Genomic DNA, 57,671 nt, shown 5'->3' with positions numbered 1-57,671 from the left:
GCGCGAACATTCTGAAGTTCGACGTCGACTCGTTCAAGCGGAAAACGTCTCGCAGATAGGCGCCCAACTGATGCATGGGGCTGCGCTGTTCGGACCCGGGCGCCGTGAACGACGTGCCGTACGCGCCAATGTCCGGCAGCACGAGCGGCGTGCGTAGTTCGCCGCCATTTGCATGTGGCGTACTGCCCATCCGTAGATCGCCGCGCGGCGGTAGATCGCGTAGCGCCGCGACGGGGCGCCCTTCGCCGTCGAATAGCGTCTCCGGTTTATAGGAGCGCAGCCATGCTTCGAGCGCTCGCAAGCGACGTTCGTCGTCCTCGCGCTCGGCGGGATCGGTTTGATCGCCGGCGGAAGGGGCCTGCACGGCGAGCGGCACCTGATGGGCACGCCAAGTGCCTTCGATCGGTACGCCGCCGAAGGCATGGGGGCCGGTCCAGCCTTTTGGCGTGCGGAGGATCAACATGGGCCAGCGTGGCCGTGTGACCGTTTCGCCGCGTGACTGCTGCGCCCGTGCCTCACGGCGAATCGCCGAGAGACAGTCGAAGACGCGATCCAGCATATCGGCCATCAGCCGGTGCATCTCTTTCGGGTCGGAACCCGATACGAGGATCGGTTCAAAGCCATAGCCTTCGAAGAGCGCACGCAGTTCCGAATCCGGGATGCGCGCCAGGATCGTCGGATTGGCGATCTTATAGCCGTTCAAATGCAGAATCGGCAGGACCGCGCCGTCGCGGGCGGGGTTCAGGAATTTATTGAAATGCCAGCTCGCGGCGGCGGGGCCTGACTCCGCCTCGCCGTCGCCGACGACGCAGGGCACCACCAAATTCGGATTATCGAAGGCCGCGCCGCAGGCGTGCAGCAGGCTGTAGCCCAACTCGCCGCCTTCATGAATCGATCCCGGCGTTTCCGGTGCGGCATGACTCGGCAAGCCATACGGCCAGGAAAACTGACGTTGCAGACGATGCAATCCGGCTTCGTTTCGCGCCATGTCCGGATAGCGTTCCGGAAAACTGCCCTCGAGCCAGGTTTGCGCCAGCACGGCCGGCGCGCCGTGACCGGGACCGGTTACGAACAGCATCCGCTGTTCGCGCTCGGTGATGATGCGGTTCAAATGGGTATAGACGAAATTGAGGCCCGGCGTGGTTCCCCAGTGGCCGAGCAGGCGCGGCTTGATGTCGCTGAATTGTAAAGGGCGGCGAAGAAGCGGGTTGTCTTTCAGGTAGATCTGACTGGCGGCGATGTAATTCGACGCGCGCCAATAGGCGTCCATCTGACGGAGGGTCTCCTCCGATGCATGATGGGTGGACGGGGCGGAAAGCGCATCTTGAACGGAAGCAGGCATCGCGGCTCCTTAAGGGGGCACGGGATTTGGGTGGTTGAGGCGGAAACAAGCGGCAAGTGCATTCTAAAACGCAGCAATTTGCGCGCCTGTAAGATAGCGATGCAGCATGTGCGCATGCGTCCGCAGCGTTCGGTGAATCGCGATTTGGGTCGCTCAACCTGGCGGTAACGGTAGAATTGCGGTTTTTAGCCCGGAATACGCCAATGTCTTTTGCCTTACTTGGCCTGATCGATGCCTTGCTGCGTAATCTGCAGGCGCTCAAGTACCAGACACCGACCCCGGTGCAGACCAAGGCGATTCCCGCTGTGCTCGGTGGCAAGGATGTCATGGCGGCGGCACAGACCGGCACGGGCAAAACGGCCGGCTTTGCGCTGCCGCTATTGCAACGGCTGGTCCAATCGGGGCCACCGGTGGCCAGCAACCGCGTGCGGGTGCTGGTACTGGTCCCCACGCGCGAACTGGCCGAGCAAGTGCTGCAAAGCTTCGTCGAGTACGGACAGGGGCTGGATGTACGATTGATGACCGCCTACGGCGGTGTCAGTATCAATCCGCAGATGATGAAGTTGCGAAAGGGCGTGGATGTGCTGGTTGCCACACCGGGCCGTCTGCTCGATCTGCATCGCCAGAATGCCGTGCGCTTCGATCAGGTGCAAACGCTCGTGTTGGACGAAGCCGATCGTATGCTGGATCTGGGGTTTTCGCGCGAACTCGATGCGGTCTTCGCAGCCTTGCCTGCTCAGCGGCAGACCCTGTTGTTCTCCGCCACGTTTACCGACGATATCCGTACGATGGCGGCGAGCATTCTGCGGAGCCCCGTCAATATCAGCGTTAGTCAACCCAACGCCACGGCGAGCAAGATCAAGCAGTGGGTGGTGACGGTCGATAAAAAGGACAAGCCTGAACTTTTCCTGCACCTCGTGGCGGAAAACAAGTGGGATCACGCGCTGGTGTTCGTCAAGACCCGCGAGGGCGTGGAGTATCTGGCGGCGATGATGGAACGCGAGGGCTATGCGGTCGATACGATCCATGGCGACAAACCGCAGCCGGCGCGTCTGCGTGCGTTGGAACGTTTCAAGTCGGGTAATGTACGCCTGCTGGTCGCCACCGATGTGGCGGCGCGCGGACTGGATATCGACGACCTGCCGTTGGTGATCAATGTCGATTTGCCGATCGTGGCGCAGGACTACGTGCACCGCATTGGTCGGACCGGCCGCGCCGGTGCGAGCGGGGTGGCGGTATCGCTCGTGTGCGCCGACGAAGCGCCGCAATTGGCCGCGATCGAAGCGCTGATCCAGCAAACGCTGCCGCGTGAAGAAGAACCGGGTTTCGAAGCCGAGCACCGTGTGCCGCAGACCAGCGCGACGAGGCAGATCATCAAGAAACCGAAGAAACCCAAGAAGCCCAAAGTCCTGCAAGCGGCGTCGGGGGCAGCCGTGCCCGGTCAAAAGCCGCGTCAGCAAGGAGCGGGCAACAAGCGCAATGCGAATGGGCGGGTTGCCGCTGCGGGTAAGGGGACGGGGTCGTCGCGGGCGAAGCCATCCGCGACGCAAAAGCCGGGTGGCAAGCCTGCCGGCAAGCCCGGCTCGGGACCGCGGAAGCCTGTTGGTAAAGGCCGGAGCGCGCCGGGAAAACGCCCGGCTTGAGCGCTTGTTGGATGCGCATCATCGATGCGCTCGTGCCTTCCATGCCGTCCTGGGGCGGGTATAAAACCCTTTGAGCAAGCGGCGGCGTCAATCGCCGCTGCTTCCGCCGCCGCCGCAACTACTGCCGCAGCTACTGCCGCAACTCGAGCCGCTGCTGCAGCTATGTCCCCCTGCATGTCCCCCGCTCGAACAACTGTGACCGCCGGAATGATGATCTCCGGTGGAAGGAGAAGAATCGGTCGTCGATGGGAAATCGCTCGGAAAATTCGTGGCGACGGCGCCGCTCGGGATATCCCTGCGCTCACTACGACCGGCCGCGAGTCCCAGCGCGAAAAGCGCTGCTTCGGTCCATATCCATCCGCGCGAAAAGCCCGCGATGCGGTCCGTCTCGAAAAGTGTGGGATAGCCATTCCCGCTCGTCCTGAAAAACGCGCCGTAATGCCGTTTCGCGATTTGAAAACTAGACCACGTGTTCACTGTCTCTCTGCTGAACGTGGCGTTACGCTCCAAGGTGTGTGGCTTCGCGGTTGGGTCGGGCCTATGATGAATCATCTGGCCAAAGAATCGATGGCAGAACGCTTCATACTCCGCCGTACACAACACGAACGCGTGCCACGCTTTGTCGACCAGAACCGACGGCATGCCCAGGGATCCCGCTTCGGGTTTTTCACCGCTTAACCGCAGCAATAGAAAGAACTCACGCAAACCCGCGAATGCGAGGTCGCCTTGCGCATGCGTCAGGTCGGGATGCTCATGATGAAAGACGTCCAGCACGAGCTTCGGGAAGGCGTAGCGATGCAGATGTGCGAGTGCTTTTTCCGTGTGGTTTCCCCGTGCCAGATTATGGGGCGCTACGGATTTCTTTGCGCCAAGGTGCGCTTTTGCTTTGTCGATGGCGGTGCTGACAGCACCGATCGCCAAGATACCGCCCCAAAAATAGAGCCCAATGTGGTCTCCCGCCATATCCGATCTCCAATGGGCGGATTGTTATATGAAAGTTGGTGGCACGCATGCGCACTGGAGGCGTCGATGGGCTACTTGCTGGACCTCGCCACTGTCCTTGCTGAGGACCACCCCGGAGCCACGACGAATGCGATGGTTGCGGAGACGTTCAATAACGAGGCGCGGCGGATCATAGGGAGTATAAAGGCCGTGCAAAGTAGACAGAGCATTCTATTTCACTATTTTTTGCTATGTCAAATACGCAGTTTGATTACCGAATGCCCACAAAGACGGCGTGTGCGCGACGGGACCGCGTCGAGATAGACAAGTCTCACCATCCCTCAGCCTCCAAGTCGGGACTGAAATATAAAGTTACATATTAAAACGAACGTATGATCAAGAAAATTTGAAAGGTGTCGTTAGTGGTGTAAGAATCATTCTTCCATCAACGAGACACGTCATGGCCTCTTGGTCAGTCCGAGCAAAACTCACGGTTGCTTTCGGCTCCCTTACGTTCCTGGTCCTGTGCATTGCCGGCCTCGCGTTAAACTCCTTGAGCAACGCGAATCAGAACTTTATCTCCTACGTTTCCGGCATCAACGCCCGAGCGGACGCCGCGCAGGCCGTGGAGGCCGCGGTGGCACGGCGCGCGCTGGCGTCACGCGATATGCTGTTGGTCAGCGAAAGCGCTCGCCCACGTATCGCGGAAGCGGGGCGCAACGCACAGCAGGATGTCGACGCCAATGTCGACAAGCTGAATCGATTGGCCAAGGAGGGACACGTTCCGCCGGAGGTCCAAGCGCTCGTTGACAACATGACGCGCGTCGAGGCGTCGTACAAGCCGGTCGCGAACGATATCCTCCGCCTCGGATTGGCGGGCGAGCACGACGCCGCGATTCAGAAAATCGATAGCGAAGGGCGCCCGCTATTGATGGCGCTGCAGCAAGCCACCGCCGCCTATATGGCACTGACGACCAAACGCCAGCACGCGGCGATGCAAGCGTCTGAAGACTCCTTTGTCTGGCATCGCGACGCCGTGTTTTTGATTTGCTTGGTGGCCGCCATTGCGGCGGTCCTGGCCGGCTGGCTTATCACGCGCTCGATCACGACGCAATTAGGCGCGGAACCGTTCGATCTGAGTCGGATCGCTCGTACCGTGGCCGACGGTGATCTGCGGTCCCTTGATTCACGCAGGCAGCCGCCAAAGGGCAGCGTCTTGGCGTCGATGCACGATATGCAGCGCAATCTCAGTGCGCTGATCGGGCAGGTTCGCACCGTTGCGATCGGGATAGCGGCCGGTTCCGGCGAGATAGCGCAGGGCAATCTGGATCTGTCGACGCGAACCGAACAGCAAGCGGCGGCGTTACAGGAAACCTCCGCGAGTATGGAGGAGCTGACGGCTACCGTGCAGCAGAACGCCAACAACGCCCAGCAGGCCAGCACGATGGCGACCGAAGCCTCCCGTGTTGCGACGCGTGGTACGACCGTGGCGCGAGACGTCGCGCAAACAATGAGCGACATCAGTGAGAGCTCTCGCAAAATCGAAGAGATCACCAGCATCATCGAAGGTATCGCGTTTCAAACCAATATCCTGGCATTGAACGCCGCCGTCGAAGCCGCGCGCGCGGGAGAACAGGGTCGTGGCTTTGCCGTGGTGGCCAGCGAAGTGCGGAGTCTTGCGCAACGTTCGGCAAGTGCCTCGAAGGAAATCAAGGCATTGATCAACCGTTCGGTAGAGCAGGTCAACGCCGGCACGCGTTTGGCGCATCAATCCGGTACGACGATGGGCGAGGTCGCGCAGGCTATCGTGAACGTTACGACGTTGATCGGCGAAATCGCATCCGCATCGGATGAGCAAAGCCGCGGCATCCTTCAGGTCAACGTTGCCGTCACCGAAATGGACGAGGTGACGCAGCAGAATGCGGCCCTCGTGGAAGAGGCGTCGGCAGCGTCGCAGGCATTGGTCGTTCAGGGAAATCGGCTATCCGATGCGGTGTCTTCCTTTACCGTTGCGTAACCGCGTATCGTTCAGCCAAACGCCGGCTCCGGAAGACCCTTCACGCCGACGTCGACCGCTAGCAAGGCGCCCGCAAGCGGTTCATTTGCCAGGACCTCCGGCGCGATCATCTTCGTTGCCGTACTGATGTAGAGCGTGCTCAGATCCGGACCGCCAAAGCAGACGCATGTCGGATTGGTCACCGGTAGCGCGATCGTGCGGTCTATCGTGCCGTCGGGTGCATACCGCACAACGCGACTCCCGGCGAATACCGCGTTCCAAAGATAGCCTTCGCTATCCACGCAGGCGCCATCGGGACGTCCTGTCTGCCCGGTGTAATCGGCGAATACGCGCTTATTCGAAATCTCGCCCGATTCGGGATCCAGATCGAATGCCCATATCTTCAGACGGCGGGTGTCCGACATATACAGCGTCCTGTCGTCCGGCGAGGTCGTGATGGTATTGGTCACGATGATATCGCCGAAAAATCGCTTCACCGTACCGGATCGATCGACGCGATAGAAGCTGCCGAGCGGCTCGCGAATCTGCGCGTCCATCGTACCGATCCAAAGTCGGCCACGCCGATCGCAACGACCGTCGTTCAGTCGCGTGCCGGCATCGTGCGGTTCGACGTCGGTAATGGTCGTTAGATACCGTGAGACGGGATCGAAATGACATAGCCGGTTGTCCAGCGCCACGACAAACCCGCCTTGCTTGTGCGGCACGAGCGAGCCGAGAAAAGTGGATGGGAAAGGGTAGACGTCGTGGATCCCCGTCGCCGCATCGAAGCTCTGCAGCTTCGGCTTTTCGATGTCGATCCACCAGATGCGTTGGGTTCTATCGCACCAGATGGGCGTCTCCCCTAACTGGTCCCTGGCTTGTACGACTGCACGAACGCTTGCTTGCACGACATGTCTCCTGAGATTTGGTCGGTTTTGCCGGGTCATCGTGCCGTCACGGCTTCTCGATAACGATACGCTTGACGTCGCCGAGCAAGAAGATGTACGACAGCGCGCCGATCAATGCGAGCACCGATATGAAGGCGAGTGCATAAACGAAAGAGCCGGTGCGTGCGACGATGAAACCCACCACCAAGGGCGTTGTGATCCCGGAAACATTCGTCATGAAATTGTAGATGCCGCCTGTCAGGCCCATCAGATTCAACGGCGCGATATCGGCAATGACCACCCAGCCGAGCCCGACCATGCCCTGGCCAAAGAACGCGATGGACAGGATCAGAATGACGAGTGTATTACTGGCCGTGTAGTTCGCCACGACGATCGACGCCGCCAGGAAGAGCCCCAGGACGATCGGAAACTTTCGCGCGAAATTCGCGGAGGTTCGGGTCAGCAATTTATCGGAAAGCCAGCCGCCGGAGAGCACACCGACACCGGCCGCGATGAAGGGCAGGATCGAGAAGAAGCCCACTTTCAACCACGGCAAATGACGCTCGGTCGCGAGATAGGTCGGAAACCAGGTGACAAAAAAGATGAGGGTGGCGTTACCGGCGAACTGACCGAGACTCGCGCCCCAGATTTGCCGGAAGCCTAACAACAGGCGGACGTTCTTCCACGAGAACGGCTCGGCTTTCACCGCATCCAATTGCAAGATGTCGCCGTCTTGTATGTAGTCGCGTTCCGCTTGATTGACGCCTGGAAAGCTCGCTGGGTCCCGATACCATTTCCACCAGACAAAGGCGAAGACGATACCCGCGGCACCGACCGTGACGAAAAGCGAACGCCAGCCGAAATGCGTCAGCATCACGTACAGCAAGGGGCTAAAGACGGCCAGGCCGATGTACTCGCCAACCGTGTAGATACTCGTTGCCCGCGCTCGTTCCTTGCGTGGGAACCAGAGGCTGACGATGCGGCTGTTTGCCGGAAAGCACGGCGCTTCCGATACGCCGAGACCGAGGCGGAGGCCAACGAAGCTCATCACGCCGACTGCGCAGCTTTGGAGAAGCGTGAAGAGCGACCAAAAGAAAAGCGATAAGAAGTAGGTGAGGCGATTGCCGAAGCGGTCGAGAAAGATGCCGCCCGGGATTTGCGCAGCCGCATAGGTCCAGGCAAATGCCGAAAAAATGACGCCTAAGGTCGCAGGCGAGAGCGCCATTTCATGCGTGATCGACGGGGCGGCGATGCCCAGCACCGTCCGGTCGAGATAATTGATGACCGTCCCGGTTGTCAGCAGGGCGAGAATCTGGAATCGCGCTCGACTGGGCTTCTTGGGGTCAAGATCAGTACCGCTAAGCGATGGTTTCATAAAGAGATAGATTTTTTTTAGGGAGAGGCATTGTCAAGCGACGGTTTTCCGTTAAAGGATGACGAATCGCATGATCGAATCGACTGCATTCGCCTTTATCTTATCGAACGACAAACCGACGGATATCTGCCTTTCAAATAGGGTCGAGAACGTCGACTTGTTCGACACGCCGTAGAAACAGAAGGCGCTGATCTGCCAATGAATCTCGAGTGCGCTGATGCCCGGACGAAAAACGCGGTCGTGTACGCCTCGTGCGTAAATGCGATCGACGGTCGCCAATGCGAGTTGATTCAACTGAACGATCACGTCCGAACGCGCCAGATGATGGGCCCCGTTCATATTTTCGTTCAGAACGAGCTTGACGAAGTGTGCGTTTTTCTCGTGATAGGAAAAGCGAAAGGCGACAAGCTTGCGCAGGGCCGCCTCTGGTGAAAGCACATCGTAGTCGACCGCTTCCTCGAGTTGCCTCACGCGCCGATATGCGTTTTCCAACACCGCGACATAGAGACCGTCCTTGTCCACGAAGTAGTAGTAAATCATCCGCTTGCTGCAAGACGTCTTCGCTGCGATTTCGTCTATGCGGGCGCCGGCGAAGCCGTGCGCCGCAAATTCCGCCGTCGCCACCTCGAGGATGTTTTTTCGGTGACCTTCGGCGTCGACGATGCGGACCGATTTCTCGTCGGAATCGTTCCGCGCGGTGCGCGCACAGTCGCGGCTGCCAATGTGTGTTTCCACCGGATCCTCAAGACGGTGCGGTTGCGAATGCCGACGGTTCGGCCTGTCAGGAGCAATTGTGTACTAAATAGTTAACAGGCCCTATGCGGGGAAACCCGATCAACCGCACCCGCATTGCGACGCTCGAACACCGCTGCGCCGACTTTTAAGATGCGCGACAACGCGCCTTGCTCTCTCATGGGCGTGTCGCGCGCGTCTTCGACGTTACACCGTCATGCGATCCGGCACGGAGCCGCCTAGCATTTGCGCGGGTCGTCGGCTGCTGGGATCGAAAGGGTCCAGCTGCGCGGTCAAGGCGGCGGCTTCTCTTTGCAGGATCGACACGACGGTTGGCAGACGCTGCGCGTTCAAGCGCTCGGCGAGCGTGCCGATGCTCAGTGCCGCTAAAGCCCGTCCGTCGCGATCAAGAATCGGCACGGCCACACCGCCCATTCCTGGAAAGGTATTGACCCCGCCATCGCCGGGAAACGCGCCCAGACCGCGCGACACCGCATACCCATGCTCGCGCACCCAGTCGATCGCCAAGCGCAGCGATACCTCGTCGTGCAGTTTCAGATCGAGTAGGCGCGGGAGGTTGAAGCGGATCACCTCCTCGCGCTCCGCGTCCGGAAGATAGGCAAGGATCGTCAGCGATGCCTGCCCAGTTCCCAGGACGACGCGGCCGCCGATGTCGCCCGTGAAGGAGCGGATCGGCAGCGCCCCTTCGCATCGGTCGAGACAGATCGCGTCATAGCCATTGCGCACGATCAGAAACGTCGTGTCGCTCAATGTCGCCGACATGCGTAGCAGGATCGGACGGCACACATCGCGCAGATTGCCGCGCCGCGCCGACTTGGCCGCCATGGCAAACAAGGCCAGCGTCGGTCGATAGGCCTTGGCGGCATCCTGTTCGACCATGCCTTCGTCGATCAGCGCATGCAGGAGCCGGTGCGCCGTCGGCTGCGTCATGCCCGTCTGTTGGGCCAGTCGATTCAGCCTGGCGCCGTCGTCACTGTCCAGTACCGCGCGCAGCAATCGGAAGGCGCGTTGCAGGCTGCTTAGCGACTTTTCACTTTCGAGGTCGGATGTCATCTCAATATTGTCTGTCGGAATGATATGGGGAAGTGATCTTCCTTGATTCCGTCTGTCGAAATTAACAGGAAATAAATTCCTCTGAACAAAATTTTAGTTTGACGCGGGCATTTTGGATTTTTACGGTTGATGCGTCGACTGGTGAAAGAAGCCGGTCCAACCGTTCTTGGGCGATGCGTGGCGATGACGTTTTTGAACCTGATCGATGTAGGCAAGCGCTACGGCGAGGTGGTTGCCGTGGAAGGCATCAATCTCAGTATCGCCAAGGGGGAGTTCGTCTCCTTGCTCGGGCCGTCCGGCTGCGGCAAGACCACCACGCTGCAGATGATCGCCGGCTTCGTGCAAGCCAGCAGCGGCCGGATCATGCTGGACGGCCGCGACATTACGCGAGAGAAGCCGAACAAGCGTGGGCTCGGTATCGTGTTCCAGAGCTATGCGCTGTTTCCGCACATGCGCGTGGCGGACAATGTGGCTTTCGGTCTCGAGATGCGCGGCGTATCGCAGGCGGAGCGTGCTGAACGGGTGGCGCAGGCGTTGAAATTGGTTCATCTGTCGCGCTATGCCGATCGCTATCCGCGCGCGCTCTCCGGCGGTCAGCGGCAGCGCGTCGCTTTAGCGCGTGCCTTGGTCATCGAACCGCCCGTGCTGTTGCTCGACGAGCCCATGTCGAACCTCGACGCGAAATTGCGCGAGGCCATGCAGGAAGAATTGCGAGACATACAACGCACGGTCGGCACGACCACCTTGATGGTCACGCATGATCAGGCGGAAGCCTTGTCCATGAGCGATCGCGTCGTGATCATGGAGGCGGGGCGGGTCGCGCAGATCGCGACACCGCGCGCTGCCTATGAAACGCCGGCCAGTGCATTCGTCGCGCAATTCGTCGGTCGCGCCAATTTGTTCGATGCCGAGGTCCTGTCGAATGGCGGTGATCGCATCGGCTACGGTGCCTTGGTCGCCCCGAGCGCACGTTGGACATTGGACGCTCGGACGCAGACATCGCCGAGCGAAGTCGGAACCGTCCTCCAATGCTGCGTGCGGCCGGAGAAGCTGCGACCGATGGCCGACGATGAAACCGGTTTGCCCTATGTCGACGGCACCGTGTTGTCGGCGATGTTTTTGGGAGACCAATGTCTGTATCGCATCGACACGCCGCTTGGCGCGTTGATCGCGCTATGGCCGAACCGGCAAGGGCCGGGCACCGATGTCGGCGCGCGAATCCGCGTCGGTTGGATGCCGGAATCCGCGCACGTCCTGGGCCAAGTCGATGCGGGAGCCGTGCATGGCTGACAAGGCTTCTCGGGCAAGCCGGACGCCATCGGATTGGCGCCCTTACGCGGCCAGCGCACCCGGCGTCGTGTTGTTCTTGACGATGGTGATCGCGCCTTTGTTGATGACGTTCGCTTTGTCGTTCAATGGTTTCGATTTCAATACCGGAATTCAGCCCACATACGGCCTGCGGAATTATTGGCAGGTACTGTCCAGCGGCTATTTCCATGAAATCTTTCTTCGGACCTTTTTCGTCGCGGGGATCACCACCGTGATCTGCCTGCTGGTCGGCGTGCCGGAGGCGTACGTGCTGTCGAGGATGCGCAGCCCGTGGCGCGCGATTTTCCTGGTCGTGATCTTGGGGCCCTTGCTGGTGTCTGTGGTGGTGCGCGCATTCGGCTGGAACATGCTGCTCGGCAGTGAGGGCCCGATCAATCTGGCCTTGATGGCGTTGGGATTCGGTCGCGTCAAATTGTTGTTCACGAATGGCGCCATGATCGTCGCGCTCGTGCATGTGATGTTGCCCTTCATGGTAATACCGGTCTGGACGGCGCTGCAGCGCCTGGATCCGGCGGTCGAACAGGCCGCGCTGTCACTTCGCGCTTCTCAGTTCACGGTCATGCGCCGCATCGTCTTGCCGCAAGTCTTGCCGGGCATCCTGTCCGGTAGCTTGATCGTATTCGGTTTGAGCGCCAGCGCTTTCGCGATTCCCGGATTGTTGGGCGGCCGGCGCTTGAAGGTTGTCGCCACCGCTGTGTATGACGAGTTTCTCAGCTCCTTGAATTGGCCGCTCGGTGCGACCATTGCGATCGTACTGCTGCTGGCGAACCTGATCATCATGCTGTCCTATAACCGCTTGCTGGAAGGCCGGCATAAGGCGACGCTGGGCTGAACGCCCGGCGTGGATCCATTGGAGAGTGTTGTCGATGCGTGGAAATGGTCCCCTGGCATTGTGCTTTCACACCGTAGTCGTGGTGTTCGTGTTGGCGCCGCTGGTGATGGTGTGTCTGGTGGCCTTCACGCCGGAAAACACCTTGTCGCTACCCTTGCACGGGTTCTCGCTGCGCTGGTTTCGCGCCGCATTGGCGAATGACGAATTCGTCCAATCCTTCTATAACAGCCTGACGCTTGGCGTGCTGTCGGCGACGATCTCGCTGTTGATCGCGGTGCCCGCAGGCCTGGCCGTGGGACGGCTGCGCTTTCCGGGACGCGGCGTCATCAATGGCTTATTTCTCTCGCCGCTGGTGATCCCGCATCTGGTGCTCGGCGTGGCGCTGCTGCGTTTGTTCACCTTGCTGAACACAACCGGTTCCTTTGCCTGGTTGGTGGCATCGCATGTGATCGTCGTCACGCCGTATGTGATGCGCTTGATTTTGGCGTCGGTGGCGGGCTTGGACGCGAGTGCCGAACAGGCGGCCTTGTCGCTGGGTGCCAGCCCATGGACGGTGCTCCGACGCATTACCTTGCCCTTGATCGTCCCAGGGATGACCGGCGGCTGGATCCTGGCGTTTATCAATAGTTTCGATGAGCTGACCTTGTCGATTTTCGTCACGACGCCGCAAACCTTGACGCTGCCGGTGCGGATGTACACCTACGCCACCGAGTCGATCGATCCGATGATGGCAGCTGTTTCCGCATTGACGATTGCGCTGACGGCGGTGGTGATGGTGACGATCGATCGCGTATATGGCCTCGACCGCGTCTTGATCGGACCCGACGCGGCCGGTAGTCATCCCGAAAAAACGCGGCGTCGCGCCGGGCGCGTGCGTGTGCGCGTTCGGCGAGCCACCGCCCCTGTATCGATCGATAACGGCGATGCGTCCCGTTCGTCGAAGGGTATTGCATCATGACGGTGCCGATTTTGCAGCGTTTGACGGAAACGCATCGGGCATCGGTCGCGTTTTCGCTTGATGGGCAGCCCATGTCGGCGCTCGCTGGAGACACCGTTTTGACGGCGGTGTTGACGCAAGGCGACCGACTGCGTCGCAGCGAATTCAGCGGCGCGCCGCGCGCCGGCTTTTGTCTGATCGGTGCGTGTCAGGATTGCTGGATGCGCACAGAGGAGGGCCGTGCCGTGCGCGCCTGCACGACGGCGATCGCGCCGGGCATGCGCCTGCTGACCGAGCGCGTGGCGCGAGAGCGGCATCATGAATAAAGCGGCGGGGCGGGGGGACGATACGGATCGCCTTGGCGAGATGTCGGCGCAACGCGGACCGGAGCCGGATGCGCACGGCGAAACGGACGCGCCGATTGTCATCGTCGGTACGGGCCCGGCGGGCGTGAGAGCCGCACAGACGCTGGTGGAAGCGGGATATCGACCCATCGTCATCGACGAACAGGCCCGTGCGGGCGGCCAGATCTATCGACGTCAACCGGTGGGCTTCGTGCGCGACGCGCGCACGCTTTACGGGTTCGAAGCGCGGCGGGCGCAGTCGATCCATGCGACTTTCGACGCATTGTTGCCGCATATCGACTATCGTCCGCAGACGCTGGTCTGGCATGCATCGGCCGGTACGCTGTCTTTATTCGAGACCGGTGAAACGCCGCGGTTTTCGCAGATCGATTATCGGCGATTGTTGTTGTGCACCGGTGCGGTCGATCGTGTGATGCCTTTTGCAGGATGGACGCTGCCCGGCGTCTACACCTTGGGCGCGGCGCAGGTAGCGCTGAAGTCGCAAGGGTGTAGCGTCGGACAACGCGTTGTCCTTGCCGGGTCGGGACCGTTGCTCTATCTGCTCGCGTATCAATATGTGAAAGCCGGCGCGCATGTGTTGGCCGTGCTCGACAGTAGTACGTTCGGCGCGCGACTGCGTGCGTTGCCGCGGTTGCGTGTGCTGCCGGCGGTCCTCGCCAAGGGGCTGTATTACATCGCATGGTTGCGACTGCGCGGTGTCCCGATGCACGATGGCGTCACCGGCTGGGATGCACTGTCCGAGGACGGCAACCGCATAGAGGGCATCCGTTGGCATGATCGCGCGGGACGCACGCGCCAAATCGACTGCGACGCGCTGGCGACCGGCTTCGGCTTGCGCTCGGAAACGCAACTGGCCGATCTGCTCGGTTGCGCATTCGATTTCGATACGGTGAACGAGCAGTGGTTGCCGCGCCGGGATGCCGATGGTCGCAGCAGCGTGCCGCAGATCTATCTGGCAGGCGACGGGAGCGGCATCGCGGGTGCCGACGCCGCCGAGGCGGCCGGTCGACGCGCCGCGCTGGCCGTGCTGTCGGATCTTGGCGCGACAATCGATCCCGCGCATAAGCGCGAGTGGGCACGCGACGGACGGCTGGCGGCACGGATTGGCGCTTTTCGAGAAGGTATCGAGGCCGCGTTTGCCGCACCGTCTGCTTGGCTCGCGCGTGCGGATGATGCTTTGATCGTCTGCCGTTGCGAAGAAGTGCGGGCAGGCGATATTCGACGCAGCGTGGCCGATGGCGCGATCGAAATGAATCGCGTGAAGGCCTTATGCCGTGCCGGAATGGGGCGATGTCAGGGCCGCATCTGCGCGGCGGCCACTGCGCGAATCGTCGCCGATGCGCGTCATTGTACGATCGCGGAGGTCGGCCGCTGGCGTGCGCAGCCGCCCCTGAAGCCGATCCCGTTCGGTGTCGTCGCAACCGAGGAGCCGGAGCAATGAGCACGGTTGTGCGACGCTTCGACGTCGCGATCATCGGTGGCGGATTGATGGGCTGCGCGGCCGCCTTGGCCCTGCGTGAGCGGGGACGCACCGTCGTTTTGTTCGAGCAAGGATGGTGCGGCGCGCAGGCGAGCGGTGTCAACTATGGCGGCGTCCGTCGACAAGGTCGGGCGCTTGTGCAATTGCCTTTATCGCAACGGGCACACGCCCTGTGGCCGACGCTGTCGGCGCGTCTCGATAGCGATATCGAATATGTGCGCAGCGGGCATTTGAAACTGGCGTGCGACGCCCGCGGCATGGCTGAGCTGGAGGCCTACTATCAAAGCGCGGCCGATTATGGACTCGATTTGCGTTTGCTCGATGCAAGGGCCGTGCGTCAGGCCTATCCCTGGTTGTCCGGAGCGGTCTTAGGGGCATCGCTTTGTCCGGACGACGGGCAAGCGAACCCGCGACTGCTGGCTGCCGCGTATGCCCGCGCCGCGCGTCGGGCGGGCGCCGACGTACGCGAGCAATGCCGGGTGATGCAGGTGATCTCGGATGCATCGACGTCGTCCGCAAACGCCGATGCGGCAGCGCTGCCGGCGTATGCCCAGGCGCAGGCATCCGTAGGCGGCCGATTTACGATACACGCGGAAGCGGTGGCGGGATTCGGTGACGCGGCGTCCGCTGGCATTTTCGAGACGCGCTATGTCTTGAATTGCGCGGGCGCGTGGGGCAAGGCATTCGCCGAGCAATGTGGTGACGTGGTGCCCGCCGAACCGATCTACCCGAACATGCTGGTGACCGAGCCGCTGCCGCCGATCATGTCGATCAATGTCGGCGTGGCCGGAGGCGCCTTCTATGCACGCCAGGTCGCGCGCGGCAACGTCGTGATCGGCGGAGGACGGTCTACAGGGGTGCTCGCTTTATCCGGGAGCCGCCCCGATGGCGCGCGCGCCGCCCTGGCGTTCCAAGCCGCTGAAAGGACGATTCCCGGACTGCGCGGTGCGCTCGTCATTCGAAGCTGGACTGGCGTGGAAGGCGGCACGCCGGACAAACAGCCTATTTTCGGGATGAGCCCGTCGACGCCGGGATTGCTCCATGCCTTCGGCTTTTCGGGCGGCGGATTTCAATTGTCGCCGGCCGTGGGCGAAGTACTGGCGGAATGGGTTGTCGATGGCGGCACGCGCACGCCGGTGGACGCATTCCGTGTCGATCGATTCGATGCGCAACGCGGGGCCGCGCAATTGCAATTGCAATCGCACACATCCGCGCCGGATTCGCCCGCGGCCTTTCCTTTTTTGACCTGGACTTGGAGTGCCTGATGAATCACCGTGCGACTCACCGCGATACCCCTGCCGCTGCAAAACATCGCGCGATCGATACCTTGCCGAAAGGCGTATCCGTGACGCATCCCGTGTCGCGCGGACGATGGCGCGCCGTGCAGCGAAGCCTGGGCATGGCCGTCGTGCTGATGCTGAGCGTCGGTGCGACGTTGGCGCATGCCGAGCCGACGCTGTACGTCGGCATGAACGGCGGCACGCTGCAAAAGAACTACGAGCGCTTCGTCTTTCCCGCTTTCGAGAAAGAGAACAATGTGAAGATTGCAGTCGTCCCGGGCACGTCCGCGGATATCGTCGCGAAGATGCAGGCGCAGAAAGCCCATCCGACAATGCATCTCGCGTTTCTCGATGACGGGGTGATGGTGCGGGCAGTGGGGCTCGGGCTATGCGCGCCGGTCACGGACAAGCAGATCACGGCCGACCTGATTCCCGCCGCGCGCTTCCCGAACGACGCCGCGGTGGCCGTCCAGTTCGGCGTCGTCGGACTCGGCTATAACAAAAAGCTGTTCGATGCGAATCATTGGGCGGCACCGGATTCCTGGGCTGCCTTTGCCGATCCGAAATACAAGGGCAAAGTCATCTTTCCGTCGATCTCCAGCAGTACCTATGGGCTCTATGGGTTCCTGATGTATAACCGTTTGCTTGGCGGAAACGACAGCAACGTCGCGCCGGTATTTGCGAAATGGTCGACGACGATCGGCCCGAACGTTCTGGAATACATCTCGAATTCGGCACAGATTTCGGAAATGGCACAGAACGGCGAAGCCGCCTTGTTTCCGATGACGGCGACGCAGATCCGTTCGTTCAAGGATCAAGGTATCCCGGTCGAATACGCGACGCCGAAAGAAGGGGCCGTCAAGCTGATGTATTCGGCATGCATGCTGGCGAATAACGACCAACCGGCGTTGGCACAGAAGCTGATCGCGTATTTGATCAGCCCTCCGGCGCAGCAGGCAATCATGGCGAACGTGAAATCGTTGCCGGTCAATCGTACCGTGAAGGTCAGTCCCGAATTGGAACAGCAACTCGGCAAGGTCGACGCTCTCGAACATAATCTCCAATCGGTGGATTGGGCGACGATCAATACGCACCGCGCCGAGTGGAACGCGCGCTGGAATCAGCAGGTCGAGCGCTGAAGGACGCGGCGCGGACGGGGATGACGGCGACATCTGCTATCATGCCTGTATAAAAACACAGTTCCTTTCTGTCGTTTCCCGCCGTGCCTGCCGCTGAGCCTTACTATCTCGATAATTTCCGTAGCGCCCTCGATTGGATCGGGCGGCGCTACGACGACCTGCTCGACGAGCGCGAACGGGCATTCATTGCCGGTTTCGATGCCTTGCCGCTGCCCTCCCGCGCCTTGCTGGTGCGAATGTTGATGCGGCAGGGCGTGCATTTCCGTGCAAGCAAACTGCAATACGATGAAATCGGCTGCCCGATGGCGGCGGCCGGACCGCTGCTATCGCACGGTTGGCTCGATGCCGATCCGGTGCTCTCGCTGACATCGTTATTTGCCTTGTCGACGCGTCCGCAACTGCTGCGACTGCTTCCCGAACTATCGTCGATGTCTGGGCGAGGCAAGGCGGAATGGCTCGCGGCCTTGACGCCATGTTATCCGGCGGAGCAGGCGTATTCTGACTGGACCAGTGGACGCGACGAGACGGATCGTTTGTATCACGTCACGATTGCGCCCTTGTGCGAGCGTTTGCGTCTGATCTTCTTCGGTAATCTCCACCAGGATTGGTCAGCGTTCGTCCTTGCCGATCTCGGCATTTTCCAATATGAGACAGTGGTGTTTCCGGGAAACGCGCGCGCTTTTCAGTTGCGTGAAGACGTCGACGCCTATCTCGATTTGCAGCGATCCCGGGAGGCGCTGCACGCGCCGGACGGGCTTGCGAGCGAGGATGCCCTGCTGAGCGTGGTGACGGCGTTGGTCGCCGTATCGACGCGTAATCCCTGGATCGCGCAGCGGCGCGCGAAATGTCTGTTCCTGGCCGGACAGGCGGCCGAGCGCATGCATTATTGGGATGGCGCACTGGCCGCCTATGCGCAGACCGACTGGCCTGGTGCGCGACATCGCACGATGCGGGTGATGGAGCGCTGCGGGCGTGAGGTGGAAGCATTGGCGCTGGCTGCAGAGGCCGTGCATGCGCCGGAGAGCGAAGAGGAGGCGCAGCGTGTCGGGCGGTTGCGGACGCGCCTCCTGAAGCGCTTGTCGATCGCGCCAGCGACATCACAATCCGACGCGTCCGCAGCAGCGGAAGCCGGGCAAGCTGACGCATCTTCTTGGGCAAAGACGCGCGTTGCGTTGGCGTCGCCCATCTCGCGTCCGACGCCGATTTCGCGCGGAGTGCTTGACCTGCCGCCGAACGCCGATATCGTAGACGAAAATGGCGACAGGGCGAGCGCTCAGGGATCATCCGTCGAGTTCCGGGTGCGTGATGCATTGAGCGTGCCGGAAGCACCGGTCTTCTATGTCGAAAATACCTTGCTTGCCGGACTGTTCGGCCTGTTGTGCTGGGACGCTGTTTTCGCGCCGCTGCCGGGCGCGTTCTTTCATCCGTTTCAACGCGGCCCGGCGGACCTGGATGCACCCGATTTCGTCATGCGCCGTCGGGCATTGTTCGATGCGGCGCTCGACCGCCTCGACGATCGTCGCTATCGCCGACAGATCCTGACGCAGTGGCGGATGAAATACGGGATCCAGTCGCCGTTCGTGCATTGGGGGGCACTGCGCCGCGACGTGGTGCTGCTGGCATTGCGCTGCATTCCCGCCATGCATTTGAAGCACTGTTTCCAACGCTTGCTGGCGGATCCTCGCGCCAACCGCACCGGCTTGCCCGACCTGATCCGCTTTCGACCACGGCAACGCGATTACGAGATGATCGAAGTGAAAGGGCCGGGCGACCGCCTGCAAGACAACCAGCTTCGCTGGCTCGGCTTTTTCGCCGCGCATGGCATTCCCGCACGCGTCTTGGACGTACGGTGGCATCAGGAAGCGGCGCCGCTTCCTGTCGGTGTCGATGACGGTGTCAACGATGGTATGGACGACGCCCGATTCGCCGCTGCGCCGCATCGCGTACTGACGCAATGAACTACATCGTGGCCGTACGGGCGCTTTGCGAGTTCACCGCACGTAGCGGCGACCTCGATCTGCGTTTTACGCCTGCCCCGACCGCATCCGAGGGTATGGCGGGTCATGTCACCGTGGCCGCGCGCCGGGCGCGAGGATATGAGGCGGAAGTCGCCTTGATGGGGATGCATGAGGGCCTGACAGTGCGTGGTCGCGCCGACGGCTATGCGGCAGACGAGAATCGGCTGGAGGAGATCAAGACCTATCGCGGCGACCTGAGCGCGATGCCGACAAATCATCGCGCGCTACACTGGGCCCAGGCACTGGTGTATGGGCATCTGTTGTGCGAATCGCGCGAATTGGCGACCTTGACGGTTTCTCTGGTGTATTTCGAGATTCGGACCGAGAAGGAAACGCTACTAACGCAGGAACACACGGCGGCCTCGTTGAAAGCATTTTTCACGAGCCAGTGCGAACGCTTCCTGGCGTGGGCGCAGCGCGAAGCGGCGCATCGGCTCGCGCGAAACGCCGCGCTGTCGGCGTTGTCGTTTCCCTATGCCTTCCGAGAGGGGCAACGGGATATGGCCGTGGCGGTCTATCGTGCGGCCCGCGACGGGACGGACCTGATGGTTCAGGCGCCCACCGGCATCGGCAAGACGCTGGCATCGTTGTTTCCGTTGTTGAAGGCGTGCGCCGAAGACCGCATCGATCGCATTTTCTTTCTGACGGCAAAGACGCCCGGCCGGGCACTGGCGCTCGACACGGTCACCTTGCTCCGCGATGAAAACGCAGGCCTGCCATTACGGGTACTGGAACTCGTGGCGCGGGACAAGGCATGCGAGCACCCGGACAAGGCCTGCCATGGCGATGCCTGCCCATTGGCGCGCGGCTTCTATGATCGTCTCGCGGATGCGCGCTCCAGCGCCTTGTCGCATGGACAACTGACGCGTGCGGTCGTACGCGACGCCGCGCTGGCGCACGACATCTGTCCTTACTATCTATCGCAGGAGTTAGCGCGTTGGTGTGATGTGGTCGTCGGCGACTACAACTATTACTTCGATGGTAGCGCGCTGCTTTATGGGATGACTCAGGCGTATCAGTGGCGCGTCGCCGTTCTGGTGGACGAGGCCCATAATCTCGTGGATCGCGCACGAAACATGTATAGCGCCGCGCTCGACCAGACCGCACTGCGACAGGTTCGCGCGAAGGCCCCCGGGATCTTGAAAAAACCGCTGGATCGGCTGAACCGCGCGTGGAACGCGATCAACCGCGTGCAGCAGGAGGACTATCAAGTCCTGGAAACCATTCCGCGTCCCTTGCTCGCCGCCGCGCAGAATCTGGCGGAAGTGGCGAGCGAGCATATGGCGCAAGCGCCGCTCGACGTCGATCCCGCCGCGCTGCGCTTCCACTTCGACGTCATGCAGTTTGCATCGCTCGCGGAAGGTTTCGGAAAGCATGCCTTGTTCGACGTGATGCTCTCGCCGCGGGAGCGCGATTATGCCGATGACGGCGCGCGAAAGGGCGCCGCACATCGGCCGCTTGAAGCAACCACGCTGACCGTACGCAATGTCGTGCCGGCGCCGTATCTGTTGACCCGCTTCGCGGCGGCGCGGACCACGGTGCTGTTTTCCGGAACGCTCGCGCCGGGGCAGTTTTATCGAGATACGCTCGGTCTGTCGGAAGAGACGGCGTGGCTCGACGTCGAAGGGCCTTTTCGTGCCGGGCAGCTACGGGTGGAAGTGGTTGGTCACGTATCCACCCGATGGCGTGATCGGGCACGCTCGCTGTTGCCGATCGCGGACCTGATCGCAAAGCAATACGCGGCACAAGCCGGAAACTATCTCGCGTTTTTCAGTAGCTTCGACTACTTACAGCAAGTCGTGGATGCCGTGATGGCACGGCATCCGGACGTGCCGGTCTGGACGCAGTCACCGGGTATGGACGAGGCGGCACGGGATGCCTTTCTCGCGCGTTTCCAAACGGATAGTCGAGGCGTCGGCTTCGCGGTGATGGGCGGTGCCTTTGCGGAAGGCGTCGATCTGGCCGGCGACCGTCTGATCGGTGCCTTTGTCGCCACGCTCGGCTTGCCCCAGATGAACCCCGTCAATGAGCAGATGCGCGCATTGCTGGAGCGTCGTTTCGGCAACGGCTATGACTACGCCTATCTCTTCCCGGGCATGCAGAAAGTCGTTCAGGCAGCGGGCCGCGTCATACGGACCGAGCAGGACCGCGGCGTCGTGTTTCTGATAGACGACCGCTACCGGCGTGCCGAGGTCCGTCGCCTGTTGCCACGCTGGTGGCACGTCCCGCGCTGAACCGTACGCGGCCATACCTTTTTCCAGAACTCAAACGATATCGTCGACGACGCCGCCGTCCACGCGCAACGCCGCACCGGAGGTGGCGGACGCTTGCACCGAGCTGACATAGACCACCATGTTCGCCACTTCCTCGACGGTGGCGGCGCGTTGGATGATCGACGAAGGGCGGTGCGCCATGACGAATTCCGCAGCGACTTCTTCTTGCGATTTGCCTGTCCGCGCAACTTCATCCTTCGTCATGTCGGCGAAGCCGTCCGAAAGCGTCGGGCCCGGCAGTACTGCATTGACCGTCACGCCGGTGCCGGCGAGGCGTTTCGCCAATCCCCGCGAAAGCGACAACTGAGCGGTCTTCGTCACGCCGTAGTGCACCATGTCAGCCGGAATGTTACGGGCCGACTCCGACGAAATGAAGACCACGCGACCCCACGACTGCTTCGCCATCGCGGGCGTAAGCGCGCGCGACAGGCGAATACCACTCATCACATTGGTCTGCCAATAGCGCTCCCACGTGGCGTCGTCCGTCTCAAAAAAATCGCTCGGGCCATAGATCCCGGCGTTGTTGATCAGGATATCGATGGCGGGCAACTGCTTGAGCAGGGCGTCGACGCCCGCATCCGATGCGAGATCCGCGGCCGCGCCGTGGAGCGTGGCGCCGGGAACCAGGGCGGCCAGTTTCTCCCGCGCTTTGGCCACCGAGCCCTCGCTGCGGCCGTTGATCACCACGGCCGCGCCACTTTCGGCCAGGCCCTTCGCGATGGCAAATCCAATGCCGCCCGTTGACGCCGTGACCAGTGCGGTCTTGCCTTTCAAATCGATTTTCACTGAATTGCTCCTGTTGTGCGTGGGCGCGCGGACCCGACCAATGATCCGCCGGTCCACTCCGCGCGTGTTCATTTCATCATAGTCGCGCCGGAGAAATCGTGCCGAGGCAAGGGTTTCCCCGCATTGAACAATAATTATGAGATACGTTACTTTTGCAATACATCATACGTATGGCAAAGCGCAATGTTGACGGTTTTTCGCCAGGTTCTCGATCGATTGGGGGAGCAGATTTGCAGCGGCCACTTTGCGCCGGGGGATGTGCTGCCCTCCGAGCCCGAATTGGCGCAGCAGCTGGCCGTCAGTCGGATCACGATTCGCGAAAGCGTGAAATCGCTTTCTGCCAAAGGGATGCTCGAGGTCCGGCGTCGGCACGGCACCGTGGTCACCGCCCGCACGCGATGGCAGTTGTTCGATCCTGACGTGATCGCGTGGCGCGCGAAAGCGGGCACTGTCGACACGGTGCTGATTCGGGATTTGATGGAGTTGCGACGGATCATCGAACCGCAAGCCGCCAAGCTGGCAGCGGCGCGCGCCACCGATATGGAGCGCCGAGCGCTTCGTTACGCTTATGACGCCATGGCGGCGGCCGTGGCGGGACGCGGCGAGTATGTGCCGGCGGACCTCGCGTTTCATGGCGCGATCTTTTCAGCCTGCAATAACCAGTTCATTCAGCAGATGCAGACGGCCTTATCCGCGATATTACGCACCAGCTTTGCTTTGAGTTCTGAAATCGAAGGGGGCCCTGCGCGCTCGTTGCCGATGCACGAAGCGCTCTGTCGGGCCATCGAGCAAGCCAATCCCGCTGCGGCGGAACGCGCGGCACTGGAGCTGATCGACCGCGCCGCAAACGATTTCGCGGACCGCGAAGCGATCTTAAAAAATGCGGCTGTTGCCACCTAAGCGCGGATCGTCACGCGATACCGCCCACTCACGACATCAAGGAAACGCACCATGAGCAGCTTATTCGATTTGACCGGTCGCACGGCGTTGATAACGGGTTCGGCTCGCGGAATCGGCTTTTCGCTGGCACGCGGTCTGGCGCAAGCCGGAGCGCGCGTCATCATCAACGGCACCCGTGAGGAAACCGTCGCGCCGGCCGTGGCCACGCTGAAAAGCGAAGGCTTCGACATATTGGGACGCGCGTTCGACGTGACCAATGAAACCGACGTTGCCGCGGCGTTCAAGGCATGGGATGACGCGGAGGTGGCAATCGACATTCTTATCAACAATGCCGGCATCCAGTTCCGCAAGCCCTTGGTCGAACTCGGGCTGGCGGATTGGCAAAGGGTGATCGATACCAACCTCACCAGCGCGTTTATCGTCGGCAAGGAAGCGGCACGGCGAATGATTGCACGCGGCAATGGCGGCAAGGTCATCAATATCGGCTCATTGACCAGCGAGGGCGCGCGCCCGACGGTGGGCGCGTACACGGCGGCGAAGGGCGGTATCAAAATGCTGACCCGCGCGATGAGCGCCGAATGGGGGCCGTTCGATATCCAGGCGAACGCCATCGGGCCCGGCTATATCCTGACCGATATGAACAAGCCCCTGATCGACGATGCGCGTTTCGACGCCTGGGTAAAGAGCAGCAATCCGTCACAGCGTTGGGGCAAGCCCGACGAGTTGGCCGGAACAGCCGTGTATTTGGCGTCCGCTGCGTCGAGCTATGTGAATGGCCAGATCATCTTCGTCGATGGCGGCTGGTTGTCCGTGCTGTAAACATGTTTTAAAAAACGCTGAAATGAAAGCGCTTACGCGCTATCGAAATCACCGGAGACGAGACAGATCATGAACGATGCGCAACCTATCGCCACCCGCAGGTGGTGGTACCTGATGCCGGTGATCTTCATCACCTACAGCCTGGCCTATCTCGACCGCGCCAATTACGGATTCGCCGCTGCAGCCGGCATCAATACCGATCTCGGCATCAGTGCCGCGACGTCGTCGTTGATCGGTGCCTTGTTCTTTTTGGGATATTGCTTGTTCCAGGTTCCCGGTGCGATCTATGCGCAGCGTAACAGCGTGCGGAAGTTGATCTTCTGCAGCCTCGTGCTGTGGGGGCTCTGCGCGGCCGCGACCGGCATGGTCAGCAACATTCCGACGCTGATGGTGCTCCGCTTCGTTCTCGGCTTGGTGGAGGCCGCTGTCATGCCGTCGATGCTGATGTATATCAGTCGCTGGTTTACGAAGACGGAGCGATCGCGCGCCAATACCTTCCTGATTCTGGGAAATCCCGTCACCGTGTTATGGATGTCGGTCGTGTCGGGCTATCTCGTGCACAGCTTCGGCTGGCGTCATATGTTCGTCCTCGAAGGGCTGCCGGCATTGGTCTGGGCGGTCATTTGGTGGTTCACCGTCAGTGAGCGGCCGGCCGATGCGCGCTGGCTGACCGACGATGAGAAGCGTCGCTTGCAGGCGCGGTTCGATTCGGAGCAAACCGGCATCGCACCGGTACGCGATTACCGCGGCGCCTTCCGTTCGTCGATCGTCTTGAAATGCTGCGCCATTCACGCGCTGTGGAGCATCGGCGTGTACGGCTTCATCATGTGGCTCCCGTCGATTTTGAAGGCGGCCTCGACGATCGATATCGTCTCGGTCGGCTGGCTTGCGGCTGTGCCTTATCTGGCGGCCATCGTGTTGATGTTATTGGCCTCTTGGCTTTCCGATCGGACCGGCAATCGCAAGCTCTTTGTCTGGCCCTTGCTGCTGATCGGGACCATCGCGTTTGTCGGTTCCTATCTGTTGGGTAGCACGCATTTCTGGTGGTCGTTCACGTTGCTGGTCATCGCGGGTGCGACGATGTACGCCCCATACGGGCCGTTCTTCGCGCTGATTCCCGAATTGATTCCGAGCAATGTGCTGGGTGGCGCGATCGGCCTCGTGAATGCCTGCGGCGCATTGGGCGCGTTTTTGGGTGCCTATCTGGTCGGCTATCTCAACAGTGCCACGGGCAGCCCTGCCGTGTCTTACATCTTCATGGCAGCGGCGCTGCTCGCCTCGGTCTTCCTGATGATGACGGTGCCGAATCGTAGCGCCGAGAGCCGCGTCGATAAGCGGGCGATGGAAGTCCGGGCCTCGTCTTAAAAAACTAGGCGTGCGTATCGCGCGCCGATTTATCGAAATGGAATACCGATTATGACGACACTGATTACGGACTTGAAGGTCATTCTGACGGCGCCCGAAGGGATCAACCTCGTCGTCGTGAAAATCGAAACGAACCAGCCTGGCCTTGTCGGTTATGGCTGTGCGACATTTGCCTATCGTCATCTCGCGGTGAAATGCGTGCTCGAGGAGTATTTGCGTCCGCTGATCATCGGTCGCGATGCCCATGCCATCGAAGACCTATGGCAACTGATGCACCAGAACGGCTATTGGCGTAACGGGCCGATCGAGAACAACGCGATCTCCGGTGTCGACATGGCTTTATGGGATATCAAGGGCAAGGCAGCCGGCCTGCCGCTATACCAATTGTTCGGCGGCAAAAGCCGCGAAGCGGTACCGGTGTATCGGCATGCGGAAGGGCGCGATGTGAGCGCTTTGTGCGACACCATCGCGCGGTATCGCGAGCAGGGCGTGACGCATATTCGTTGTCAAAGCGGCGGCTATGGCGGTGGCGGTTTCGGCAAAGCGCCGGCCTATGCGCCAGATGGGGCGCCGGACGGCATTTATCTGGATACCCGTCAGTACATGCGCGACACCTTGAAGTTGTTCGACGGTTTGCGAAGTCGCGTAGGGTTCGATGTCGAGTTGATTCACGATGTGCACGAACGCCTCGCGCCCATCGACGCCATCCGTTTCGCGAACGCCTTGGAGCCCTATCAGTTGTTTTTCCTGGAGGACGCCATCCCGTTGGAGGATGGAGAATGGCTGCGGCAACTGCGCGCCAAAACCACGACACCGCTGGCGCAGGGGGAGCTGTTCAACCATCCGTTCGAATGGCGCGCCTTGATTGCCGAGCGACTGATCGATTTCATTCGCGTGCATCCGAGCCAACTGGGCGGTATCACGCCTACGCGAAAATTGCAGATCTTTGCCGAGCAGTACGGGGTCCGCACTGCGTGGCATGGCCCGGGCGATATGTCGCCCTTCGCGCACGCGGCAAACATTCATCTCGATTTGTCCGCGCGCAACTTCGGCGTCCAGGAGTGGTCGGGCGTCGAGCCGCCCAACTTCGTGATCCAGGAGCTGAAAGGGCCCCATGCGGCGCTGCTCGATGTATTTCCGGGCTTGCCGGAATATCGGAACGGCTATGTGTATCCGAACGCGGCGCCCGGCTTGGGCGTGTCGATCGATGAGGCCGCGGCCAAGCGCTTTCCTTGTACGAATACGGTCACGACCTGGACGCAGACGCGTCTGCGCGATGGCAGCTTACAGACGCCCTGAGGACGCAGTGTAGAAACGCAGTCGCGTCAGTTCGGCGGCTGCGTTATGCAGCAATAGTGCAGCGTTCTCGATCGCGCTTTCCAACGACATCGGGCCGTCGGCAATCGCGAAACAGCCGGCGAAATGTCGCCCCAATAACGCTAAGGCGCTGCGGTCGATGGCACCGGACAAGAGCGTCGGCGGCACGCCTGCCGCGTGCGCACAAACCGCCGCAGCGAACGGTGCCTTGCCGCCGACCGTCTGCGTATCGGACCGGCCTTCGCCGGTGATCAACCAGTCGGCGCCGAACAGCGCCGCGCGCAACCCGATCTGCTCGGCCACCAATTCCGCACCGGATTGCAAGCTGCCACCCAGCATGCGAATGGCAAAGCCCAGGCCGCCCGCCGCGCCGGCGCCGGGCGACGCCGCATGCGCGTGACCGAATGCCGTTTCCAGCAGCGCTGAAAACCGTTCAATGGCTGCGTCATGCCGCGTGACGCTATCGGTCTCCACGCCTTTCTGCGGCCCGAAAACAGCGGTCGCACCGCGTGGGCCGCAGAGGGGGTTATCGACATCCGCCATGCCGACGATCTCGCATCGTGCGAGTCTCGAATCGATGCCGGATACGTCGACGCGAACGATGTCGGGCAGTGTTTCCAGTGTCGGCGTGACACGCCGTCCTGCGGAATCGAACATACGCACGCCGAGCGCGGCCAGGAAACCGGCGCCGCCATCATTCGTGCTGGTGCCTCCGAGTGCGATCAAGCACCGTGCCGCACCTCGATCCATTAATTGAGATAGCGCCTCGCCCAGCCCTGCCGAGCTGCGCGCAGCCACCGGCACCGACATGCCGATCGGATCGGTGATGCCGACGATATCGGCGGACTCGACGATCGCGGTGCCATCCGACGTCATACCCGCGACGATCGTTCGCGGCATGCCGCTCGCGCCCTGGACCGTCAGGGGGATGCGCTCGCCGCCTTGATGCATGATCGCGTCGAGACTGCCTTCGCCGCCGTCGGCCATCGGGCATTCCCGCACCTCGGCGTCGGGCAGCACGCTTCGAATACCGTCGGCGATCGCGTGCGCGACAGCCTCGGCCGCGAGCGAACCTTTAAAGGAATCTGGCGCGACGACGATGATGGGGCGGGGCGATGGTGCGGGCATGAGGGTCTGCGGAAGACATGAACATATCGCACTTTACCGGATCGACATGCACACCGGTTATACCGGTCGAAAAAGAAAGAATTTGACCCTCGCTATATGTCGAAAAAGAATCGGGTCGATGTCGGTCGTCAATCGAATCGGAGTCGATGCTTTTTGTGAGCGGGTCGTGCAGTGGTCTTCGGGCTTCTCCACCCCCTCGTTTTTGCCGCGCCGAATGGTTGCGCGAGCGTTTCGACTTTCTTCCCACTCCGGCGCCGCGCTGCCGTTTTAAGGAACCGCCCTGTGAAGTCCCGCATTTCTCCCCGCCAAGTCCTGTCTCGCACCTTGCACTGTGTGGCTTTCGCGCTCGCGACGCACGCGTTTCAGGCCGCTGCGGCGCCAGCCGTCGATATCGATGCAATCAAGCCGTCGCCGTCCTTGGTCAAAATGTTGCCGCTTGAATATCAGAAACCCGGTGCAATGCTCACCACCGGCGTGAATCCCGATGTGGCGCCGGTGAAATTCATCGATGACGACGGTAATCTGACAGGCTTGATTCCTGATCTCGTAAAAGCAGCCGCGAAAAAGCTGGGGCTGAAGATCGACTTCCAACAGACGTCGTTCGATGCGCTGCAGCCGGGACTGCAGGCCAAACGTTTCGACTTCATTCTGTCGCTCGCCGACTTTCCGTCGCGGCAAAAGATGATGACGCTGATCGACTATTTGAATATCAGCGAGACCGTGGTGATCAAACCGGGTTCGACGCTGTCGATTCAGAATCTGGATTCGCTGTGCGGTTTGAACGTTGCGATTCCGCGTGGCACGGCTACCGTCCAGATGGCGGAAAAGCTGTCGGAGAAATGTGTCGCGGCCGGAAAGAAGCCGATCGTGTCGACGACCTATCCGGACACGAATATGACGCTACTGGCGATCGGGAACGACAGCAGCAATGCCGCATGGATCGATTCACCGGTGGCAAGCTATAACGCCAGCAAATTCCCGGATCGCTACAAGATCGCGTATTCGGAATACATCGCGCCGTATGGCGTGGGGTTTCCGAACGACGAGAAGGGCAGGAAACTCGCGATGGCGTTTCAAGCTGCTTTCCTGGAATTGCAGAAGGATGGCATCTACGCGAAGTTGATGCAGAAATGGGGTCTCTCTGAAAAAGACGCGATTCCAGGGTTCACCATCAACGGCGCGAAATAGGGTACGGCGCCCGGTCGCGACGCTATCGCGGATCGGGCGATGAACCCCGCGCCTCTGGTATCGATCGACACGCCATCCGCGGGCCGATCGATCCACTTCACGCTTTATTGGACGTTCCTATGCCCACAAAAGCCGACGCTTTTTCTATGGTCATACCGAAAGACGGACGGGATTCCCCGGACGGCCAACGCTTACACGATGCGGCGAGGGTGCGCACCGATGCCGCGCCAGTGATCCATGATCGTCGTCGCGTAATCGACTATGTCTGGAATGGCCTATTCGTGGTCGCGCTCATCCTGGCGTATTTGCTCGTCGTACAGAATCCGCGTTGGGAATGGCCGATCGTGTGGAAATACCTGTTCCACAAGCGCGTGCTGGAAGGACTCGAGCACACGATCGTTCTGACGATTTTGTCGAGCGCGTTGGGACTCTGCTTGGGTTGCCTCGTTGCGGCATGTCGTATGGCAAGCAACCGGGCGCTCCAGGCGTTCGGCTATTGCTATATCTGGGTCATCCGTGCGACGCCGACCTTGGTGATGCTGCTGTTTCTCTTCTTCCTGTCGGCCTTGGTGCCGCGTGTTTATATCCCGTTGCCCTTTACCGATACGCCGTTGATCGATATCAGCACGACGACGTTGATCTCGCGCTACAGTGCCGCGGTGCTCGGCTTGTCACTCTACCTCGGAGGCTATAGCGCGGAGATCTTCCGCAGCGGTCTGGTCTCGATCGATCGCGGTCAGCGTGAGGCGGCAAAGGCGATCGGCATGAGCGATCTGGCGATGATGCTGCACATCGTCATCCCGCAGGCCGTGCGCGTGATCATTCCCCCGTTGTCGAACGAGTTGATCACGATGTTCAAGAATACCTCCTTGGTGACGGTGATCGGCTATGTGGAGCTGCTCACAACGGTGCAGCAGATCTATTCGACGAATTTCGAGACGATTCCGCTGCTGACCGTCGCGTGTATCTGGTATCTCGTTTTGACGTCGCTGGCCATGTTGTTTCAAAGCATGCTCGAGAAGCGGTTCGGCAAGGGGTTCAGCCGATGAATGCATTCGACTTCCCAATCTCCGAGGCAGGCCAGGAAACCGCCTCGGCCGTTGCGGCGAAACCCGCCGACGAAGCGCTTCTGACAATGCGCGATGTGGTGAAACGCTATGGCGACTTCGTTGCGTTGAAGGGCGTGGATTTCTCGGTCAAGCGTAACGAGGTGGTGGCCATCATCGGACCGTCGGGTTCCGGCAAAAGCACGTTGCTGCGCTGTATCAATATGCTCGAATTGATCGATGCCGGACGTATGACGTTTCGCGGACAGATGATCGGCGCGGAGGAGCGTCGTGGAAAACTGTTCCGCAAACGCAAAGGGGAGATGGATCGCGAGCGGCGGCATTTCGGCATGGTATTCCAGGCTTTCAATCTGTTCCCACATTACACCGCGTTGCAAAACGTGTTGTCGGGGCCGCGCATTGTCGGACGCAAGCCTCTGCGGGAGGTAGAAGAACGGGGCATTGCGCTGCTGCGGCAAGTGGGTCTCGGCGACAAGATTCATCACTATCCCTCGGCATTGTCCGGCGGCCAGAAGCAGCGGGTGGCGATTGCGCGTGCGCTGGCAATGGAGCCCGAAATGGTGCTTTTCGACGAACCGACCAGTGCGCTCGATCCCGAGATCGTGCACGAAGTGCTGGACGTCATGAAGGGTTTGGCGGCGGCAGGGACGACGATGGTCGTGGTCACCCACGAAATGGAGTTTGCACATCAGGTGGCGGATCGGGTGGTCTTCATGGACGGTGGCGAAATCATCGAGCAAGGCGCGGCATCGGACATTTTCACTGCGCCGAAATCGGATCGGCTTCAGCGGTTTCTATCGACGGTCTTGAAATGAGTGGCAGGCATTTTTCGGCCATGAATGGCTTGTCTTTTTCTCAGTGGGGCAGCAGATGACAGAGACGAAAACGATGCGGATCGGTTTGTCGATTCGCTATCTGGGTTACCACATTGCGGCGTGGCGGCATCCCGATGTGCCGAGCGACGGCGCCATCCAGTTCGAATACTTCCTCGACAGCGCAAAGCGAGCCGAAGCGGAGGCCTTGGATATGGTGTTCTTCGCCGACGGTTTGGGCGTGCGCTCGAACGACGACCCGCCAGGCTCGCTGGCGCGTGACATGAAGAATGCCGAGCTCGAGCCGCTGACGCTGCTGGGCGCATTGGCCGCCTGCACGGAACGAATCGGTTTGGTGGCAACCGCGTCGACCACCTATAACGAACCGTTTCACATCGCGCGCAAATATGCGTCGCTCGACCATATCAGCAAGGGCCGGGCGGGATGGAATGTGGTGACGTCGTGGTCCGAGCAGGAAGCATGGAACTTCGGGCGCGATACCCATCTGGGCTATGACGAGCGCTACGACCGGGCCGCCGAATTCGTCGACGTGGTCAAGGCGCTATGGAGCAGTTGGGAACCCGACGCTTTCGTACGCGACAAGGCGAGCGGCGTGTTCTATGACAGTGCGAAGCTGCACACGCCGCATCACAAAGGCCCTCACTTCAAGGTACGTGGTCCGCTGAATTCGGCGTGGACGCCGCAGGGACGACCGATCATCGTGCAGGCCGGCGCGTCCGAGCAAGGACGGGAGATCGCCGCGAAGAGCGCCGATGTCATCTATAGCAGCGGCTTCAGCCTGACGAAGGCGAAGGCGTATTACGACGACGTCAAGGCGCGTCTCGAAAAATACGGTCGACGCCCCGAGGATCTCTTGATCATGCCGGGTCTCACGATCTATGTCGGCAAGACGCGCGAAGAGGCGCAGGCGAAATTCGACCAGTTGCAGGACCTGATCGATCCGCTGATGGGGCTATCGTTGCTGTATAACGCGTTCGGTGATTTGAGCGCTTACGATCTCGATGCGCCGTTTCCCGAGGTTCAGCCGCGCGGCACGAAAAGCCTCGGGGAGAATCTGATCGCATTGGCGAAGGAAAAGCAGATGTCGATTCGCGAAATGTACAAACATATGGCGGCTGGGAATAGCGGGGGCTATGTGTTGGGGACGGCCGAGGACATCGTCGATCACATGGAAACATGGTTCCGAGCCGGCGCGGCGGACGGTTTTAATATCTGCCCGCCCATTATGCCGGGCGGTATGGACGACCTCAGCACCTTCATCCTGCCGGAATTGCGTCGCCGTGGCCTGTTCCGGACCGAGTACGAGGCTAAGACGCTGCGCGGCAATTTGGGGCTTCGGCCGCTCGCCTACGGCGAATGACCTTCCATCGGCTGCGGAAGTTGCACCGAGATATAGGCCGAATCGCCGAACTTTCTCGTCAACGCGGGAACTGTGATCGTCGGGTACTACACTCAGCACGGTTATCACGTTGTTGGGAGACAGCATGTACTTCTTGCGTAGGGCCGATCCGGCCGACGCGGACGCGTTACGCGTCCTGACCGCCGATGACGAGGCCGCTTGGGGCTATGCCTGCCCTTTATTGCCGTCCACCGAATGGTGGCGCAATAAGATCAAGCGGGCGGAAGGCCTCGGTCTGTTCATCGTGGCGCAACGCTCGAACAGCAACGAGTTGGTGGCCTTTATCGAGATCGGCAATGACAGTTTTCAGCCGATGCGACGCCACGTCGGGTCCATCGGACTATGCGTACGCCGTGACTACCGGCGCAAGGGCATCGGTCGCGCTTTACTGACCAAGGCGATCGAATGGTCGGATCAGTGGCTCGCGCTGTCCCGACTGGAAATTACCGTCTGGGAAGCCCATGTCGCGGCGATCCGACTGTACGAATCGCTGGGCTTCGCACGCGAAGGCATCCATCCTTCCTACGGATTCGGCGCGGGAGGTTATCGCTGCGCCATATCGATGGCACGGCTGAAGCCGATGGACGAAACGTCCGCTCCACCGGCCGTCGCCCTGTCCTCGCTCACGGAGACGCCTGCCGCCGCCGTTGCGGCGGGCTAAGAGACAGGTTTTCGCCCGAGACTCTCCCGCATGACGGCCAGATAGTGGTCGGCGACCGCGTAACGGGCCCGCTGCGCGGGCAAGGCGCGTAAAGCGGGCGGTTTCAGTCCGAGGTAACGGCACACCGCGGAGACGTACGGTTTCGGGCGATCGTCCGAACCGAGGCGATAAGCGGCCGCTTCCAGCCGCTTGTCACCGACCTGTTCTCGCAGCCACTCCAGCAATTGACGGTCTCGTTCGTTGACGACTCGAATAAGGTGTTCCATCTTCGCCTCCCAGTTGGTGCTCCAATACTGTATAAATATACAGTAAATGGGGCGCGCGTGCCAGACCTGGCCAAACGGTCTAGTTCACGCGTTGTTATTGGGGAAAGGCGAGGCGAAGCGGCGCTGCAGCGCGCGACGCGCGGGGCGCGTTTCAGTTGACGCAGTCGTTGCGTCCGGTGGTGATCCAGGCCTGAATCTCGGCACCCATTTTCGCGCTCAGCGCTTGGACGGCCGCCTGTTGTGCGCCAACCAGATTGCTCAGGCCGCCAGGAGCGGGCTGTTCGATGGTCTCGCTGCAGATCAGAAGCGGATTTTTCGCACCGTCCTTTGTCATCGTGGCGCTCCACGCGGCGTCGATCGCGACCGAGTGGCCGAGCCAGCTGTCGAACCGCCGAATCTGCAGTTTCACGTCGACGACGCGATTCCACGGAGACGTTTGCAGACCCGCGATGTCCTGCGCGCGCAAGGTGTTTGCAAGCTGCAGGGAGACGGCTGCACGAAGTTCCTCGCTGAACGTCGCGCTCCAATGTGCCGATTGCAGCACTTCCGTTTGCGTCGGACCACGGCGGATGACCATATTCGTGCTCTCCATCGGGGCGGGAATGCCGATTGGAAGGATATTGAGCGCGAAATCAGCCGTTTTCGCCGTATTGGCGGCCGATGCCATCGGCGTGATGAGCGTGTAATGCGGGGTACCGGTCCAGCCGCTCGTCCAGGCGCATGCCGATAGGGCGATCGGCAACAGCACGACGACGATTCTTGAAAACAACTTCATTGGTGATGCTCCATCCATGGCCAGCGGCAGGTCGATGCCGTCGCGTGATACGGCGATGGATTGTATCGCATCGATAAAGCCTGTCGCGGCGCGCATCCCACGGCAGGAACTTGTCGCATAATGCCGTGCATCCCGTTCATTGCCGAATCCGATGTCCATCGATCTGCGCCGTACCATCATTATTGGCAATGCCGGGTCCGGAAAGAGTTGGCTCGCGGCGCGACTGGCCGCGCGGCTCTCCACAGCGTGGGTGGATCTCGATTTGATCCATTGGATGCCCGGCGGTTTCAACGTCGCGCGCGACCGCACCGAGGCATTGCAGCAAGTCCAAGACCTCGCCAGCGGCGAGGCATGGGTCATCGAAGGGATTTACGGCTGGCTCGTCGATGTCGCGTTAGCGAGTGCGACCGCGCTGATCTGGTTGGACCTCTCTGAGGACGAGTGCGTCACGAACATCCGGCAACGGGGTGTCCGTCGCGGCGGCACGGACGCGGGCCTCGCCGCTTTGGTGCAATGGGCTGAAAGCTATGGCACGCGTCGGGGTTCGAGCAGCCGCGCCGCGCATGCAACGATCGTTGCGCACTTTCCGCGAGAGACGCGCATTTTGCGGACGGGCGCTGAATTAGCGCAGTTTGTCGCTTCGGTCTGAACTGGCCGTTCTAAGCGCAAAAGGCGGCTCGAGCCACCGCCGCGCGTCTCGGAATACGTTTTTCAGGATGGAAAGTGCGTGTCGAGACCGCGCTTTTCAGCGTGCCGCTTCTAGCCGACGCGGCGTCCCAATAACTCGACTTCGGCGCCGGCGATGCTCACTCGATTGCGCCCGGCGTGTTTTGCCGCATACAACGCCTTGTCGGCGGCGCCGATCAGCGCGTCCGATGTGCTCATGCCGTGATGGACCGCGACGCCGATGCTGATCGTCACATTCACGTGCTGATCTCGCACGACAAAGTGCAAATTCTGCACCGCTTCGCGCAACTGCTCCGCCGTTTCCGTGGCATCCACGACATTCGATTCCGCCAGCAAGATCGCGAACTCCTCGCCGCCGAAGCGCGCCAGCAGATCGGCGCCGCGTAAATGTGACGACAGGCAGGCCGCAACATGACAGAGGCAGGCGTCGCCGGCAAGATGACCATATCGATCGTTGAATGCCTTGAACCAATCGATATCGACAAGCAACATGGTGCCCGTTGCGCCGGGCTGCATCACCAGCTCAGACAGCGCTTCGTCGAGCTTGCGCCGGTTGGCGATGCGGGTCAGCGGGTCCGTGTAGGAGAGGCCGGTGAGGGTGACGTTCTGTGCCGCAAGCGTGTCGTTGCGTAACTGCTCCAACAAGCGATGCAGATAAATCCGACGCAAAGCGCGCTCGAAACCGTGGCTACCGATTAGCGCGGGAATCAGCAGCGTCGTCATAAAGCCGATCAGAAAGGTAGCGTCGTCATGGCTTATTTCCTGCCGGCTGAACACCGCCAGTGCATAGACCGCGATATTGATCAGGAAAAATGCCGTCGCTTGGTGAAAGCGGAGGCGCACGAATATCAAGACGAAACTGGCGGGGGATATCGAGAGCAGAAAATCGCGTAAGGTCACTGGGCCAGGTTTGCACGAGACGACCAGGATCGCCCCCAGACTGCATGCCAGGCAGCAGACGAGAAGCGCGATTTCACGCGCGGTGACGGCAACCCTGTCGCGCAAGGCGAGGTTGCTTATCGCAAGCACCAGAAGGCTGGCACCGCACAGCTGGATCGCGACGCCTCCCCAGTTGGGATCCTGGACGACAAACAGGTTCAGCAATATGCCGAAAAATAGATAGCCGGCAACGCCCCAAATGGCAATGAAGCGAAGGTCGCGGAGGCGTTCGGCGGCGATATCACGCCAGTATCGGGTTTCTAGCGCGTCGGGAAATCGTAAGCGAAAGCCGGAACGCGAAAGCTCGGATTCGGCCAATACATCGAGCGGGAACGTCTGTTTTTCTGCAATCGCACCTGAGCGAATCATGCCTGTCACCGCCTTATATGCTGGCGCTAAGAATACTACAGTGGACGGTGTCGAAGGCGAATTCTACCGCTGTTGCGGTGTTGTAACAAAATGGACGCGATAAAATCCACAAGCGCCGCCTTTCCGAGCGACGCCGTCGATTAAATCGTCTTTTTGAGATGCCGCTTTCCTGCGCATTTCTTTGTGTCACGGCGCGAGAAAATACCCTATGCTTTCATTGACTATCGCATCGTGGATATTCGGTATGATTGGCGCGCGCGGCGGTCGCGATGCCGAATCGCGCGCGGAATGTTTCAGAAAAAAAATTATAAAAGGAGTGATTCGTTGAAGGCGTTTGTCCATGGCGGTTTCCTAGCGATCATGCTATTGAGTGGCTGCGCCACGCAGGTTAAGAACTACGGTTTGAACGAGCCGTTCAGCGCATCGGAGTTAATGTCCGGATCCACCTCCACTGAGGAGGCCTGTTCCCAAAAGCGCGATACGGTGTGGGTGCAGGGGGAGGGGTTCGGCGAGTGCATTAAATACTATCCTTCCAGTGATTTCGCAGAAGGGAAAGCCCAGCGTGCGATTATCGCGATGGAAGGAGATTGGATCTCGGGGCATGCCGCGGGGGCCCGTTATGCGAAGCGAACGCCGCAGGATCTTTACGACGAGGCGGCACAAGAACAATCGCGAGACCACCTCGCCTGGGTCCTTTTGGCTCGGCCTGGCACCGATGGATCGAGTGGTGATCAGAACAAACGGCGCCAGCATTATGAGACGCAGGTAGTCAATGCGGCGATCGATAAGCTGAAGCAGCGGTTCCACATAAAAGAAGTGGCGCTGATCGGTCAAAGCGGCGGGGGCGGTCTAGTCGGCGCCCTGATCGCCGAACGCAGCGACGTATTGTGCGCGGTGCCGACGTCCGGCGTATTGAATGTCAAATTACGCGCCCAGATGAAAGGACAGAGCGTCGATGCGACAGGCACGTCTTTTCAAAACGTCTGGGATCCGATCGATCATATCGACGACATCAAGCCGATGCCGGGCTTCCGTCTGTTTGCGGTAAGCTCGACGTCCGACAGTAATGTGCCGTTCAATACGCAGACCGCCTACGTCGATGCCGTCAAAGCGAAAGGCTTCGAAGCGTATCAGATAGCGATCAACGGGACCGGGGGAGAACATCATCAGACGATGGCGACCGGCATGCGTGTGGTCCAAGCGTGCATGGACGGCCTTCCCAGCGCGTTCATCACGCGGACGTTTAGCGGACTGACCGATAACGCCCGGCGCGCAAACGAGCTTAGTCGATTGGTGAACGCCGCCGCGGCAGGGCAAGCGCAGTAGTACGCTTTTCAGAATGGCTGGGTCGAAGCCGTTTCTCCTTGCAGAAGATCCCGCAACGCGTTCAGCGATGCGGAAGATTGCCCTTTACGCCAAATCAGCAAGGTATCCACCCGCCCCAGCGCACCGATCGGATGCAAGTCGACCTCCCCATCGAGCGAAGACAGTTCCAGCACCGAGCGGGGGGCGATCGCCACGCCCGCGCCAGCGGCGACGCAGGCGACGATCGGATGATAGGAGCCCAGCTCCAGCACTCTTGCCGGGCGGATTCCCTGCAATTCGAACCAGCGTATGGCGTAGGAGCGATAGGCGCAGCCGCGCTCGAATGCCACCAGTGTCGGTCCGACCCCGTTGCGCGTCGGCTCGAGCGGCTGCCGTCCACTCGGCGTCAGCAGCACCAGTTCTTCACGAAAGACGGGCACCGATTCGAAGTGCTCGACCGGCAAGGCATCGGGCTCGATGGGGCGGGCAATCAGCGCCGCGTCCAATTCGAATGCCCGCACGCTGTCGATCAATGCACGGGTAATGCCTTGCGCCAATTCCAATTCGACTTCGGGCCAGCGCTGGTGATAGCGCGCGAGAACCCGGGGCAGCCGACGCGCAGCCGTGCTCTCCATCGTGCCCAATCGTAATCGCCCTTGCGGCCGATTCTCGGTCACCGCATTCCGCGCTTCGTCCGCGAGCGCGAGCAGCCGCTCCGCATAAGGCAACAGCGTCTCGCCGGCCGGCGTCAGTATGAGTCGGCGCCCTTCCCGAACGAAAAGATCGGTTCCGAGCGTTTCTTCGAGTTGCCGGATCCGCGTCGTCACGTTCGATTGCACGCGATTGAGCTTCGCGGCCGCCCGCGTCACGCCGTTTTCCCGGACGACCGCCCGGAAAATCGTCAAAGCCGATAAGTCCATGATCACATTTTGAGATTCATAGTATCTCCATTATTCATTTTTCGGGATGTGATGGTCAAGCTAGAATGCATTCATGTTCCTTACGGTGGTGGATTCATGGCAACGCGTGCGGAGGCTCCCTCCTTGTCGATCCATGCGGCGCGTGACACCGCACTGGCGTGTGCGATCGCGCTGGCGGTGGCCTTGGGTATCGGTCGTTTCGCGTTTACGCCCTTGCTGCCGTTGATGCTGAAGAGTGGCGCGCTCACTATCCGGGAAGGCGGCTGGCTCGCATCGAGCAATTACGCCGGTTATCTGGTGGGCGCCTTGTCGTGCGCCGCGATACGCCTGGCTCACCACCGAATGGTGCGCTACGGACTGGCGTCGACGGTGGCCTTGATGTTGGCGATGGGCCTCGTTCATCAATTTTGGGCCTGGGTCGTGATTCGCTTCATCGCGGGAGCCGTCAGTGCCTGTACCTTCGTTTTCGCCTCGCAGTGGGGCCTCAAGCGGCTGAGCGAACTGAATGCGCATCGGTGGAGCGGAGTGATCTATACCGGGCCAGGTCTCGGTATCGTCGCGACAGGCCTGCTGGGTGCAGCTGCCGCGTCGGCACAGGTATCGGCGCCCACGGTGTGGGTGGGCTTTGCGCTATGCGCCGCGTTGGCCTCTGCGCTGGTAGGGAAGGCGTTTAGCGCGGTATCGCCATCCGTGCCGCACGCGCAGGCGGCCGTGAATCCGGTGCGCCAAGCGACGGCGAGTGCGATGACCGTGCGGGCGGACGCTGCGTGGCTGATTCTGTTGTACGGTCTGGCCGGTTTCGGCTACATCATTACCGCCACGTTCCTGCCGGTGATCGCGCGTCAGGCCTTGCCGGGATCACCCTGGCCGGATTTGTTTTGGCCAATTTTCGGGATGGCGCTGATCGTCGGTGCGCTGCTCGCTTCGCGCTGTCCTTTGTCGTGGGATAACCGGCTTCTATTGGCCGGGAGTTATCTCATTCAAGGCTTGGGTATCTTGCTGGGGATTGTGTTTCCAACGGCCCTGGGTCTCGGCGTTGGCAGCCTCTTGCTGGGTTTGCCGTTTACGGCGATCACTTTATTTGGGATGCGAGAGGCACGTCGATTGCATGGCGACGCGGCGGCCGGGTTGATGGGCTATGCAACCGGCTCCTATGGATTGGGGCAGATTGTAGGTCCGCTGGTGGCGGCGCCTATCGCGGCGCATACGGGATCCTTCGCGATGGCGTTATGGATCGCCATCGCGGCACTCGGCGTGGGTGCCCTTGCGCTAGCGGTGCTGGGAAGCCGGCGTCGCGAGGAAGGGCGTTAAGCCGCGAAGCTGCAGCGAATCAAAATCCGACGACCGCGTGCGGGACGTAGGGTGCTTCCAACGACGTGATTTCCTCTGCGCTCAGTGTCAAATCGAGCGAGGCGATCGCATCTTCGAGATGCCCCGGCCGAGACGCGCCGACGATCGGCGCAGTGATGCCCGACTGCGATCGTACCCAAGCCAGAGCGACTTGCGCGCGCGGGACGTTTCGTGCGGCCGCCACGCGGGCAACCGCTTCGACGACCTGGCGATCGGCCTGCGCCGTGTGCTCGTAAAGTGTTTTACCGAACACGTCGCTTTCCGCCCGTTCGCTACTCTCGTTCCACGGGCGCGTCAGACGACCGCGCGCGAGAGGGCTCCATGGAATCACGCCGATGCCTTCGGCCGCACATAAGGGCAACATCTCGCGCTCTTCCTCGCGATACAGCAGATTCACGTAGTTCTGCATCGTCGAGAAACGCGTCCAGCCATTCGCCTTGGCAACGTGCAGCATCGTCGCGAACTGCCAGGCATGCATGGACGATGCCCCCAGGTAGCGAACTTTGCCGGCCTTCACCACGTCGTGCAATGCTTCCAATGTTTCTTCGATCGCGACATGGGGATCGAAGCGGTGAATTTGGTACAGATCGATGTAATCGGTGCCCAGGCGGCGCAAGGACTGATCGACTTCCTGCAGGATGGCTTTGCGGCTAAGCCCCGCACCGTTCGGTCCGGCATGCATCCGTCCATGCACCTTCGTGGCGATCACGACTTCGTCGCGCCGGGTGAATTCCTTCAACGCACGACCCACGATTTCTTCCGATGTTCCGGCGGAATAGACGTTCGCCGTATCGAAAAAATTGATCCCCGCCTCTACCGCCTGCCTGATCAACGGCCGACTCTGGTCTTCGGGAAGCGTCCAAGGATGCGCGCCTTGATCCGGAACGCCGTAGGTCATACATCCCAGGCAGAGCTGGGAGACATCAAGGCCGGTACGGCCGAGCTTCACGTATTTCAAGGTCTTCTCCGAAGGTCATCGACGCGATTTTTCGCCCGGGGAAACGCCGGTTTAGGGATAGGAGATTATCCCTAATTTTCACGTTGCGCGAGTCTGACCGCACACCGCGCTCGTTCCGACGGCAATCCCAAGACGCGCCATGACCGTAGGCGAGACGCCAAGGACCGTCAGCCGATAAGGCCACCGTCGATGAACAGCTCGGCGCCGGCAACATAGCTGCTTTCAGAAGAGGCGAGGAAGAGCGCGGCATTCGCCACTTCTTCCGCGCGGCCCATCCGATCCATCGGGATAAGCGCGCTCAGCGCCTCCCGCACCTCGGCGCTGACCGTATCGAACATCGGGGTATCGATAAGCCCGGGGCTCAACGTATTGACGCGGATGCCGCGGCTCATCAATTCTTTGCTCCACGTCCGAGAGTACGACCGCACCGCCGCCTTGCTTGCGCTGTAGGCCCCATACCCGGGGTTTCCGATCGAGCCGGCGATCGATCCGATCAGCACGATGCTGCCGCCATTCGACATCTGGCGCACCGCGCGCTGCACGGTCGACACCATGCCCCGTACATTGACGTCGAAAATCCGCGTGAAATGATCCTCCGTGGTCTCGTCGAGCATCTGGCGCTCCGAGATGCCCGATGAGGGAACGAGAATATCGAGATTGTCGATCTTCGTCCGGAGCGTCTCGAATAAGCGATCCAAATCAGACGCGTTAGTGACATCGCCGTGGATACCTTCGATACTTCCGCCGATTTGCGCAACGGCGGCGTCGAGCTGTGCCTGACGCCGTCCCGTAATAAAGACGCGCGCGCCTTCCGCTACGAAGCGTCGCGCAATGGCCAGGCCGATTCCGCTATTGCCGCCGGTGATCAGGGCCGTCTTTCCGTCAAGCTTGGGCATGATGCAGATCCTTGTAGGGAGAATGTGCATGCATGATATATCCCGTATATCTACTGTCAATTACGCACCAGGGCTAGCCTAGATATACGAGTGGAAACCAACTTTGTGAAGCTGTCCGACATCGCCTCAGAGTAAAGGCAATGCCATATGCACTTCATCGTGCATGACATCGCCTGCAAATAACGCGTTGCGTTCACGACCATAGACGACGAAGCCGAGCGACGCGTATAAGGCAATCGCGGCCGCGTTGCCGCCGGTTGCCGTCAGGTTAAGCTGTCCGACGCCTGCCATCTGCTTCGCAAAGCCGATGGACGCAAGAATGAGTTGCCGCCCGATACCGCTGCCGCGTTGGTCGGGATGCACGTAGACGCCCCAAATGCCGGCCTTGTGGCGATATTTGAGAAGGGTCTGCCGCCGCACTCCGGCCATGCCGATCAGTCGCGCCTCGGAGAATGCGCCGAAGACGCATTGTTCATCGCTTGCTGTCAGGCGTCCCGCAACCTCGGCGAGGGGCCGATCTCGCTCTTCCTCCAGGCTGGAAGCAAAGGACGCAGGGGATTGCTGCAAGCCGAACAATCTGAGGGCTTGGAAGTCGACGGCATCGTCGGGCGTCAACCGACGCAACAACAGGGTGGATTCTGCAGTCTTCATTCTGGCTTCCTCGCGCGACGGCGTGGTGTGGGCTCGACGCCGATGCGCGCATCGCGCGCGATGACAAGGGCGTTCACGCGAGTCACGGTCCCTTCAAAATCGGGATCACCCTGCGAGATGTATAACCATTTTCCAAGCGTCGGATGCGGGCGAAGCGCGGGCAGGTCTTTTATCAGCGCAGCCTGCCGCTCCCGCGACGTGCAGACGAGCAAACCGTTCCAAGGCTCGTCTCGGTCCGCGGCGACCAGACACATCAGTCCGTCGATATAAGCGGCATCGCAGCCGAACATCTTTTTGCGTATATACGTCGGATCGTCCTCGAATGCTTCCAGGATCCAGGCAAGTGTATTGCTGATGGTGCTCGGCATAAGCGTCGACGTCAGTCACGGAGAGGGTAGTAGCCTAGCACTTCCGCACCCACAGGAACATCGGCATGCATGCGCGTCCGTTGCCGCTGCAAATCGATCACCGAGATCGTCCCGCTTTCTTCGTTTGCAACAAGGAACGTGCGACCGTCCGGCGCGGATCGATCACGACTATCGCGCCGCTATTCTCGCAGCAGCAATAGCGCATGCGGCTTTGCGGGCACATCGGAGAGGGCCTTTGTAATCTTCAATGTTGCCGGGTCGAGAAACAAAATGCGACCACCTGCCTTGTCGATGGCGATCAATCCAAATCCTTGGACATTTTCAATCATGTCTTATGCTCCCGATTAAAATTTTGCGATGAGTATGACGCCGACGATCGCGAACGCCGCACCGACCAAACGCAGCGGTGACGCAGCGCGCACTTCGAAGCCCAACCACCCGAAGTTGTCCAAGGCCACCGATACCACCGTGGCCGAGATGACGACCAAGGTGGTGAACGTCGCCGAGCCGATCTTCTTCGTGACATACAGACTGGCGAGCAGGAATACGGCATTGAACACGCCGCCGAGAAAGCCGTACCATGGCACGGCCCCTACCTTGTCGAAGGCGCTGCGCAGGGGCAAGCCTGCAAAGGGAATACAGATGAGCAAACACAGCGCGCCGACGACATAAACGACGAAGCCTGCAACAAGCGGGGCTTGGAAGCCTTTCGCCATCGCAGAATTGGCGCCGGATTGCAGCGGATTCGAGATGCCGGCGACGATCGCGAATAAGGGAAGGATCCAATTCATCCGCGGCTCCCGCCATCGGGGGCGAACGGCGCGCGGAAGGCGTCCTTGGTTGTGATGACCGGCAGCGAAATGGGGCGGTTTTCCCGCGCCGACTGGTAGATGGCTTCCATGATGCGTTGGTCCTGCAAGCCTTCTTCGCCGGGCGTCCGTACCGCGCACCCCGTCAGCACGCATTCGGCCATGTGATCCATCTCCGTGGCGAATTGATCGATTTCCGCGATTACCCGTTCTTCTTCGACTTCAGAAGCGGGATCATCCGGCGAGCGATGACTCACATGCAGGCGTATGCCGTGATAAGGGAAGGCCGGATCCAGATTCACGCGCGCGGTCTGGCAATGCAAGGTGGCCGTGCGTGCTTCGTGCGCGTCGTAGGCCGCCGATAATTTTGCGACGACGCCCGAAGGGAAGCGCATCTGCCAGGCGATGTTTTCCTCGACCTCGGTGAAGCGCTCGTCGCCAGGCGTACTCCATGCCCACGCCATGACTTCGCATGGTTCCTCGCCGGTGACGAAGCGCGCGAAGTTCAGGCTGTACAAGCCGATATCGGGCAGGGCGCCGCCACCGGACAGAGCGAGATTGTCGCGCCATTGCGGCACCTTGTCCTGTACCTGCCCGTTATGGGCCTCGATCAGTTTCAGCTCGCCGAACGTTTTTGCGCGAACGAGTTGTGCCGCGTGCCGATTATGCGGTTCATACTGCAAGCGATACGCCACCATCAGCAAGACGCCGGCATCGGCGCACGCCGCGATCATGGCTTCGGCCTCGGCGGCGGTGTTGCTCATCGGCTTCTGACATAGCACATGCTTGCCGATACGTGCCGCCTGCTTCACCTGCTCGCAATGCATCCCATTCGGGGTCACCAGATAGACGACGTCGATGCCTTTGTCGTTGCCAAGGCGATCCCACTCGTCGTAACCGTATACCGATTCACGCGGTGCGCCATATTGGGCAGCAATCCGCTGCCCCTTTTCTTTATCGCCCGTCATGACCGCGGCCAGGCGACATAGCTTGCTGCCGGCCAAGCCGGGGAGGATGGCATCCAGGCTCAGGCGACCCAGCCCGACAACGGCGATGCCCACGCGCTGCTCGAGAGGGAGCGGTGGTGGCGGAATGTGGGGGCGTCGATCTGTATTCGCGACGAAGGGCGGGCGTGTCTCCGGTAAATCTTGTCCAGGGATGCGAGGCTGAGCCATGCTTTTCACCTATGGGAAGAAGTAAGAGATGCTTTTCGCTTATCTCGCAAAAACCGATCCTGCCTGCGCGTCATCGCGGCATGTCGCGCGCATCGAAGAAGGCGGTGCATCGACATAACGTAAGCATGAAAGCTTCGTTTGCGCGCCTACGATTATTGACTATGCTTTTTCTCCGCCATCTTGAAAGAGATGGCTGTAACAAATGAAAGACGACGCGCTAGCGAGTCCGGCAGTCCGAGGTTCTGTCGAACGGGGAGAGGGCAGCGATGGTGGAGTGGAAGGTGAGAGACATCCTTGGGCAACGCTTGCATACCGTAAGCAAGCGGCTTTTCCTGATACTGGCCGCGTCTTTTGCCGTGAGCATGGCACCAGCGATGGCAGCGCAGCGCGGCGGCATATTGACGATGGTGGTGACGCCGGAGCCGCCCACGCTCGTTTCATTCGCATCTACGGCAGTGAACGTCCTCAAGGTCAGTCCTAAAGTCATCGAAGGACTGTTGGAGTACGATTTCGATATGCATCCGCGTCCGCTGCTGGCCACTTCCTGGGACATCAGCGCCGACGGCAAGCGCTATACATTCCATCTCCGCAAGGGGGTGCGCTGGCAGGACGGGCAGCCGTTCACCTCTGCCGACGTCGCATTCTCGCTCCAGTTGCTGCGCCAATATCATCCGCGCGCCAAATCGACTTTCTCGAATGTGGACGAAGTCTTGACGCCGGATGTCGATACCGTCACCTTGGTCCTGTCGAAACCCGCTCCGTATTTGATTCGGGCGTTTTCGGCGTCCGAGACACCGATTCTGCCGAAACATCTCTACGCATCCGGCGATCCTTTATCAAATCCGCACAATGCGGCACCCATCGGCACGGGACCTTTCCGGTCTGTCAAATGGGTCCGTGGCGACCATATCGAATACGCGCGCAACGATGATTATTGGGATAAAGGAAAGCCTTACGTCGACGGTTTGATCGTCAAGATCATTCCCGATGCCGCGGCGCGAACGATTGCATTCGAAAGCGGTGCGGTCCAATTAGGCGGAGACAATCCGGTGCCGCTGTCGGATATCGCGCGTATCAAGGCCAATCCAAATCTGGGGATCGATTCGCGTGGTTATGAATTCGATGCCGGCGTCTATCGCCTGGAGTTCAATCTCGATAACCCTAAGCTGAAGGTTCTGGCGGTGCGACAGGCCATTGCCTCGGCGCTCGATCGGTCCTTGATCGCCAAGGTTGTCTATTACGGCTATGCCACGCCGAATCCCAGTCCGCTCACCCCGCGCAACCGCTATTTCGATCCTGCGCCGTCGCCCTATCCGTTCGATATCGATAAGGCGAATGCGCTTCTCGATAAAGCCGGATTTCCGCGAGGAAGCGACGGGGTCCGGTTTCGTTTGATGCTGGATGTACTGCCCATCGGCGATCAACCGCCGCGCACGGCATCCTACGTGCGTTCGGCGCTGGCGCGGATCGGCATCGCGCTGACGATTCGTAATGAAGACCTGCCCACTTATTTAAAGCGTATCTACACGAGCCATGATTTCGATATGGCGGTGAACGGCATGAGCAACCTTTTCGACCCGGTTGCAGGCGTCGCGCGGCTCTACACAACGTCGAACTACCGCCGCGGCGTGCCCTTTACCAACGCGTCGCACTATAGCAATCCGGATATCGATCGACTCTTCGCGGAGGCGGCCGTCGAAACCGACGAAAACAAACGCCATGCGCTTTTCAAGACGATGCAGCAGACGATCGAGCGCGATCTGCCCGATGTGAACCTGGTATCGCCGGACTACCTCACGGTCTATTCGACGCGCGTCCACGATGCGAACCGGGGTGCGGACGGGCTGGATGACAGTTTTGCCAATGCCTGGATCCAGAAGCCGTGATATCGATATCGCAATCGATTGGTAGGCGCTGAAGAAAAATCGCTCTACAGTGAGCCGCTGATCTCCCTCTCCAGTTGCGTTTCAAGGAACGATGATGGCTTCAACGATCCCGACAACGCCGGACCGTCAGCCTAGAGAAATACGGCAACGGCGTTGGCATTACGTCCTCCTGCGCATTATTGTGCGCGCATTGCCGACGACCATCGGCGTCGTCGTATTGAACTTTATTCTGATGCAGATGATTCCGGGGGATGCCGCCGACGTCCTGGCGGGCGAGTCCGGGTCGGCGACGGCGGAGACGATGGCGCAGATGCGCCATCACTTCGGACTGGATCGCACCTTGTTAGAGCAGTTTTTCGCCTACCTCGATCATCTGGCGCATTTCAGCCTCGGCGTATCGCCCCGTTTCAATACGCCGGTAATGTCCCTAATTCTGTCGCGCTTGCCGGATACGCTGTTTCTCATGTTGTCGGCGTTGATCTTCGCGCTCGTTGCCGGCCTGATTCTCGGCGCCTTGATGGCCGCGTGGCAGGGGCGTTGGCTCGATCGCATCTTGTCGGTGCTTGCGCTGCTGCTGTATTCCACGCCAGGGTTCTGGATCGCACTCGTGGCGATCGTCATTTTTTCGGTTCATCTCGGCTGGTTGCCGAGTGAAGGTGCAACGACGCTCGGCGTCACGCTGAATGGCTTCGACAGTTTTTGGGATCGGCTGCGGCACGTCCTGCTTCCCGCCATCACCTTGGGCAGTTTCTACGTTGCGATCTATGCGCGATTGACGCGTGCGGCAATGCTCGAAGTGCAACGTCAGGACTACATCCGGACCGCACAGGCGAAAGGGTTGCATCCGTGGATCGTGACGGTCCGCCACGTGTTGCGGAACGCATTGATCCCGATCACCACGGTGGCCGGCATGCATATCGGCGGCTTGCTGGGAGGTGCCGTCGTGACCGAAACGGTATTCAGTTGGCCGGGGCTGGGGCGCCTCGCCCTCGACGCGGTGCAGGGACGCGACTATTCGGTGTTGCTCGGCGTGATGCTGTTGTCGTCGCTGCTCGTCGTGCTTGCCAACATTCTGACGGATCTATTGCAGCTGTGGCTTGATCCACGTGTGGAGACGAAAAGATGACGTTGAAGACATCCGATGGACAACGCCGTTTGCACGCGGCGCAGGCGCGCTTCGACACGGTTGGCGATAACGCGTTGCGGACGCCCGCGACGGCCCCGCGTGCGCGCGAAGACGTGCCGACCTTAGGTCATGGTCAAGCGTCGGCACGATGGGGTACGCAACTGCGCGCGTCGGTGTTCGGTGCGTTCCTGACCAGTGCCGGCGCCGGCTATGCGGACCAAAGCGCTGGGGCCGCGTCGCCTTCCAGTGCGACGCCGGATGCCGCCTCGCCGAGCCGTAATAGCGAGATAAAGCCGGCGCGCGCGGACACGGCCTTGCGCCGATTGCTGCGTAATCCCATGGCGGTCATCGGCGCCTTGATTCTGTTGGGCTTGCTGGTCACGGCATTCGGCGCGAACGCCTGGTATCCGGGCGATCCGCTGGACATGGTCGCCACGCCATTGATCGTGCCGTTCACCGATGCGCATTACTGGTTGGGGACCGACTCGCTAGGACGCGATGTCGCCGCCGGGATCGTCCATGGCAGCCAGGCATCGCTACTGATCGGTGCGACGGCGGCGGTGATTGGCGTTTTGATCGGAACGCTGGTAGGCGCGGTGGCTGGCTATTTCGGCGGTTGGACCGATGACATTTTGGTACGGATTACCGAAATTTTCCAGACGACCCCGGCATTTCTGTTCGTGATCGTGATCGTGACGATCACGTCGCCGTCGATGGAGACGATCTCACTGGCAATCGGCGTGACGTCGTGGCCGACCGTTGCCCGTCTGGTGCGCGCCGAGTTTCGCTCGCTGGTGCATAGCGAATTCGTCGCCGCGGCGAAAGGCTTGGGCTTCAGTCCGGCGCGCATCATCTTCCGCGAGATCCTGCCGAATGCCTTGCCGCCGATCATCGTGACGGCGTCCGTGATGGTCGCATCGGCAATCCTGATGGAGTCCGCGCTCTCATTCCTCGGTCAGGGGGATCCGAATCGCGTCAGTTGGGGCACGATGATCGGCACCGGGCGGGAGATGCTGCGCACCGCGCCGTCGCTGACCATCCTTCCCGGTACCGCCTTGGTGCTCGCGATCCTCGCGCTGAACCTGCTGGGCGATGGCTTGAACGAAGCATTCAATCCGCGTCTGCGCGAACGTCGGTGATGCGATGAACACGGAACCGATATCAGAACGCGGAGACACGACGGTGACGCAAAACATTCTGGAATTACACGACGTCGATGTCGAGTATGGCGCTCACGGGACGGGCAACGCAAAAGGGCATCGCGTCGTGGCGGGGTTGAATCTGGCGGTCGCGCCCGGTGAAACGCTCGCCTTGGTCGGGGAGTCCGGTTGCGGCAAATCGACGACGGCATTGGCGATCATGGGTTTGCTCCCGCGCAATGCCCGCGTTTCGGGACGCATTCTGTTGGATGGACAGGATCTGCTGTCACTGTCGCCTGCCGCGCGCCGCGACGTGAGCGGCAGCGACATCGCGATGATCTTCCAGGAGCCGATGACGTCCTTGAATCCGGTCATGACTGTGGGCGATCAGATCATCGAAGTGGTGCAACGTCACCAGGCCGTCTCGCGCAGTGCCGCCCGCGCCCGCGCGATCGCATTATTGGAACGGGTCAGAATTCCCCATCCCGCGCAGCGAGTGGATGACTATCCGCATCGTTTATCGGGCGGACAGCGTCAGCGCGTGATGATCGCCATGGCCATCGCCTGCGAGCCGAAGGTCTTGGTTGCCGACGAACCGACGACGGCGCTCGACGTCACGATTCAGGCGGAAATTCTGGCCTTGCTCGCGGAGCTGTCCCGCACGATGCGGATGGCGTTGTTGTTGATCACGCATGACCTGGGAGTCGTCTCGCAATATGCCGACCGCGTGGCCGTGATGTATGGTGGAAAAAAGCTGGAGGAGGCGGCCTCGGCGGTGATCTTCGGCCCCGACGCATCGGATCGGCATGCCTATACGCGGGGCTTGCGCGGGGCATCGCTGACGTTCGATCACGCGGTGCACTATCGGGAGGCGCGGTTGGCGGAAATTCGCGTCGATACGCAGGAAACGGCAGGCGTCTCGGAATTCCGCTTTTCCTTGCACAAGGGCGATGCGCGCACGCCCGCGAATGACGTGGATGCAGGCCAAGTCGATCGGTTGACGGCTTCGCATGCTGCGTCGGCGTCGCCGATGCTTCGCTTGACCGACTTGCACACGCACTATACGCAGCGCGGGCAGGTGGTGAAGGCGGTGGATGGCGTGTCGTTCGATATCGCCGCAGGCGAAACCGTCGGACTCGTCGGCGAATCGGGATGCGGCAAGTCGACGTTGAGCCGCACGGTGATGAAGTTGATTGCGCCCACGGCCGGGGAGATCGAGCTCGACGGTCAGCGGATAACGCATCTTGGTGAACGCGCCATGCGTCCTTTGCGGCGCAAGGTGCAGATGATTTTTCAGGACCCTTTCGCGTCTTTGAATCCGCGGCATGATGTGCGGAGCATTCTCGACGCGGCCTTAAAGGTGCATGACGTCCGCGATCGGGATGAACGCGATGCGCGGATTGTCGATGTCCTGCGACGCGTCGATCTGCCATTGAACAGTTTGCGGCGCTATCCGCATGAATTCTCGGGCGGACAGCGCCAGCGCATCGGCATTGCACGGGCCCTGGTGCTGCAACCGGCGCTCGTGATCTGCGACGAGCCGGTCTCCGCACTGGATGTATCGGTGCGCGCGCAGGTGCTGAATCTGCTTGTCGAATTGAAACAGGATCTGGGTCTATCCTATCTCTTTATTTCGCACGATCTGGCGGTGGTACGGTATATCGCCGACCGGGTGCTGGTCATGCATGGCGGTCGAATCGTCGAGGAAGGCGATCACCGCTCGCTGTGGGAAAACCCGCAGCACCCCTATACCCGGTCTCTGATCGCGGCGGTACCGCGCGCGGCCTGACGGACGCCGTCCTCAAGCATGGCCCAGTCCCGCGTATTCTCATATGGTTTTTCAGGAGTCTTCCATGTCGTATCGCAACCTCGGACGCTCCGGCGTCAAAGTCTCGGCCTTGTCGTTGGGCACGATGATGTTCGGCGGCCAGACCGATGAAGCGACTGCGCGCCGCATCGTCGACAAGGCATTCGAACAGAAGGTCAACTTTATCGATACGGCCGACGGCTATAACAATGGCGCGTCCGAAGAGGTGGTCGGGCGCCTGATCGCCGACCGACGCGACAAATGGGTGTTGGCGACGAAGTATGTCAATGCACGCGGCGACGGTCCGAATGACCAGGGTGCGTCCCGGAAATACACGATTCAAGCGGTGGAGGCGAGCCTGCGTCGCTTGAAGACCGATTACATCGATCTGCTCTATCTGCACCGCGAGGATCACAGCACGCCTATCTCGGAAACGTTGCGCGCACTCGACGATCTGATTCGCGCCGGAAAGATCCGCTATTACGGGCTGTCGAATCATCGCGCCTGGAAGATCGCCGAATTCAGCCGTAGCGCCGATGCCTTGAATATCGATCGTCCCGTGGCCAGCCAGCCGCTGTACAACCTGGCGAACCGGCAAGTCGAGCAGGAGCAACTGGAGGCCGCCGCATTTTACGGTCTCGGCGTCGTCTCCTACAGTCCGCTTGCGCGCGGGGTGTTGACGGCCAAATATGCGCTCGGTGAAACGCCGTCATCCGATACACGCGCAGGGCGTCAAGATCGGCGTCTGCAACAAACGGAATGGCGGCCGGAGTCGCTGACGCTTGCACAGGCGGTCAAGGCGCATGCGGAGGCGCGCGGGCTGACGCCGGGCCAGTTCGCACTGGCCTGGGTATTGAACAATCGTCTGGTGACGTCGGCCATCACCGGTCCCCGCACGGAGGCGCAATGGGATGACTACCAACCGGCATTGGCCTACCGTTTCACCGATGAAGACGAGGCGTTCGTCGATGGTCTCGTGACACCGGGACATCCGTCGACGCCGGGTTTCAACGATCCGGGCCATCCTTTCTTCGGTCGCCATCCGAGGCACGCGACATGACGCTGGCCGTCTCGAAAAACGCCGCGCATGGCCCGGAGGGACAGGCTGCCGCAAGCGAGGTTCGTACATTATGGTACACGCGCTGTCCGGCGCCGACGCCCTTCGGCGTCGCGATCCAGCAGGGGCGTCTCGAACAGGCGCTCGCCCAGCAGCACATAGGCTGGCAGGCCTTGCAGGATGCCGCCGATCCGGTAATCAGACGGTCCCACTATACGCATTCGCAGCCGCATTCTTTTCGACAAGGCGGAAATATTCCCGCACTGTGGGCACGTGCGAACGGTGCCGATACGCGGGTGATCGGCCTGACATGGGTCGATGAATTTCAAGGCATTGTCGCCTTGCCGGCGAGCGGCATTCGCGATGTCGGCGATCTGCGCGGGCGGCGTCTCGGATTACCGCATAATTCGCGCACCGATATCGTCGACTTTCATCGTGCCACGGCTTTGCGAGGGTATGACAGCCTGCTCGACGTGGGCGGTCTGGGTCTGGACGATGTGACGCTGGTGACGTTGTTGCACCAGCCGAACAGCTTGGCGGAAGCCGCGGCAGTGGCGAGCGACGGATTAGCACGCCGCTTGGCCACGGAGCGTCCGCATGAATTCTCCCGCGAAGTAGCGGCTCTTCTTGGTGGCGAAGTGGATGCGGTATTCGTCAAGGGGGCGCCTGGTCTGGAAGCGGCGAATATCGCTGGTGCCGCGATCGTCGTCGAGATCGGGCAGCAACCCGACCGACTGCGTCACGCGAATAATGGGACGCCACGGCCGTTGACGGTGGATACTGGCCTGTTGCAGGCACGGCCCGATTTGGTAGCAGCGGCGTTGGGCGCGGCCGTGCGGGCCGGCCAATGGGCGGCGGCGCATCCGGCAGAAGCCAAGGCGTACGTCGCGCGGGAAGTCCGTGCAGCGGAATATTGGGTCGGGCCGGCCTATCCGGGCGGGGCGCACGCGCAGCTGTCGATCGCACTCGATCCATTGCACATCGCGGCGCTGGATAATTTCAAGGCGTTCCTGTTGCAGCACGACTTCCTTCCGCGAGATTTCGATCTGTCGGCCTGGATCGAACCTTCGGTGTTCGATTCGCTCTGATCAAGCAATCGATCGCATATCGAAATCAGATTTCATTGTTTGTCTGTTCCCGGTATTGGCGCGATAGTCAGGCATCTCAAATAGACGCGTGACGCCGGGAGCCAAAGCAATGACAGCAGTCGATACAGGATGGGGCCAAGGTCCAAGCGCTCGCTATGAAGCATTGATCGCGCCGTTCCGGCCTATCTTCGAGCGTATTCGCGAAGGTGCGGTCGAGCGGGAGCTGACGCATGCGTTATTGTTCCCGGAAATTCAGGCGTTGCGCGAAGCGGGTTTCACGCGTTTGCGCTTACCGAAAGCCTATGGCGGATTTGACGCGACGCTGCCGGAGTTCTTCGCCGCCGCGATCGAATTAGGACGGGCAGATCCCAATGTGATCAACGCGCTGCGTTCCCATTTCGGCTTTATCGAGGAGGTACTCGATAGTGCCGATAGCGAGTGGCGCGATACCTGGCTCGACCGACTGGGTGCCGGGGATTTGTCCGGCAGCGGTTTTTCCGAGACAGGCGAGAACCCGATCGGCACGCTGTCGACGCAACTGCGCCGCGTGGCGGGCCGTTGGATCCTGAATGGCGAAAAGTATTATACGAGCGGCTCGCTGTATGCAGACTGGATCAATCTCAGCGCATCGGACGAAGCCGGCGCGATCCAGGGCATTCTGGTGCCTACCCGCGCACCGGGCGTCGAAATCCTCGACGACTGGGAAGGATTCGGGCAGCAACTGACGGCGAGCGGCACGGCCTTGTTTCGTGACGTCGTGATCGATGATGCGCTGATCAAGCCGAGTGCGGAACGTTTTCGCTTCGCCGGCGCGTGGTTTCAACTGATCCATATCGCGACGCTCGCCGGTATCGGCCAAGCCGCCACGAATGAGCTGTCGGAGGCGGTCGCCACGCGGCGACGGGTGTACGCCGGACGCAGCACCTTCAATCGCCCGAGTGAGGATCCGCAGATACTGCAGATCGTCGGCCGCGTACGCAGCGCCAGCTATGTGTCCGTCGGCGCGGTGTTGAAGGCGGCGGAGGCGTTGCAGCGCGTCGTCGATTTTCGGGGTAAGACACCGGCCGCGGCCGCGCGTTCGCAATCGGGTGCGACCGAGCCGAACGCCGCACAGCGTCATTGGGAGGTCGAACGCCAACGCGCCAACGTGCTGGCCGACATCGAAGTAAGCCAGACGGTCAGCGTCGTGACCGATCTGATCCTCTCCTCGACGACGCAATTGTTCGATGCGCTCGGCGCGTCGGCAACCAAGCGCAGCAGCGGACTGGATCGCCACTGGCGTAATGCGCGTACCATTTCATCTCATAATCCACGGGTGTATCACGATCGGATCGTCGGCGATTTCGCGGTGAATGGGACGGTCCCGCCGATCAAGGGCGGGATCGGCATCGTGGCGCCAGGGCAGTCTCTGGCCGCGCGCGCCGACAAGGAGTTTGCCTGAATGAGCAAACGCCAGTTGCATCTCAATATCGGTATCAATAGCACGGGCTATTTCTCGAATTCGTGGCGGCATCGCCAAGGCAACGCCGGCGATTTTATCGATCCGGCCTACTATCTGCGTCTGGCGCGAACCGCCCATCGCGCACGCTTCGATGCCTTGTTTCTGTCGGATCATCCAGCGCTGATGCAGGACTCGGCAGATCGACCGCTGCATACGCTGGACCCGCTGATCCTGCTTACCGCATTGGCCGCACAGGTGCCGGACATCGGGCTGGTGGCGACGACATCATCGTCTTATAACAGTCCCTACAATCTGGCACGGCGGGCAATGTCGCTCGACGTGCTGTCCGGCGGCCGTCTGGCACTGAATATCGTCTCTTCGTTCAAGGAGGAAGTGGCGGCGAATTTCGGTTCGGCGCCGTTACCGTCGCGTCCGGTGCGTTATGCCCGTGCCGACGCTTTCCTCGACGTCTTAAAGCAACTCTGGGGCAGTTGGGCGCTACCGGAAGGTTTCACCGCCTCGGAGACGGCGCTTTGGCCGGCTGACAGTGCCCACGCGATCAAACACCACAGTGAGCACTTCTCTGTCGCGGGCCCTTTGAATGTGCCGCGTAGTGCGCAAGGGCAGCCGGTGATCGCGCAGGCCGGCGCATCGCGAGGCGGCATCGCGCTCGCGGCAAAGCATGCGGAGATCGTGTACTGCTCGCTGCTGTCCAAGCCGGCGGCGGCGCATTTTTCCGAGACGGTACGGGGCGCGGCGGTTGCGCACGGGCGGCGTCCGGCCGACCTTCGTATCACGCCGGGTGTCGTGCCCATCGTCGCGGAAAGTCGTGAAGCGGCGCTGCGTCGCCACGAGATCCTGACCGATACCGGATCCGAAGCGGGCTTGTTGGAACGTTTCGCGCGTGCGGCCGGTCTGGATCCCGCCACGTTGGATCCCGATGCGGTGTTATCGCCGACGCTGTTCGCCACTGAAGACAATCAACGGCAGCCACAAGGCTTCACGCAAGGCTTGATCGATCTGCTGACGTACGAGAAGCTGACCGCGCGTCAGGTGATTCGACGTCAGGAGCAGGGGCATCGTCTGGTCCTGGGGAGTCCGCAGGAGGTGGCGGATCAACTGATCGATTGGTGGCAGAGCGGCGTCGTCGATGGCTATACGGTGCAGGTGCCCGCCTTGCCGGATGATCTGGATCGGTTCGCCGATCAGGTAGTTCCGATCCTGCAAGCGCGCGGCGTTTTCCGTACCGAATATGAAGAGTCGACCTTGCGCGCCTGACTGGGTCTGCCGTCGCTCGAATCGCGAACCTCTCCTGCGTTGTCGCGTTAATTGCCTGTCTCGATATGAAAGCTGACAACGCGCGACGCGTGGCACCGGGCATCGACGTGGCGAACGATGCATCGGACATCGACGCAGCATCGCCATCGGGCAGCGGACGGCGCGCCACGACGCGTCCGGTCGCGCATACGCGCCTGGATAGAACGGTCCCGGCGGTTCTCGAAGCGTTAAGACGCGCCAAGGACCCGTCTGCCACGCCGCCAGTCTCTCGCCGACAGCGTTGGGTCCAGACCTTGACGCGTCGGCCGGTGACGATCACGTCGGGGGTGCCGGGAACGGGGCGTGTTTTCAATCGTCCGGTCCGTGCGGGTGTGCCCAACCAAGTGCATGCAGGTACGGTCGGGCCGGCCGGACCGTTGGGACAAGCGATCGAACGCACCCCGTCGGTGGCCGAGTCGCCCGCCAAGGCGGCGATACGGGATGCGGAAGACATCGCGCGGATCGCGGCGTCTTTGGAGCGAAGCCTTGCCGCCACGGAAGCGACGGTCTTTGCGCCGCCCGCCCGCTCCCGCATGGCGCGTCTGGCGCGTCGCTTGCCGGGCTTTCACCCGACCGGATTGCGAGATACGGCAGCACCGGCATCTGCGGGCGAAAGCGCGGGGGCGGATAACGCGTCATCGCTGCCGGACGATGCGGGATCATTGCGGGATCCGTTGCAGATCATGCGCCAGCGTGAGGAAAATGCCGCGTTGGCGGCGCTATTTACGCAACGCATCGCGGATGCCCGGACGATTTTGTCCAATGTGCAGGGCAAACCAGATCACACTCCGGCGATGCGCCGTGCCGCGGACGCGTTGGACAAGGCCTTGCGTGGCACGGCCTTATTGCATGTTGAAAACATGCGTACCTTGGCGGATGCCGGCGACGCGCGTCTGGATTTCGCGATGCGACGTCTAAGCGAAATCAAAACGGAAGTGTACGGAATCAAAGACAAGGCGGCCGACGATCTTGCGGCCGCGGAAGACCGGCTGCATGCGCTGGCGGAAGAGTCTGCGGCACTGCAGACGCATGACCATCAGCTGTCGGCCGCGGACGATATCGTCGATATCGCGACAACGCGCTTCAACCGGCTTAGCGGGCAATTGAGCGCGGCGACGCGAACGGGCAAGCGCCCGGCCAATGCATTCGGACCGCCGGGCGCATCGTACGCGGCGTCCGAGCACGAAGCGCTTCAGCAAGCGGTAAGCGAAGCGCGCGGCTTACTGGATAGCGCATTGGAAGTGCAAACGCGAAACGTGCAGCGAATGCAGCGGTTTTCCGAGATACAGCAGGAGATTCTGGCGCTAATGAGCGAACGCGCGGATGCCGACCGGCTGTGGCATGCGGCGGATCGTGCCGTCAAGCCCTTGCTCGATGCGACCGTCGCATTACCGACGCGCCCGGATAACGAAGCGGCTGCGCGTGCCAAGGAAGCGGAAGCGATCGATGCGGCAAAGGCAGCCGTGCTCGAACAGTTGACGGACGCGGTGCACGTTTTCCCTGCCGGGGGCGGTCCCGCCTTGCAAGCGCAATTGAAAGCGCTCGCCGGCACACTCCTTCAGCCATCCGCGCCCATTCCGATACCGGCAGCGGGTGCCGTTCGTCTGATCACGCAAGCCGCCGCCGATATCGGCCTCGATGGAAACCAGACCGCTGCGGCACTGGCCGAAATGGCGCGTCGTCCGGTGGGGCATTGGGTGTCTGCCGAGCCAGGCGGCGATGCATTGTCTACGCAGGTAGCACAACTGAGTCGCAAATTGGCGTCGCTGCCGCGTGGCACGACGTTGTTGCATGTGATATCGCGCGATGGTGCAACGGCGCCGGACGCCGATCGTCTGCAGGCACTACGGGTTTATTGGGCGGCCGACGAAGCATTGGCGAACCTGACCGACGACGACGGTCCGGACCGTGCATGGCTGGAGCAGGCGCGCCACGTCGCGTCGTCGAAATCTCTCGAAAATACGGCGGAACAATCGGTAGAGGGGAAAGCGCCGACAATACATGACGACGTTGCCCTTGGCGCCTACAACGCGGTGCGCAACGGCTATCTTAGTATTGCGCCGGGTTCACCCTATGATCTGCATGATCGGCGCTTGCGCAAAGCGATCGACGAATGGGTCATCCGTGCCGGAGGGATCGTCGCACCTGCGCCCGCGTCTTCCGGCGATACAAGGGCAACGGCAACGGACGGTCCTGCCGCGCCGACACGCCTGCGCCGCGTAGTGCCGCATCTCG

General features: G+C 61.0%; 50 protein-coding genes and 1 pseudogene (2 of these 51 cut by a window edge). 32 read left to right on the top strand and 19 right to left on the bottom strand.

Annotated features, from left to right (window positions below):
* Positions 1-1,342 carry the 5' portion of a phosphoketolase family protein gene (locus tag ABEG21_RS15620; protein ID WP_347557565.1) on the bottom strand. 1,112 nt of this gene lie to the left of the window's left edge, so the window shows 1,342 of its 2,454 coding nt (coding positions 1-1,342); its start codon is at positions 1,340-1,342; its stop codon lies off the left edge, out of view.
* A 203-nt stretch (positions 1,343-1,545) separates the two neighbouring features.
* On the opposite strand from ABEG21_RS15620, the gene ABEG21_RS15615 reads away from it, so the two are divergent.
* The gene (locus tag ABEG21_RS15615) at positions 1,546-2,985 is read left to right on the top strand and encodes a DEAD/DEAH box helicase (protein WP_347557564.1); all 1,440 of its coding nucleotides are present in this window, start codon (positions 1,546-1,548) and stop codon (positions 2,983-2,985) included.
* An 87-nt stretch (positions 2,986-3,072) separates the two neighbouring features.
* Here ABEG21_RS15615 and ABEG21_RS15610 read toward each other — a convergent pair whose 3' ends face one another.
* The gene (locus ABEG21_RS15610) at positions 3,073-3,948 is read right to left on the bottom strand and encodes a hypothetical protein (RefSeq protein WP_347557563.1); all 876 of its coding nucleotides are present in this window, start codon (positions 3,946-3,948) and stop codon (positions 3,073-3,075) included.
* Between the two features lie 439 nt (positions 3,949-4,387).
* Between ABEG21_RS15610 and ABEG21_RS15605 the strand changes: the two genes are divergently transcribed.
* A complete protein-coding gene (locus ABEG21_RS15605; protein WP_347557562.1) occupies positions 4,388-5,944 on the top strand; it encodes a methyl-accepting chemotaxis protein in 1,557 nt (518 codons plus the stop codon).
* 11 nt (positions 5,945-5,955) lie between these two features.
* Here the strand turns inward: ABEG21_RS15605 and ABEG21_RS15600 are convergent, their stop codons facing one another.
* The 4 genes from ABEG21_RS15600 to ABEG21_RS15585 form a co-directional block, all read right to left on the bottom strand.
* Entirely contained in the window at positions 5,956-6,831 is an 876-nt protein-coding gene (locus tag ABEG21_RS15600) for an SMP-30/gluconolactonase/LRE family protein (protein WP_347557561.1), read from the bottom strand.
* A 46-nt stretch (positions 6,832-6,877) separates the two neighbouring features.
* A complete protein-coding gene (locus tag ABEG21_RS15595; protein ID WP_347557560.1) occupies positions 6,878-8,185 on the bottom strand; it encodes an MFS transporter in 1,308 nt (435 codons plus the stop codon).
* Positions 8,186-8,236: 51 nt separating this feature from the next.
* Entirely contained in the window at positions 8,237-8,920 is a 684-nt protein-coding gene (locus tag ABEG21_RS15590) for a TetR/AcrR family transcriptional regulator (RefSeq protein WP_347557559.1), read from the bottom strand.
* A gap of 204 nt (positions 8,921-9,124) precedes the next feature.
* Positions 9,125-9,991 (bottom strand): IclR family transcriptional regulator, encoded by an 867-nt coding sequence (locus tag ABEG21_RS15585; RefSeq protein ID WP_347557558.1) that lies wholly within the window; start codon positions 9,989-9,991, stop codon positions 9,125-9,127.
* Between the two features lie 183 nt (positions 9,992-10,174).
* Between ABEG21_RS15585 and ABEG21_RS15580 the strand changes: the two genes are divergently transcribed.
* From ABEG21_RS15580 to ABEG21_RS15540, 9 genes and pseudogenes are all read left to right on the top strand, one after another.
* On the top strand, positions 10,175-11,281 hold the full coding sequence (locus tag ABEG21_RS15580) for an ABC transporter ATP-binding protein (protein WP_347557557.1): 1,107 nt from the start codon (positions 10,175-10,177) through the stop codon (positions 11,279-11,281).
* A complete protein-coding gene (locus ABEG21_RS15575; protein WP_347557556.1) occupies positions 11,274-12,152 on the top strand; it encodes an ABC transporter permease in 879 nt (292 codons plus the stop codon). The genes ABEG21_RS15580 and ABEG21_RS15575 overlap by 8 nt, the downstream gene beginning before the upstream one ends.
* A 34-nt stretch (positions 12,153-12,186) precedes the next feature.
* Positions 12,187-12,972, top strand: a pseudogene (locus ABEG21_RS15570) (ABC transporter permease); the annotation flags it as partial.
* Positions 12,973-13,106: 134 nt separating this feature from the next.
* Entirely contained in the window at positions 13,107-13,415 is a 309-nt protein-coding gene (locus ABEG21_RS15565; protein ID WP_347557555.1) for a (2Fe-2S)-binding protein, read from the top strand.
* Positions 13,408-14,895: an FAD/NAD(P)-binding oxidoreductase gene (locus ABEG21_RS15560; RefSeq protein ID WP_347557554.1), complete on the top strand. Its 1,488-nt coding sequence runs from the start codon at positions 13,408-13,410 to the stop codon at positions 14,893-14,895. The genes ABEG21_RS15565 and ABEG21_RS15560 overlap by 8 nt, the downstream gene beginning before the upstream one ends.
* Complete coding sequence (locus ABEG21_RS15555) at positions 14,892-16,199, top strand: FAD-binding oxidoreductase (protein ID WP_347557553.1); 1,308 nt, start codon at positions 14,892-14,894, stop codon at positions 16,197-16,199. The genes ABEG21_RS15560 and ABEG21_RS15555 overlap by 4 nt, the downstream gene beginning before the upstream one ends.
* Positions 16,199-17,353, top strand: a complete 1,155-nt coding sequence (locus tag ABEG21_RS15550; protein WP_347557552.1) for an ABC transporter substrate-binding protein — start codon at positions 16,199-16,201, stop codon at positions 17,351-17,353. The genes ABEG21_RS15555 and ABEG21_RS15550 overlap by 1 nt, the downstream gene beginning before the upstream one ends.
* A gap of 83 nt (positions 17,354-17,436) precedes the next feature.
* Positions 17,437-19,311, top strand: coding sequence for a VRR-NUC domain-containing protein (locus tag ABEG21_RS15545; RefSeq protein WP_347557551.1), 1,875 nt, complete (start codon positions 17,437-17,439; stop codon positions 19,309-19,311).
* Positions 19,308-21,605, top strand: a complete 2,298-nt coding sequence (locus ABEG21_RS15540) for a helicase C-terminal domain-containing protein (protein ID WP_347557550.1) — start codon at positions 19,308-19,310, stop codon at positions 21,603-21,605. Before ABEG21_RS15545 ends, ABEG21_RS15540 begins: the two co-directional genes overlap by 4 nt.
* A 30-nt stretch (positions 21,606-21,635) precedes the next feature.
* Here ABEG21_RS15540 and ABEG21_RS15535 read toward each other — a convergent pair whose 3' ends face one another.
* Positions 21,636-22,430 (bottom strand): SDR family NAD(P)-dependent oxidoreductase, encoded by a 795-nt coding sequence (locus ABEG21_RS15535; RefSeq protein ID WP_347557549.1) that lies wholly within the window; start codon positions 22,428-22,430, stop codon positions 21,636-21,638.
* A gap of 183 nt (positions 22,431-22,613) precedes the next feature.
* Between ABEG21_RS15535 and ABEG21_RS15530 the strand changes: the two genes are divergently transcribed.
* From ABEG21_RS15530 to ABEG21_RS15515, 4 genes are all read left to right on the top strand, one after another.
* Complete coding sequence (locus tag ABEG21_RS15530) at positions 22,614-23,330, top strand: FCD domain-containing protein (RefSeq protein WP_347557548.1); 717 nt, start codon at positions 22,614-22,616, stop codon at positions 23,328-23,330.
* Between the two features lie 51 nt (positions 23,331-23,381).
* Positions 23,382-24,149, top strand: coding sequence for an SDR family oxidoreductase (locus ABEG21_RS15525; protein WP_347557547.1), 768 nt, complete (start codon positions 23,382-23,384; stop codon positions 24,147-24,149).
* A 69-nt stretch (positions 24,150-24,218) separates the two neighbouring features.
* Positions 24,219-25,514 carry an MFS transporter gene (locus ABEG21_RS15520; RefSeq protein WP_347557546.1) on the top strand — a complete coding sequence of 432 codons (1,296 nt, stop codon included), beginning with the start codon at positions 24,219-24,221 and terminating at the stop codon, positions 25,512-25,514.
* Positions 25,515-25,565: 51 nt separating this feature from the next.
* Positions 25,566-26,813, top strand: coding sequence for an enolase C-terminal domain-like protein (locus ABEG21_RS15515; protein ID WP_347557545.1), 1,248 nt, complete (start codon positions 25,566-25,568; stop codon positions 26,811-26,813).
* Here the strand turns inward: ABEG21_RS15515 and ABEG21_RS15510 are convergent.
* The gene (locus ABEG21_RS15510) at positions 26,799-27,959 is read right to left on the bottom strand and encodes a glycerate kinase (protein WP_347557544.1); all 1,161 of its coding nucleotides are present in this window, start codon (positions 27,957-27,959) and stop codon (positions 26,799-26,801) included. The two genes, ABEG21_RS15515 and ABEG21_RS15510, sit on opposite strands and share 15 nt — an antisense overlap.
* A 282-nt stretch (positions 27,960-28,241) precedes the next feature.
* Here ABEG21_RS15510 and ABEG21_RS15505 point away from each other — a divergent pair, with 282 nt between their 5' ends.
* From ABEG21_RS15505 to ABEG21_RS15485, 5 genes are all read left to right on the top strand, one after another.
* Positions 28,242-29,147, top strand: a complete 906-nt coding sequence (locus ABEG21_RS15505; RefSeq protein ID WP_347557543.1) for an ABC transporter substrate-binding protein — start codon at positions 28,242-28,244, stop codon at positions 29,145-29,147.
* Positions 29,148-29,293: 146 nt separating this feature from the next.
* Positions 29,294-30,196, top strand: a complete 903-nt coding sequence (locus ABEG21_RS15500; protein ID WP_347557542.1) for an amino acid ABC transporter permease — start codon at positions 29,294-29,296, stop codon at positions 30,194-30,196.
* Complete coding sequence (locus tag ABEG21_RS15495) at positions 30,193-31,029, top strand: amino acid ABC transporter ATP-binding protein (RefSeq protein ID WP_347557541.1); 837 nt, start codon at positions 30,193-30,195, stop codon at positions 31,027-31,029. The genes ABEG21_RS15500 and ABEG21_RS15495 overlap by 4 nt, the downstream gene beginning before the upstream one ends.
* 55 nt (positions 31,030-31,084) lie before the next feature.
* Positions 31,085-32,407 (top strand): LLM class flavin-dependent oxidoreductase, encoded by a 1,323-nt coding sequence (locus tag ABEG21_RS15490; protein WP_347557540.1) that lies wholly within the window; start codon positions 31,085-31,087, stop codon positions 32,405-32,407.
* Between the two features lie 124 nt (positions 32,408-32,531).
* Complete coding sequence (locus ABEG21_RS15485; RefSeq protein ID WP_347557539.1) at positions 32,532-33,107, top strand: GNAT family N-acetyltransferase; 576 nt, start codon at positions 32,532-32,534, stop codon at positions 33,105-33,107.
* On the opposite strand, the gene ABEG21_RS15480 is transcribed toward ABEG21_RS15485, so the two are convergent.
* Both ABEG21_RS15480 and ABEG21_RS15475 read right to left on the bottom strand, forming a co-directional pair.
* Positions 33,104-33,373, bottom strand: coding sequence for a hypothetical protein (locus ABEG21_RS15480; protein ID WP_347557538.1), 270 nt, complete (start codon positions 33,371-33,373; stop codon positions 33,104-33,106). The two genes, ABEG21_RS15485 and ABEG21_RS15480, sit on opposite strands and share 4 nt — an antisense overlap.
* 151 nt (positions 33,374-33,524) lie before the next feature.
* Positions 33,525-34,307: a PqiC family protein gene (locus ABEG21_RS15475; protein WP_347557537.1), complete on the bottom strand. Its 783-nt coding sequence runs from the start codon at positions 34,305-34,307 to the stop codon at positions 33,525-33,527.
* Between ABEG21_RS15475 and ABEG21_RS15470 the strand changes: the two genes are divergently transcribed.
* The gene (locus tag ABEG21_RS15470; RefSeq protein ID WP_347557536.1) at positions 34,300-34,797 is read left to right on the top strand and encodes an adenylate kinase; all 498 of its coding nucleotides are present in this window, start codon (positions 34,300-34,302) and stop codon (positions 34,795-34,797) included. The two genes, ABEG21_RS15475 and ABEG21_RS15470, sit on opposite strands and share 8 nt — an antisense overlap.
* A 110-nt stretch (positions 34,798-34,907) precedes the next feature.
* On the opposite strand, the gene ABEG21_RS15465 is transcribed toward ABEG21_RS15470, so the two are convergent.
* On the bottom strand, positions 34,908-36,143 hold the full coding sequence (locus ABEG21_RS15465) for a GGDEF domain-containing protein (RefSeq protein WP_347557535.1): 1,236 nt from the start codon (positions 36,141-36,143) through the stop codon (positions 34,908-34,910).
* Positions 36,144-36,467: 324 nt separating this feature from the next.
* On the opposite strand from ABEG21_RS15465, the gene ABEG21_RS15460 reads away from it, so the two are divergent.
* A complete protein-coding gene (locus ABEG21_RS15460; protein ID WP_347557534.1) occupies positions 36,468-37,469 on the top strand; it encodes a prolyl oligopeptidase family serine peptidase in 1,002 nt (333 codons plus the stop codon).
* 8 nt (positions 37,470-37,477) lie between these two features.
* Here the strand turns inward: ABEG21_RS15460 and ABEG21_RS15455 are convergent, their stop codons facing one another.
* Complete coding sequence (locus ABEG21_RS15455; protein ID WP_347557533.1) at positions 37,478-38,368, bottom strand: LysR substrate-binding domain-containing protein; 891 nt, start codon at positions 38,366-38,368, stop codon at positions 37,478-37,480.
* Between the two features lie 96 nt (positions 38,369-38,464).
* On the opposite strand from ABEG21_RS15455, the gene ABEG21_RS15450 reads away from it, so the two are divergent.
* The gene (locus ABEG21_RS15450; RefSeq protein WP_347557532.1) at positions 38,465-39,679 is read left to right on the top strand and encodes a YbfB/YjiJ family MFS transporter; all 1,215 of its coding nucleotides are present in this window, start codon (positions 38,465-38,467) and stop codon (positions 39,677-39,679) included.
* A 19-nt stretch (positions 39,680-39,698) separates the two neighbouring features.
* Here ABEG21_RS15450 and ABEG21_RS15445 read toward each other — a convergent pair whose 3' ends face one another.
* The 7 genes from ABEG21_RS15445 to ABEG21_RS15415 all read right to left on the bottom strand — a co-directional run bounded on the left by ABEG21_RS15445 (position 39,699) and on the right by ABEG21_RS15415 (position 44,461).
* Entirely contained in the window at positions 39,699-40,676 is a 978-nt protein-coding gene (locus ABEG21_RS15445) for an aldo/keto reductase (RefSeq protein WP_347557531.1), read from the bottom strand.
* A 167-nt stretch (positions 40,677-40,843) separates the two neighbouring features.
* Complete coding sequence (locus ABEG21_RS15440) at positions 40,844-41,572, bottom strand: SDR family NAD(P)-dependent oxidoreductase (protein ID WP_347557530.1); 729 nt, start codon at positions 41,570-41,572, stop codon at positions 40,844-40,846.
* Between the two features lie 126 nt (positions 41,573-41,698).
* The gene (locus ABEG21_RS15435; protein WP_347557529.1) at positions 41,699-42,223 is read right to left on the bottom strand and encodes a GNAT family N-acetyltransferase; all 525 of its coding nucleotides are present in this window, start codon (positions 42,221-42,223) and stop codon (positions 41,699-41,701) included.
* Positions 42,220-42,591 (bottom strand): hypothetical protein, encoded by a 372-nt coding sequence (locus ABEG21_RS15430; RefSeq protein ID WP_347557528.1) that lies wholly within the window; start codon positions 42,589-42,591, stop codon positions 42,220-42,222. The genes ABEG21_RS15435 and ABEG21_RS15430 overlap by 4 nt, the downstream gene beginning before the upstream one ends.
* A gap of 179 nt (positions 42,592-42,770) precedes the next feature.
* Positions 42,771-42,920 carry a hypothetical protein gene (locus ABEG21_RS15425; RefSeq protein WP_347557527.1) on the bottom strand — a complete coding sequence of 50 codons (150 nt, stop codon included), beginning with the start codon at positions 42,918-42,920 and terminating at the stop codon, positions 42,771-42,773.
* Between the two features lie 15 nt (positions 42,921-42,935).
* A complete protein-coding gene (locus ABEG21_RS15420) occupies positions 42,936-43,382 on the bottom strand; it encodes a DMT family transporter (protein ID WP_347557526.1) in 447 nt (148 codons plus the stop codon).
* Positions 43,379-44,461 carry a Gfo/Idh/MocA family oxidoreductase gene (locus ABEG21_RS15415; RefSeq protein ID WP_347557525.1) on the bottom strand — a complete coding sequence of 361 codons (1,083 nt, stop codon included), beginning with the start codon at positions 44,459-44,461 and terminating at the stop codon, positions 43,379-43,381. Before ABEG21_RS15415 ends, ABEG21_RS15420 begins: the two co-directional genes overlap by 4 nt.
* Before the next feature lie 395 nt (positions 44,462-44,856).
* Here ABEG21_RS15415 and ABEG21_RS15410 point away from each other — a divergent pair, with 395 nt between their 5' ends.
* The 9 genes from ABEG21_RS15410 to ABEG21_RS15370 form a co-directional block, all read left to right on the top strand.
* Positions 44,857-46,461: an ABC transporter substrate-binding protein gene (locus ABEG21_RS15410; protein ID WP_347557524.1), complete on the top strand. Its 1,605-nt coding sequence runs from the start codon at positions 44,857-44,859 to the stop codon at positions 46,459-46,461.
* A gap of 91 nt (positions 46,462-46,552) precedes the next feature.
* Complete coding sequence (locus ABEG21_RS15405; RefSeq protein ID WP_347557523.1) at positions 46,553-47,587, top strand: ABC transporter permease; 1,035 nt, start codon at positions 46,553-46,555, stop codon at positions 47,585-47,587.
* Between the two features lie 287 nt (positions 47,588-47,874).
* Positions 47,875-48,726, top strand: coding sequence for an ABC transporter permease (locus ABEG21_RS15400; protein ID WP_347558111.1), 852 nt, complete (start codon positions 47,875-47,877; stop codon positions 48,724-48,726).
* A gap of 4 nt (positions 48,727-48,730) precedes the next feature.
* The gene (locus ABEG21_RS15395; RefSeq protein ID WP_347557522.1) at positions 48,731-50,515 is read left to right on the top strand and encodes an ABC transporter ATP-binding protein; all 1,785 of its coding nucleotides are present in this window, start codon (positions 48,731-48,733) and stop codon (positions 50,513-50,515) included.
* A 64-nt stretch (positions 50,516-50,579) separates the two neighbouring features.
* On the top strand, positions 50,580-51,593 hold the full coding sequence (locus tag ABEG21_RS15390; protein WP_347557521.1) for an aldo/keto reductase: 1,014 nt from the start codon (positions 50,580-50,582) through the stop codon (positions 51,591-51,593).
* Entirely contained in the window at positions 51,590-52,678 is a 1,089-nt protein-coding gene (locus ABEG21_RS15385) for an ABC transporter substrate-binding protein (protein ID WP_347557520.1), read from the top strand. Before ABEG21_RS15390 ends, ABEG21_RS15385 begins: the two co-directional genes overlap by 4 nt.
* 109 nt (positions 52,679-52,787) lie before the next feature.
* Positions 52,788-54,119: an acyl-CoA dehydrogenase family protein gene (locus ABEG21_RS15380; protein ID WP_347557519.1), complete on the top strand. Its 1,332-nt coding sequence runs from the start codon at positions 52,788-52,790 to the stop codon at positions 54,117-54,119.
* On the top strand, positions 54,120-55,397 hold the full coding sequence (locus ABEG21_RS15375) for an NtaA/DmoA family FMN-dependent monooxygenase (protein WP_347557518.1): 1,278 nt from the start codon (positions 54,120-54,122) through the stop codon (positions 55,395-55,397). It abuts the gene before it with no gap.
* A gap of 65 nt (positions 55,398-55,462) precedes the next feature.
* Positions 55,463-57,671, top strand: the 5' portion of a protein-coding gene (locus tag ABEG21_RS15370) for a hypothetical protein (protein ID WP_347557517.1). Its footprint extends 2,009 nt past the window's final position; 2,209 of the gene's 4,218 nt are visible here — the first part of the coding sequence; it begins with the start codon at positions 55,463-55,465; its stop codon lies beyond the right edge, outside the window.

Source organism: Robbsia sp. KACC 23696 (assembly GCF_039852015.1).
Taxonomy (GTDB): Bacteria; Pseudomonadota; Gammaproteobacteria; order Burkholderiales; family Burkholderiaceae; genus Robbsia.
Note: the sequence above shows the minus strand (reverse complement) of the source record. Positions and strands in the feature narration are given on the sequence as shown.

What these genes read in the sequence shown, in the direction of transcription:
- ABEG21_RS15615 (WP_347557564.1), top strand. Translation starts at nt 1,546, where the DNA reads ATGTCTTTTGCCTTACTTGGCCTGATCGATGCCTTGCTGCGTAATCTG.
- ABEG21_RS15610 (WP_347557563.1), bottom strand. Translation starts at nt 3,948, where the DNA reads ATGGCGGGAGACCACATTGGGCTCTATTTTTGGGGCGGTATCTTGGCG.
- ABEG21_RS15605 (WP_347557562.1), top strand. Translation starts at nt 4,388, where the DNA reads ATGGCCTCTTGGTCAGTCCGAGCAAAACTCACGGTTGCTTTCGGCTCC.
- ABEG21_RS15595 (WP_347557560.1), bottom strand. Translation starts at nt 8,185, where the DNA reads ATGAAACCATCGCTTAGCGGTACTGATCTTGACCCCAAGAAGCCCAGT.
- ABEG21_RS15585 (WP_347557558.1), bottom strand. Translation starts at nt 9,991, where the DNA reads ATGACATCCGACCTCGAAAGTGAAAAGTCGCTAAGCAGCCTGCAACGC.
- ABEG21_RS15580 (WP_347557557.1), top strand. Translation starts at nt 10,175, where the DNA reads ATGACGTTTTTGAACCTGATCGATGTAGGCAAGCGCTACGGCGAGGTG.
- ABEG21_RS15575 (WP_347557556.1), top strand. Translation starts at nt 11,274, where the DNA reads ATGGCTGACAAGGCTTCTCGGGCAAGCCGGACGCCATCGGATTGGCGC.
- ABEG21_RS15565 (WP_347557555.1), top strand. Translation starts at nt 13,107, where the DNA reads ATGACGGTGCCGATTTTGCAGCGTTTGACGGAAACGCATCGGGCATCG.
- ABEG21_RS15560 (WP_347557554.1), top strand. Translation starts at nt 13,408, where the DNA reads ATGAATAAAGCGGCGGGGCGGGGGGACGATACGGATCGCCTTGGCGAG.
- ABEG21_RS15555 (WP_347557553.1), top strand. Translation starts at nt 14,892, where the DNA reads ATGAGCACGGTTGTGCGACGCTTCGACGTCGCGATCATCGGTGGCGGA.
- ABEG21_RS15550 (WP_347557552.1), top strand. Translation starts at nt 16,199, where the DNA reads ATGAATCACCGTGCGACTCACCGCGATACCCCTGCCGCTGCAAAACAT.
- ABEG21_RS15540 (WP_347557550.1), top strand. Translation starts at nt 19,308, where the DNA reads ATGAACTACATCGTGGCCGTACGGGCGCTTTGCGAGTTCACCGCACGT.
- ABEG21_RS15530 (WP_347557548.1), top strand. Translation starts at nt 22,614, where the DNA reads ATGTTGACGGTTTTTCGCCAGGTTCTCGATCGATTGGGGGAGCAGATT.
- ABEG21_RS15525 (WP_347557547.1), top strand. Translation starts at nt 23,382, where the DNA reads ATGAGCAGCTTATTCGATTTGACCGGTCGCACGGCGTTGATAACGGGT.
- ABEG21_RS15520 (WP_347557546.1), top strand. Translation starts at nt 24,219, where the DNA reads ATGAACGATGCGCAACCTATCGCCACCCGCAGGTGGTGGTACCTGATG.
- ABEG21_RS15515 (WP_347557545.1), top strand. Translation starts at nt 25,566, where the DNA reads ATGACGACACTGATTACGGACTTGAAGGTCATTCTGACGGCGCCCGAA.
- ABEG21_RS15510 (WP_347557544.1), bottom strand. Translation starts at nt 27,959, where the DNA reads ATGCCCGCACCATCGCCCCGCCCCATCATCGTCGTCGCGCCAGATTCC.
- ABEG21_RS15500 (WP_347557542.1), top strand. Translation starts at nt 29,294, where the DNA reads ATGGTCATACCGAAAGACGGACGGGATTCCCCGGACGGCCAACGCTTA.
- ABEG21_RS15495 (WP_347557541.1), top strand. Translation starts at nt 30,193, where the DNA reads ATGAATGCATTCGACTTCCCAATCTCCGAGGCAGGCCAGGAAACCGCC.
- ABEG21_RS15490 (WP_347557540.1), top strand. Translation starts at nt 31,085, where the DNA reads ATGACAGAGACGAAAACGATGCGGATCGGTTTGTCGATTCGCTATCTG.
- ABEG21_RS15485 (WP_347557539.1), top strand. Translation starts at nt 32,532, where the DNA reads ATGTACTTCTTGCGTAGGGCCGATCCGGCCGACGCGGACGCGTTACGC.
- ABEG21_RS15480 (WP_347557538.1), bottom strand. Translation starts at nt 33,373, where the DNA reads ATGGAACACCTTATTCGAGTCGTCAACGAACGAGACCGTCAATTGCTG.
- ABEG21_RS15470 (WP_347557536.1), top strand. Translation starts at nt 34,300, where the DNA reads ATGTCCATCGATCTGCGCCGTACCATCATTATTGGCAATGCCGGGTCC.
- ABEG21_RS15475 (WP_347557537.1), bottom strand. Translation starts at nt 34,307, where the DNA reads ATGGACATCGGATTCGGCAATGAACGGGATGCACGGCATTATGCGACA.
- ABEG21_RS15465 (WP_347557535.1), bottom strand. Translation starts at nt 36,143, where the DNA reads ATGATTCGCTCAGGTGCGATTGCAGAAAAACAGACGTTCCCGCTCGAT.
- ABEG21_RS15455 (WP_347557533.1), bottom strand. Translation starts at nt 38,368, where the DNA reads ATGGACTTATCGGCTTTGACGATTTTCCGGGCGGTCGTCCGGGAAAAC.
- ABEG21_RS15450 (WP_347557532.1), top strand. Translation starts at nt 38,465, where the DNA reads ATGGCAACGCGTGCGGAGGCTCCCTCCTTGTCGATCCATGCGGCGCGT.
- ABEG21_RS15440 (WP_347557530.1), bottom strand. Translation starts at nt 41,572, where the DNA reads ATGCCCAAGCTTGACGGAAAGACGGCCCTGATCACCGGCGGCAATAGC.
- ABEG21_RS15435 (WP_347557529.1), bottom strand. Translation starts at nt 42,223, where the DNA reads ATGAAGACTGCAGAATCCACCCTGTTGTTGCGTCGGTTGACGCCCGAC.
- ABEG21_RS15430 (WP_347557528.1), bottom strand. Translation starts at nt 42,591, where the DNA reads ATGCCGAGCACCATCAGCAATACACTTGCCTGGATCCTGGAAGCATTC.
- ABEG21_RS15425 (WP_347557527.1), bottom strand. Translation starts at nt 42,920, where the DNA reads ATGATTGAAAATGTCCAAGGATTTGGATTGATCGCCATCGACAAGGCA.
- ABEG21_RS15420 (WP_347557526.1), bottom strand. Translation starts at nt 43,382, where the DNA reads ATGAATTGGATCCTTCCCTTATTCGCGATCGTCGCCGGCATCTCGAAT.
- ABEG21_RS15405 (WP_347557523.1), top strand. Translation starts at nt 46,553, where the DNA reads ATGATGGCTTCAACGATCCCGACAACGCCGGACCGTCAGCCTAGAGAA.
- ABEG21_RS15395 (WP_347557522.1), top strand. Translation starts at nt 48,731, where the DNA reads ATGAACACGGAACCGATATCAGAACGCGGAGACACGACGGTGACGCAA.
- ABEG21_RS15390 (WP_347557521.1), top strand. Translation starts at nt 50,580, where the DNA reads ATGTCGTATCGCAACCTCGGACGCTCCGGCGTCAAAGTCTCGGCCTTG.
- ABEG21_RS15385 (WP_347557520.1), top strand. Translation starts at nt 51,590, where the DNA reads ATGACGCTGGCCGTCTCGAAAAACGCCGCGCATGGCCCGGAGGGACAG.
- ABEG21_RS15380 (WP_347557519.1), top strand. Translation starts at nt 52,788, where the DNA reads ATGACAGCAGTCGATACAGGATGGGGCCAAGGTCCAAGCGCTCGCTAT.
- ABEG21_RS15375 (WP_347557518.1), top strand. Translation starts at nt 54,120, where the DNA reads ATGAGCAAACGCCAGTTGCATCTCAATATCGGTATCAATAGCACGGGC.